Here is a 55,939-nt window from a genome sequence, read left to right as displayed (position 1 = left end):
GAGAAAGACCGGGAATTGGCCGAGCTGCGCCGCAAAGTACAGCAGCTGAGCGCCCGCATCGAAGAGCTGGAAATCGACGCCGACGCCGAGCTGTCGCACGAAAACGGCTTCGGCAATTTCAGCAATCTGTTTGCCAGCTCACGCAGCGGCCAGCGCGACGATACGCCGTTCAACGTGATACTGGCGGGCGGCCGCAGCATGACGGTCGACTTCGACAGCCCGCAGATCCAGCTTACGCCACGCGTTTTCCAAGGATAATCAGGTCGCGCTCGATGCCATCCAGATTCGCCACCTTGGGCAGATGCGCCCAAGTCTCAAATCCAAACTTGCCGAACAGGCCGAGGCTCGGCTTATTGTGGCCAAAGATAAAGCCCAGCAGCGTGTGCACCTTGATCTGCGGCGCGTAGGCGATCGCCTGCTCGATGCAGTAGCTGCCCACGCCCTTGCCACGCGCGGTTTCGGCGATGTAAATCGAAATCTCGGACGTGCCCGCGTAGGCCGGACGACCGTAGAAATTCGAGTACGACATCCAGCCCAGAATCTCATCGCCCTCGGCCGGGTGGATGATCCACAGCGGACGCTTTTCCGGCGTGTGATCGTGATACCACTGCAAGCGCGACTCCACCGACACCGGCTCGGTATCGGCAGTCACCTCGCGCGAGGCGATGGTGCTGTTGTAGATGGCAACGATGGTGGGCAGGTCTTCAGGCGTGGCGAGGCGATGGCGGAAAGTCATTTTCAAAAAACAGAGTTACAGTGTGTGAGTGGCGCGCGACGAGCGCAGCGCGGCGCCGAGGATTTCTTCAATGCGCAGGCGGGCGCGCTGGCCGCTCTCGTCGTCCGGGAAATGCACGCCGATGCCCTGTGCCTTGTTGTTGTGCGCGCCGGGCGGCGTGATCCAGGCGACCTTGCCTGCGATGGGGTATTTGTTGGGATCGTCCATCAGGGCGAGGATCAGGTAAATCTCATCGCCCAGCTTGTACGGTTTCTGGGTCGGCACGAACATGCCGCCGTTCTTCAGGAACGGCATATAGGCAGCGTACAGCGCCGCCTTCTCCTTGATCGCCAGCGACAACACCGTCGGCCGTGGCGTCATCGGCACGGTGTTCGGGTCGAGTGGGCTGGCAGCGGACATTACTTACCTTTCAGGTGCAGCTATTGGCGTAGTCAAGCAGCATATCCTCCAGGAACAGCTTGGGCGACAGCGGGTGGTCCGCCGTGGCGCGCCGTTCGTTCGCGCCCTTGATCGCGGCCAGCAGGCGGCTGACGTGGATCTTGTCGGCCAGGCCGGCCAGCTCTTTCTGGTAGCGAGGATAATACCGGATGTTGCCTGCCAGTTTGTAGGAAAACACATCATAAAGCCAGCGCTGCAACCATGAAACCGGTCCGGCGAGCGGGACTTTTTGTAACTTATCGGCCACTTTCAGCGCGCCTTCAATGCTGGGGTGGGCCAGCAGTTGCAGCAGCGTCTCCAGATCCTCGCGGCTGCCGGCTTCGGCCTGCGCCATGGCGGCCAGCGGCGCGCCGCCCTGCTCGCGCAGCCAGCTGTCGGCGTCCGGCACGCCTTGCGCTTTCAGCCAGGCCAGCGCTTCGGCATGGGTCGGCATCGGCATGGCGAATTTGCGGCAACGCGACAGGATGGTCGGCAACACCCGGTCCAGGCCGTTGGAGGCGACCAGGAACACCGTGCCCGGCGGCGGCTCTTCCAGCGTTTTCAGCAAGGCGTTCGAGGCCGGCATGTTCAGCGCCTCGGCCGGATACAGCACCACCACGCGCAAACCCTGGCGGTGGGTGGAGATATTCATGAAATCGGCCAGCGAGCGGATTTGCTCGATCTTGATTTCCTTGGATGGGGTCTTGGACTTGGCGGCCTTCTTGGCCTCGCCATCGCCCTCTTCGCCCTCTGCCGGCGGCTCGTCTTCCATCGACTCGGGCCGCACGCGGCGGTAGTCAGGATGGTTTTGCTGCGAGAACCAGCCGCAGGATGCGCACTGGCCGCAGGCATGGCCGTCCGGCAGCACCGCCTCGCACAGCAAGCCCTGCGCAAAGCGCTCGATGAAATCGGCCTTGCCTATCCCGGCGGCGCCATGGAACAGGATGGCGTGCGGCATGCGCTGGCGCAGCGTTTGCAGCTGCTGCCACGACGATTCTTGCCACGGGTAGATGGAATTGCTCATTACTCAGTATTGTATTTCAAAAACAGGCGTCGAGGATGGCGGCAATTTGCAACTGAATCTCGGCGATGCTCTGGGTGGAATCGATCACGCGGAAGCGCTGCGGGAACTGGGCCGCGCGGCGCAGATACTCGTTGCGGGTGGCGGCGAAGAAGTCGGCCTTTTCCTGCTCAAACTTGTCCAGCTCGCGGCTGGCGTCAAGACGGGCGCGTGCCACGTCCAGCGGCACATCGAACAGCAGCGTCAGGTCCGGTTGCAGATCCGGATGCACCCACTGTTCGAGCGCGTCCAGCTTGGCCAGGTCGAGGCCGCGGCCGCCGCCCTGATAGGCGAAACTGGAATCGGTAAAACGGTCGGAGATGACCCAGGCGCCGCGCTCCAGCGCCGGCTTGATCACTTGCGCGACGTGTTCGCGGCGGCTGGCAAACACCAGCAGCGCCTCGGTTTCGAGGTGCATTTTTTCGTGCAGCACCAGCTCGCGTAGCTTCTCGCCCAGCGGCGTGCCGCCCGGCTCGCGCGAACTCACCAGCTCGACGCCGCGCCGCTTGATGTAATCGGACACGAAGGCAATGTGCGTGGACTTGCCCGCACCGTCGATGCCTTCAAAGGTGATGAATTTACCCATATTCTTATTATCGTTGATACTTATCGTTGATACTGATTGACTGCACGATTGTGATCGTTCAGGTTGTCCGAGAACTGGCTGGTGCCATTGCCCTTGGAGACGAAATACAGCGCGGCCGTCTTGGCCGGCGCCAGCGCCGCCGTCAGCGATTGCACGCCCGGCAAGGCGATCGGCGTCGGCGGCAGGCCGGCGCGCGTGTAGGTATTGTAGGGGGTGTCGGTTTCCAGGTCCTTCTTGCGGATCTTGCCGTCGTACTTCAGGCCCATGCCGTAGATCACGGTCGGATCGGTTTGCAGCAGCATGCCGATCTTCAGCCGGTTGACGAACACGCCGGCGATCATGGCGCGCTCGGATTTCTGTCCGGTCTCCTTTTCCACGATCGAGGCCATGGTCAGCGCCTCATACTTGTTCTTGTACGGCAGCGCCGGATCGCGCTTGTCCCAGGCTTCGGCCAGCCGGGTCAGCATCATGGCGTGCGCCTGCTTGTAGATTTGCAGGTCGCTGGAGCCCTTGGCAAACAGATAGGTATCGGGGAAGAACAGGCCTTCGGCATCCTTGTATTCGGAGGCGATGGCACTCATCACCTCGGCGTCGGACAGCGCAATGGTGTCATGCTTCAAACCCTTGTGGGCGGCGATGGCGGCCCGCATCTGACGGAAGGTCCAGCCCTCGATGATGGTCAGTTGCTCCTGCGCGTACTCGCCGCGCGCCAGCTGGTCGATCAGGCGCAGCGGCGTCGAGCCCGGCTTGAGTTCGTAAGAGCCGGCTTTCAGTTTCGAGCTCTTGTTGGTCACGCGCGCCAGCAGGTTGAACAGCAACGGCTGGATCGGCACACCGGCTTCGGCGATCTGCTGGCCGGCGGCATGGGCGCCGCTGCCGGGCGTGATGCTGAATTCAATCGCTTCCGCATCCTCGGGAATGATGGGCTTTTGCGACCAGTACATGAAATAGGCACCGCCGAGAATGGCGAACAAAACACACAGACCAATTATTTTTTTGATAAAAGCCATCATTAAGCCGAATGGGTGGATCGAGGCGATCTGACGCGAATTTCGCGACATCACTATAATAAGCCCGTAATGATAATGCCTTCCCAGTCAAAATATTGAAAATTATGTCCGCACTGAACACCACCCACCTCGCCGCGGGATTTTTCGCCCCGATCACCGACCTCGGCCTGATCGCGCTGGACGGCGAAGAATCGGCCAGCTTCCTGCACAATCAGCTGACCAACGACGTTGAGCACCTCGGCCCGACCGAAGCGCGCCTGGCCGGCTACTGCTCGCCGAAAGGCCGTCTGCTGGCCTCGTTCCTGATGTGGCGCAACGCCTCGACTATCTTCCTGCAACTGCCGCGCGAGATCCAGGCGCCGGTGCAAAAGCGCCTGTCGATGTTCGTGCTGCGCTCCAAGACCAAGCTGAGCGACGCCACCGAAGCGCCGGCCAACCAGGTGGTGCTGGGCATCGGCGGTGCAAGCGCGCCGGCCGTGCTGCAAGCGTGGTTCGAGGCCCTGCCCGCCAAACCGTACGCGAAAATCGATCACGAACTGGGCACGCTGATCCGCGTGGCCGATGCCTTCGGCGCGCCGCGCTATCAATGGCTGATGTCGCTGGATACCGCCGAAACCGTGAAGCCGGCGCTGGCCGCCAAACTGGCCCTGGGCGACACGGCCGCATGGCAGCTGTCCGACATCCACGCCGGCGTGCCGCAAATCGCCAAGGCCACGCAGGAACAGTTCGTGCCGCAGATGGTGAACTACGAGCTGCTGGGCGGCGTCAACTTCAAGAAAGGCTGCTACCCCGGCCAGGAAATCGTCGCCCGCAGCCAGTACCTGGGCAAACTCAAGCGCCGCACCACCCTAGTGTCGATCGCCGACGCGGGCGCGGTGGCGGGTGCCGAAGTGTTCGCCACGGCCGATCCGGAACAGCCATGCGGCATGATCGTCAACGCCGCGCCCAACGACAATGGCGGCGTGGATGCGCTGGTGGAAATGAAACTGGCCGCCATCGAGGCAGGCTCGGTGCGCCTGGGCTCGGCCGAAGGCACACCGCTGACCTTCCTCGACATGCCCTACGTGCTGGAACCGCTCGACCTGTAAGCTCCGGCATGGATCTCTACATCTACTACAAAGTCAAGGATGCCGACGCGGCGTCCTTGCAAGCGGCGGTCGCCGCCATGCAGGCGACGCTGGCGCGGCGCCACGGCGTTGCGGGCCAACTCAAGCGCCGTCCGGAAGCCAAAGACGGCGTGCAGACGTGGATGGAAGTCTACGCGTCCACGCCTGAAGGATTTGCGGCGGAACTGGAACGCGCGGTCCACGAGGCCGGCGTGCTGTCGTGGATTGCCGGCCTGCGCCACACCGAAGTTTTTATGGATGTCGTGCCATGTGCCTGATTGTCTTTGCATGGAAGGTGGTGCCGGCGGTGCCGTTGATTGCCGCCGCCAACCGCGATGAATACTACCAGCGCGCCACCGCGCCGGCCGCGCCATGGCCCGAGCACCCGCAGATTTTCGCCGGCCGCGACTTGCAGGCCGGCGGCAGCTGGATGGGCATCACGCAACCGGGCGAGGACGGCGGACCGTCGCGCTTCGCCGCCATCACCAACATCCGCGCGCCGTCCGAACACAAGGATGAGGCGCCGTCGCGCGGCCAGCTGGTCGCCGACTACCTGGCTGGCAGCATGACGCCGCAGGAATACGTGGCGTCGATCCGCCCGAGCGCCGACCAGTACAACGGCTTCAACCTCGTGCTGGGCAACCGCGACACCCTGATCTGGTATTCCAACAAAGGCGACAACGATCCGCGCAACGGCCAACCGCTGGAGCCCGGCGTCTACGGCCTGTCGAACGCCCTGCTGGATGCGCCTTGGCCGAAGGTGTTAAAGACCAAAGCCCAATTCGCCAGCCTGCTATGCCTGGGCGCGCCGGACGAAGCCTTCTTCGAAATGCTGTCCGACACCACCCAGGCGCCAGATTTGCGCCTGCCCGAAACCGGCGTCCCGCTGGATCTGGAACGCATGCTATCCGCCGTGCGCATCGAAAGCCCGAGCTACGGCACCCGCACCTCCACCGTCGTCAAACTTTACGCCGACGCTCCCGCCACCCTGCATGAAATGCTGATTCACTGATCAGGCGCGCGCGGCCGAGGCGCGCGCCAGCAAGGCGCGGAAGGCGTTGAACACACGCTGCATGGCAGGCACCTTGTAAGGGAACAGGTCGGCCGGGTCCATGCCGTGCACGATCATGGCGTTGTCCACTTCGAAGATCAGCAAGTCGCCATTCGGCATCTCGGCGCAGTCGATGCCCAGATAAGGCAAGCCCATGCGCTGGTGGATGGCCGCCAGCGCGGCCTGGTGGCGTACGGCGAAGCCGTCATCGAAGGCGGCCATGCAGGCCGCCTCCTCGGCACGCTTCGCCGCGCTTTCGGTCATGCCGGCGGTCGGGTAGTGAATCATCCAGTGCCGCGAGATGGCGAAATGGCAGATAAACGGCTTGCCGTCGATCAGCACGATGCGATATTGGCGGAACAGGCCATCCACGTTGCGGTAGTCGACAAAGCGCGAGATGTAGAAGTGCACGCCCTCGACCGCGTCCAGATAGGCCGCCAGCGCCGCCGGGGCGGCGATCTTCTCCAGATCGGCGCCGCTGTGCGAGCCCAGCGGGCGCACAATCATCGGGAAGCCGTCATCGCCGAGCAAGGAGCCGAGCGCGCGCGTTCCAGCCGCTACCGCGTTCAGCGCGCCACGGTCGACGCGGACCGACAGCGGCAACGCCAGCCCCGGCACGCCCTGCAAGGCCGCGCACACGTTGTCACGCGACAGCTGGCGGATGCGCTCCGGCCGGTTGATCACCGGCCGCGGCCAATCGCTGACGTAGTCCGCCAACTGCTCCAGCAACAGCTGGTTGGCCGGCGACTCGGCCATGCTCCCGGTTGGCGGGAAGACTGTATAGCTGCTGCAAAATGATGGCTTCCGCCTGCACCGCCAGCGCGTCGTCGCGATTGCCGGTCAGTTGCAGCACGGTGGAGAAGTCCATGTAGGCGTGGGCGTCGTTGGGATAGGTTTGCGCGCGTTCGAGCAGGGTCTGGCCAAGCGGCGTCAGGTCTTCGCCGGCAAAGGCACGCCGCATCAGGGGCGCAAGACCGATCAGCGGAGCGTTTTCAGCACCGATTTCATTTTTCTTTGACATTTAACTCAATTTTTCTTCAGACCTGCCGTTATCACCGGTAGCGGAGTAATTTATTCCACTTCATCGAAGGAAAACGACCACCATGGACACGAGCAGCATCAACCGACTGGACTTGCTACCCGCCGCAACGGCGCCGGTATCCGTGCCCGCGTCCGGAAAAACGGTGGACGCCGGCACGGCACAGGCTATTGTCGCCGGTAAAGACGCGACCGCGGCACGTGTACCGAGTAAAACTGAGTTAAGAAATTCCGTGGACGCGATCAATCGCTTCCTGGAAAACACCAGCGAAGTGCATTTCAGTATCGATGAGGATAGCGGAATTTCCGTAGTGAAAGTAATCGATACTGAAACGAAGAAGGTATTGCAGCAATTCCCATCCGAGCAATCGCTGGAAATCGGGAAAAACCTCAGCACCAAAGGTTTGCTGATTAATAGCGAAGCCTGAGCCTAGAAGGTGTACTGCATATTGATGTGCGGGATGCCGGCCTCGAAAAACTCTTCCCCGTCGATACTGAACCCGTGGCGCTGGTAAAACGGCGCTGCGTGCGTTTGCGCGCTCAGCACCACAGCCTTGTCGCCGCGCGCCCGGGCCTGCGCCATCAACGCTTGCAGCAAGGCGCCGCCGATGCCATTGCCGCGCCCCGGCTTGCGCACCGCCATGCGGCCGATGTGGCCGTCCGGCAGCAGGCGGCCGGTGCCGACCGGCACGCCGGCCTCGTCGTAGGCGACCGCGTGCAGGCACACGGCGTCCATGTGGTCCATCTCCAGTTCGGGCGGAACGTTTTGCTCCTGCACAAACACCTCAAAGCGGATCAGCTTGGCGTCGGCGTTGAGCGTGTTCCAGTCGCCCAGTGTGATCATCGTGATGCTCCCTTGATTTTGGCACGCAAGCTTTCGCGCAGTTGCGGCGCGGCGGCGTAAGGATCGGCCGGATTGATGCCGGCAACGATGTGCTCCATGCGCTCGCGCACACCGGCCAGCGCGTCCGGGTGCGAGTAAATATAAAACTGGCCATCGGCAATGGCCTTGAAGGTGGTTTCCGCCACCGCTTCCGCCGACACTTTACCAGACGTGACCGCCTTGTCGGTCATGGCCTGGGCGGCCAGTTGGCTGGCGGTCGGCCGGTCCGTCATGCGCACATCGTCCGGACGGTTGCGGTGCGACTGGCTGATGCCGGTCGGAACAAAATACGGGCACAGCACCGAGGCGCCGATCGGCGCGCCGACCAGCTGCAAGTCCTGGTACAGCGTTTCGCTCAGCGACACCACGGCATGCTTGGAGACGTTGTACACGCCCATGGCCGGCGCGTTCACCAGCCCGGCCATCGACGCCGTGTTGACGATGTGGCCTTCAAACGCCGGATCTTTTTCAGCCGCCGCCAGCATCAGTTTGGTGAAGATGCGCACCCCGTGGATCACGCCCCAGACATTCACGCCCATCACCCATTCCCAGTCGGCCTCGGTGTTTTCCCAGATCAGGCCGCCCGAGCCGACGCCGGCGTTATTGAACACCAGATGCACGGCGCCGAATTCGGCCACGGCGGCATCGGCCAGCGCCTGCACCTGCTCGCCCTTGCGCACATCGCACAGGCGGCCGATGACGCCGGCGCCCTGCGCGCGCAGCTCTTCAACGGCGCGCTCCAGCGCGTCGGCCTGCACATCGGCCAGCACCAGCTTCATGCCCTCGCGCGCCGCCACGTTGGCGAATTGACGGCCCAAACCACTTGCCCCGCCGGTGATGACGGCGACCTTGTCCCGGAATGTTTTCATATGAGCTTCACCAGTTGTTTGCCAAAGTTATGCCCTTGCAGCAGGCCGATAAACGCTTGCGGGGCGGCGGCCAGGCCCTCGGCCACCGTCTCGCGGTATTTAATTTGCTTGTTGGCGACCAGCACGGCCAGCTCCTGCAAGCCCTGCTGCCAGTATTCCATGTGTTCGGTAATGATGAAGCCACGCAGCGTCAGACGATTCAACAACAAGGCGCGGGCATTCTTGATCGACATGTCGGCGCCAGTGAAGCCGCCGATCAGGCCGCACAACGCGATGCGGGCAAAGGCGTTGGTGCGCGCCAGCGCAGCGTCGAGGCAGGCGCCGCCGACGTTTTCAAAGATGGCGTCGATGCCGTCCGGCGTGGCGGCGGCCAGATCGGCCTCCAGATTGCCGGCCTTGTAGTCGACACAGGCGTCGAAGCCCAGCTCGTTCACCACGTAGGCGCACTTCTCCGGCCCGCCGGCGATGCCGACCACGCGGCAGCCACGCAGGCGCGCCAGTTGGCCGACCACGCTGCCGACCGCGCCACTGGCGGCCGAGACCACCACGGTTTCGCCGGCCGCCGCTTCCATGATCTGGTTGAAACCATACCAGGCCGCCATGCCCGGCATGCCGACCACGCCCAGAAAGGCCGGCAGCGGAATGCGCGTGGTATCGAGCTTGCGCAGCAGCAGGCCGTCCGACACGCCCATCTCGGCCCAGCCCAGCATGCCGTTGACGTAGTCGCCTTCCTGGTAAAAAGCATTGCGCGAGGCCACCACCTGACCGACCGTGCCGCCGATCATGGTTTCATCCAGCGCCTGCGAGGCGGCGTAGGTGGCCACCTTGCTCATGCGTCCGCGCATGTACGGGTCCAGCGACAGGTAATGATTGCGGATCAGGACTTCGCCATCGGCCAGTTCAGGCACCGGCACGGTTTCGAGACGAAAGTTCTCCGGCGCCACCGCGCCGCGCGGACGCGCCGCCAGCACGATGCGCTGGTAGGTTTCGGGAATACTCATACCGCCGAGACGCCCCCGTCCACCGCCAGGATCTGGCCGGTGATGTGCTTGCCGGCGTCGGACGCGAACAGCACCGCCGCGCCTTTCAGGTCTTCGTCGTCGCCGAGGCGGTTCAGCGGTGCGTGCTTGGTCAGTTCCTCGCCCATCACCGACAGCAGGCCCTTGGTCATCTTCGACGGGAAGAAGCCCGGCGCCAGCGCGTTGACGGTGATGCCGTGACGGCCCCATTCGCCGGCCAGTGTGCGCGTGAAGTTGACCAGCGCGCCTTTCGAGGTGTTGTAAGCGATGGTCTGCATGGTGCCCGGCGGATTGCCGGCCAGGCCCGCGATCGAGGCGATATTGATGATGCGGCCGTAGCCGCGCGGGATCATCGAGCGCTTGCCCACCAGTTGCGACACCACGAAGATGCTGCGGATGTTCAGGTCCATCACCTTGTCCCACGCTTCGACCGGATGGTCTTCGGCGGGCGCGCCCCAACTGGCGCCGGCGTTGTTGATCAGGATGTCGATATGGCCGAGATGGGCGATGGCGCCATCCACCAGTTGCGCGGCCTGCTCGTCCTGCGACAGATCGGCGGCAATCGCATGCGCCTTGATGCCATGCTGCGACAGGAAGGCCACGGCTTCATCGAGGTCGGCCTGCTTGCGCGCCGATACCACGATATTGGCGCCCTGCTCGCCCAGCGCCAGCGCCATTTGCAGGCCCAGCCCGCGCGAGCCGCCGGTCACCAGCGCGGTCTTGCCGGCCAACGAAAACAGTTCTTGGGTAGTACGCATTGTGTCTCCTTATTGTAGTCAGAACCACACGTCCTGCATGTCGAGCGTGGTGGTGTCTATGCTGGCCAGCAGCTCCAGTTGCGGTCCGATCTTCGGCAGTTCCCAGCGGAAGAAATAACGGCAGGCTTGCAACTTGCCGCGATAGAAATCCGCATCGCCGTGCTGCATCGACGCGGCGGCCAACAAGGCTTGCTGTAGCCAGATCCACGCGACCACGATGTGGCCGCACGCTTCCAGATAAATGCTGGCATTGGCCAGCGTCTTGTTCATGTCGCCGACAGCATACAGCTTCTGCGTGGTTTGCTCCAAGGCCTGCCACGCCCGTTCGAGCGCGTCGGCGTGAGCCAGCAGCTCCTTGCCGATATCGGCATAGCCCACCGGCGCCACGTCCGGCGCGCCCACGCTGCCGCGCACCTTGCGGATGGTCTTGCGGATTTCGCTGCCGAAGGCCTTGAACAGCGCGCCATCCTGCATCGAGACTTTACGGCCCAGCAGGTCCAGTCCGTGGATGCCGTGCGTGCCTTCGTGGATGGCGTTCAGGCGATTGTCGCGATAGAACTGCTCGACGTTGTATTCGCGCGTGTAGCCATAGCCGCCGTGCACCTGAATCGCCAGCGAATTGGCCTCCACGCACCACTGCGACGGCCACGACTTGGTGATCGGCGTCAGGAACTCCAGCAAGCGCGTGGCATGCTCGCGCGCTTCCGGCGTTTCGGCGCTGTTTTGTTCGTCCACCAGGCGGGCGCTGTACAGCACCAGTCCCAACGCGCCTTCCACGTAAGCCTTCTGCGCCAGCAGCATGCGGCGCACGTCGGTGTGTTCGATGATGCGCAGTTGCGGCTGGGTTGGATCTTTCTGCGCCGGATGGCGGCCCTGCGGACGGTTGCGGGCGTAGTCCAGCGCATGCAGATAGCCGGTGTAGCCCTGCACCGCGGCGTTCAGGCCGACGGCGATGCGCGCCTCGTTCATCATGTGGAACATATTGGCCAGGCCCTGATGCGGCTTGCCGACCAGATAACCGATGGCGCCGCCCTTCTCGCCAAAATTGAGCAGGCAGTTGGTGGTGCCGCGATTACCCATCTTGTGATTGAGGCCGGCCAGCGCCACGTCGTTGCGCGCGCCAATGCTGCCGTCATCGTTGACCAGGTACTTCGGCACGATGAACAGCGAGATGCCTTTCACGCCCGGAATCAGCTTGCCGTCCTCGCCCGGAATCTTGGCCAGCACGAGGTGGATGATGTTTTCCGCCAGCTCGTGTTCGCCGGCCGAAATCCACATCTTGTTGCCGGTGATGCGGTACTGGCCCTCGCCATCCGGCAGCGCGCGGGTAGTGATGTCCGACAGGCTGGAGCCGGCCTGCGGCTCGGACAGGCACATGGTGCCGAAGAAGCGGCCTTCCAGCATGGGGTTGACGAAGCGTTCGATCTGCTCCGGCGTGCCGGTCTTGAGCAAGGTGTTGGCGTTGCTCATGGTGAGGAAGGTGTAGGCCGAAGTGCTGACGTTGGCGGCCGTGAAGTACGCCGCCAGCGCCTTGTCGACCACCACCGGCAGCTGCATGCCGCCACGGTCGTAGTCCTGCCCGGCCGCCATCAGGCCGGCGGCCGAGAAGGCGTCCAGCGCCACCTTCACTTCAGGGATCAGCCGCACCTTGCCGTCCACTACATGCGGCTCGTGGTGATCGGCCTTCTTGTTGTGGGTCGCGAACAGGTCGGTGGCGAGGCGTTCGGCGGTGTCGATGGCGGCGTCGAAGGTTTCGCGATTGTGGTCGGCGAAACGGGCGCGTTTGTTCAGCGCCTCCGCGTCCAGCCACTCGTACAGCATGAACGCGATGTCGCGGCGCGACAGGATGGTCGAGTCCATGCGCTTACACCACTTCGAACAGGCCTGCCGCTCCCTGGCCGCCACCAATGCACATGGTGACCACCACATATTTCACGCCGCGGCGCTTGCCCTCGATCAGCGCATGGCCGACCAGGCGCGCGCCCGACACGCCGTAAGGATGGCCAACCGCGATCGCGCCGCCGTTCACATTCAGGCGGTCCATCGGGATGCCCAGCTTGTCGGCGCAGTACAGCACTTGCACGGCGAAGGCTTCGTTCAACTCCCACAGGCCGATGTCTTCGACCTTCAGGCCGGCTTTCTTCAGCAGCTTGGGAATGGCGAATACCGGGCCGATGCCCATCTCATCCGGCTCGCAGCCGGCCACGACGAAGCCACGGAACACGCCCAGCGGCTGCAAGCCCTTGGCGGCGGCGGTCTGGGCGTTCATCACGATGGCCATCGAGCCGCCGTCCGAGAACTGGCTGGCGTTGCCGGCGCTGATCACGCCGCCCGGCATCGCGGTGCGAATCTTGGAGACGCCTTCGTAAGTGGTGTCGGCACGGATGCCCTCGTCCGCCGAGATGGTCACTTCGCGCGACAGCAGTTGGCCGGAAGCCTTGTCGGCCACGCCCATCACCGTGGTCATCGGCACGATTTCGGCGTCGAACAAACCGGCGGCCTGGGCGGCGGCGGCGCGCTGCTGGCTTTGCACGCCGTATTCATCCTGACGTTCGCGGCTGATGCTGTAGCGCTTGGCGACGGTTTCGGCGGTTTGCAGCATCGGCCAATAGATTTCCGGCTTGTGCTGCGACAGCCAGACTTCCTTGTACATATGCAGATTCATTTCCTGCTGCACGCAGGAGATCGATTCCACGCCGCCGGCGGCATAGATATCGCCCTCGCCGGCGATGATGCGCTGGGCGGCGGTGGCAATGGTTTGCAGACCGGACGAGCAAAAACGATTGATGGTCATGCCGGCGGTGGTCACCGGGCAACCGGCGCGGATGGCGATCTGGCGGGCGATATTGCCGCCGGTGGCACCCTCTGGATTGGCGCAGCCGACCAGCACGTCCTCGACCTCGCCCGATTCAATGCCGGCGCGCGCGATGGCGGCTTGCAGGGCATGACCGCCCAGCGTGGCGCCGTGCGTCATATTGAACGCGCCCTTCCAGGACTTGGCCAGGCCCGTGCGGGCGGTAGATACAATGACGGCGTCAATCATGAGAGTCTCCTGTGGAATGAAGTGTTATTCAATCCAGAATAGCATATTTTTAGTACGGTCGTTCGCAAATATTTTTGTAAGTTTCGCGTAAGTTTCGTGAAAGAATGACGTAAGGTTAAGGGTACAGACTGAGAGCAAGCTGACGAAGTAGTAACTATCTCGGCTGGGGAAAAAACATCCTACAAAATCAAAGGAGACACACATCATGGCAAATACAGGAACCGCTGATCCGCGCGCGCCGGGCCGAGCCAGCCCGATTACCGCCGAAGAGCGCAAAGTGATCTTTGCGTCCTCGCTCGGCACCGTGTTCGAATGGTACGACTTTTATCTGTACGGCTCGCTGGCGCCGATCATCGCCAAGCAGTTCTTCATAGGCGAACCGACCACCACCTTCATCTTCGCGCTGCTGGCGTTCGCGGCGGGCTTCATCGTGCGTCCATTCGGCGCGCTGGTGTTTGGCCGCCTGGGCGACATGATCGGCCGTAAATACACCTTCCTGATCACCATCCTGATCATGGGCGCCTCCACCTTCATTGTGGGGCTGCTACCCGGGTACGCGGCGATCGGCATCGCGGCGCCGATTGTGCTGGTGACACTGCGCATCCTGCAGGGCCTGGCGCTGGGCGGCGAATACGGCGGCGCGGCCACCTACGTGGCCGAGCACGCACCGCACGGCAAGCGCGGCTCGTTTACCTCGTGGATTCAGACCACCGCGACGCTGGGCCTGTTCCTGTCGCTGCTGGTGATCCTGGGTACCCGTACCGCGATCGGCGAGGAAGCCTTCAACGCCTGGGGCTGGCGCGTGCCGTTCCTGGTCTCGGTGCTGCTGCTGGGTATTTCGGTGTGGATTCGCCTGTCGATGAATGAATCGCCGGCCTTCGCCAAAATGAAAGCCGAGGGCAAAACCTCGAAAGCACCGCTGAGCGAAGCCTTCGGCCAGTGGAAAAACCTGAAAGTCGTGATCCTGGCCCTGATCGGCCTGACCATGGGCCAGGCGGTGGTGTGGTACACCGGCCAGTTCTACGCCCTGTTCTTCATGACCCAGGTGCTGAAGATCGATGGCGCCAACGCCAACATCATGACCGCGCTGTCGCTGGCGCTGGCCACCCCGTTCTTCATCTTCTTCGGCATCCTGTCGGACAAGATCGGCCGCAAGTACATCATCCTGGGCGGCTGCGTGCTGGCTGCCGCCACCTACTTCCCACTGTTCGGCGCCCTGACCCACTACGGCAACCCGCAGCTGGAAGCGGCGCTGAAAAACTCGCCAGTGGTGGTGTACGCCGATCCGGCATCGTGCAACTTCCAGTTCAACCCGACCGGCCAGAAGAAATTCACCTCCTCGTGCGACATCGCGACCAGCATCCTGTCGAACGCCTCGGTGGCCTACACCAAGCAAGACGCGCCGGCTGGCAGCGTGGCCAAAATCAAAGTGGGCGACAAGGAAATCACCGCCTTCAACGCCGTGCTGACCCCGGATGGCCTGAACTTCGACAAAGCCAGTAAAGACCTGGACGCGGCGCTGAAAAAAGAAGTGGCGGCGACCGTGAAAGCGGCCGGCTACCCAGCCAAGGCGGACGAAGCGCAGATCAACAAACCGATGATGGTCCTGATCCTGTTCATCCTGGTGCTGTACGTGACCATGGTGTACGGCCCGATCGCGGCCATGCTGGTGGAAATGTTCCCGACCCGCATCCGCTACACCTCGATGTCCCTGCCATACCACATCGGCAACGGCTGGTTCGGCGGCCTGCTGCCGACCATCTCGTTCGCGCTGGTGGCGTTCAAGGGCGACATCTACTACGGCCTGTGGTACCCGATCATCGTCGCCCTGATCACCGTGGTGATCGGTGTACTGTTCATCGGCGAAACCAAGGACAACAACATCTACGCGGCCGACTAACCCTGCACGGCCGCAAACCAAAGCCGCCTCCGGGCGGCTTTTTTAATACGGGGTCAGTTCTTGCAATCCAACACGGCCTCGGCACTGGTACGAATGCGCTCCGCGCGCCGCACTATCCTGCTGACTGTGGCGTACGAAATATGGAAATGATCGGCAATTTGCGCCATGGTGTACGCCGTCGAGAAATAGGCGTGGGCGATCGCCATATCTCGCTCAGGAAATTGGGATTGATATTCTTCCAGCGAAAGCGCCAATGCCCGGCGCTGCGTTTTCGTCACTTCCATCAGCGAAAGAGCGCCTGCGGTGGAGCGATGCCTGGCGATAAAGGCTTCATCACCTAAAAACAGCTGATGCCGCTTTGCTTGCATCGGGCTGCTGACACCAAGGCCATCCGCCACGAAGCGACGATATGCCGCGATGGCGTCCACGCGGCTGCTTGCGAATTGCGCCAACATCCAATCGACCTGCATCCAACATGGCCCGTGAGCCTCTTCGGCCACGAGACGATAACTACTCCACGGCCAATCTCCAGCCGCTGCAACCATGCCGGCGCGCACCGGATTCAGTACCACATACCTCGCCAACTCCATCAAGTAAGACTCTTTCTGAACCAGCAAGGCTTGATAGCGGCCTTGGAACAGATGCCCGACCAGCCGATGACGTCGATTGAAGTATTGCGCGTATCCAGCGTTAAGCTGACGCATTCCGAACGAGAGGTTGGCATCGCCAGTTTCGAGCAACAGATGATAGTGATTCGTCATCTGACAGAAGCTATGCACGGAAAAATTTGAGCGAGCGCATACCTTTGCCAGAATATCCAGCCAAACCAGGCGATCTGTATCGTCGCGATAAATTGCCTGCTGCCTGTCCCCACGCGCGGTGACGTGATACAGGGCTCCGGCAGATTCCAGTCGTAATGGGCGGCTCATGCGTCAACCGTACACCCGCTTGCCGCCGCAAGCCATGCGCCTGCTCAACAGATAAGTCCGTGTTGGATTGCAAGAACTGACCCCGGGTTGGGGTGGGCGAAAAAAAACCGCCTCGTGGAGAGGCGGTTGAAAAATTAACCCAAGGAGTCCCTTACTACGATACTGCTGTACTGCTTGCTACTACTGCTTGCGGCGGCGCGCAAAGGCGCCGACCATGACGAGGCCGCCCAGCAGCATGGCGTAGGTTTCCGGTTCCGGAACCGCCGCGATGCTCGACGAACCAAACTCCACCCGCAGGCCGGTCGGATTCCCGCCGTTCTGCGCCCAGTTGGTCACCACGAAGTCCAGCTTGTTGGCGCCCGGCACGAAGCCGCTGTTGGCGCTAAAGCTGGTCCAGTCGGTAAAGCCGCTACCGCTGCCGATGACGCTGTTGTTCAGTTTGACCACCACCGCGTTGTCCGCCGCCATCCGGCCGCTGAACGAGGCGCTGGCCGCGTTGAAGCCTGTCAGATCGAACGACAGGCTGTAGGTGTAGATGCCGGCGCTCCAGGCGTCAAAGCTCTCGCTCTGGCTGGCGGTCGGGGTGATCCATTTCGAGGTGCCGTCGTTGGCCAGCCATGGACCGATTGGCCACTGGCTGTCGTAGGTGATGACCGGGGTGCTGCTCACGGCCGAACTCAGGGTGTAGTTGCTGTCGGCATTGCCGCTGGCGCCCAGGCCGGTATTTTTCAGGCCAGTGATGGTGGCGGCGTGGACGGAACCGAATGCGGTGAGCGCCAGCACGGCGGCGGCGACGAGTTTGCGTTGCATGGAGAGCCTCTAAAAAAAGATGGTTAGCGTGTCAGCCAGCATCAACATGGATGCCTGGATTTCATCGAACCGTTTTTTAGGGCTTCGAAAGGAAGGGTGCTGTTGAGAACAATTATAACGGGCTTTTGCGGAAAATGCTCACATGCCATTTAAATTTCTATTGAGCATGTGAGCATTTCTCCACACCGCTTATTTTTGCTTGCGGCGACGTGCCACGGCGCCCACCAGCGCCAAGCCGCCCAGCAGCATGGCATAGGTTTCCGGTTCAGGCACGGCGGTCACGCTGGACGAGTCGAACTCCACCCGCAGGCCGGTCGGATTGCCCGCGCCCAACCGGTAGTTGGTGACCACGAATTCCAGCGTGTTGACGCCGGCAACGAAGCCGCTGTTGGCGCCAAAGTCGTACCACGACTGGAAGCCGACGGCGCTGCCGATTTCCGCGCCGTTCAGCTTGACCGCCACGGCGTTATCCGCCGCGACGCGGCCGGCGAACACGGCGCTGGCCGCGTTGTAACCGCTCAGGTCGAAGCTCAGGCTGTAGGTGTAAATGCCATCGGCCGCTGCATCCAGCGATGCCGCCTGCGACGCGGTCGGCGTGATCCAGCGCGACACGCCGGTGTTGTTCAGCCAGGTGCCGTCCACCGGCCAGACGCTGTCGTAAGTGATGATGGGGGTGCTGCTTACAGCCGAGCTCAGGCTGTAGTGCGCGTCGGCGCTACCACTCTGGCCAAGGCCGGTGTTGTACAGGCCAGTGATGGTGTCGGCGTGGGCGGCGGACAGGCTGGCCAGCGCCAATGCTGCTGCAACGATAGTGTGCTTCATGGATACCCCTTTGTTTATTAGTATGAGAAGCGCCCACCAGGACTGCCAACCGTTTCCGGGCGCTGGAAACTAAAAACGGCCGGGTTCGAGTATAACGAACCCCGCCGCCAAAGTGAACATAATACTAACGACTATGTCGCATTTGCAACACATGCTAGCTGTTAAACAACTTTCCTTCCTCTGCCAGCCTGACCAGCAGCGGCGCCGGTTTCCACGCTTGTCCCTGATGGCCCCTGGCGTATTTGTTGATGGCGGCCAGCACGTTCGGCAGGCCGACCGTGTCGGCGTAGAACATCGGGCCGCCGCGGTGCAGCGGGAAGCCGTAGCCGGTCAGGTAGACCATGTCGATGTCCGAGGCGCGCAGGGCGACGCCCTCTTCCAGGATCAGCGCGCCTTCGTTGACCAGCGAGTACACCAGGCGCTCGACGATTTCCTCATCGCTGATCTTGCGGCGGGTGATGCCCAGATCCGCCGAATGTTGCACGATCATGGCGTTGACCTGCTCGTTCGGATAGGCCTTGCGGTCGCCGGCCTTGTAGTCGTACCAGCCACCGCCGGTTTTCTGGCCGTAGCGGCCCATTTCACACAGCAGGTCGGCGGTTTTCGAATAGGTGATTTCCGGCTTCTCCACATAGCGGCGCTTGCGGATGGCCCAGCCGATGTCGTTGCCGGCCAGGTCGCCCATGCGGAACGGCCCCATGGCGAAGCCGAATTTCTCGGCCGCCTTGTCGACCTGCTCCGGCAGCGCGCCCTCTTCCAGCAGGAAACCGGCCTGGCGGCTGTACTGCTCGATCATGCGGTTGCCGATGAAGCCATCGCACACGCCCGACACCACGCCGGTTTTCTTGAGCTTCCTGGACAAGGCCAGCGCGGTGGCCAGCACGTCCTTGCCGGTTTCCTTGCCGCGCACGATTTCCAACAGCTTCATCACATTGGCCGGCGAGAAGAAGTGGGTGCCGATCACGTCCTGCGGACGCTTGGTGAAGGCGGCGATCTTGTCGACGTCCAGGGTGGAGGTGTTGGTGGCCAGAATGGCGCCAGGCTTCATCACCTCGTCCAGCTTGCGGAACACGGCTTCCTTCACACTAAGTTCCTCAAACACGGCTTCCACCACGATGTCGGCCTGGCCGATATCGTCGTAGGATAGCGTGCCGCTTAGCAGGCCCATGCGCTGGTCCAGTTTTTCCTGGGTCAGCTTGCCCTTCTTCAGGCTGCTTTCGTAATTCTTGCGGATGGTGGCGATGCCCTTGTCCAACGCTTCCTGCCTGGTCTCCAGCAGCGTGACTGGAATGCCGGCGTTGAGGAAGTTCATGGCGATGCCGCCGCCCATCATGCCGGCGCCGATCACCGCGGCCGACTTGATGCTGCGCACCGGCGTATCGGCCGGCACGTCCGGCACCTTGCCGGCCACACGCTCGGCAAAGAAGGCGTGGCGCAGCGATTTCGATTCGCTGGTCTGGATCAGGTGCATGAAACGCTCGCGCTCGAATTTCATGCCATCGTCGAATTTTTTTGTCACCGACGCGGCCACGGTTTCCACGCATTCCAGCGGCGCCGGGAACGGACCGGCCATGGCTTTGACCGTGTTGCGCGAGAATTGCAGGAAGGCTTCGTGGTTCGGGTAATCGACCTTGCGGTCGCGCACTTTCGGCAGCGGGCGCACCTCGGCGATTTTTTCCGCAAACGCCACGGCCGATTGCACGATGTCGGCGTCGGCGGCAAAGATTTCATCGAACAGCGCCGGCAGTTTTTCCGACGGCACCGGATTGCCGGACACGATCATGTTCAGCGCCGGCTCCAGGCCCAGCACGCGCGGCAGGCGCTGGGTGCCGCCGGCGCCCGGCAGCAGGCCCAGCTTGACTTCCGGCAGCGCGATCTGCGCGCCCGGCAGCGCCACGCGGTAATGGCAGCCCAGCGACAATTCCAGTCCGCCGCCCATGCACACGGTGTGGATGGCCGCCACCACCGGCTTGGTCGCACCTTCGGCGGTGGCGATCAGGGTGTGCAGGCTGGGCTCGGCCAGCGCCTTGGGCGTATTGAATTCCTTGATGTCGGCGCCGCCCGAGAAGGCTTTGCCAGCGCCGGTGATGACGATGGCCTTGACCGCGTCGTCCGCCAGCGCCTGCTGGATGCCCTTGACGGCCGCCGTGCGGGTGACCAGGCCCATGCCGTTGACCGGCGGATTGTTCAGCGTGATGACGGCAACCGCGCCGTGCACTTGGTATTCAGCAGTCATGTCTCTTCCTTGTTCTTGGTTGGAATGCTAGCCCGCTCACTATACCGCATAAAAAGAACGGTCGTGTTATTTTTTTGCAGGCGTGCCGGCGCTTTTGAACGCGGCTGCAGGACTTTGTAATGCCGCGAAAAGAACGCCGCTTGTCGCTTGCAGAATACATTTTATATTGCTGAGCTTGCGTCCAATTTGAATAAAGGAAATAATCGATTCACATCGCGCATATTCCCCACCCCCGAATATCCAAGTAAATTCTCTCTAAATATCACACTTATCGATATTTAGTATCTCTTACATAATACAGGGACTCCCATGAACGCTCCTAGCCAGGTAATCCAGACGCAGGATGTAGAACTCCAGGCCATCCATGCCGCACTCAACCGCGTGCAAGCGGTCATCGAGTTCGATCTGGAAGGAAAGATTTTGCACGCGAACGATAATTTCCTGCGCGTGCTCGGCTACGCTCTGGGCGAAGTCCAGGGCCAGCATCATTCGATGTTCTGCGAACCGGAGTTTGCCGCCTCGCCGGCCTACAAGCAGTTCTGGAGCGGCCTGGCCAGCGGCCAGTTCCAGCAGGGGGAATACAAGCGCGTCGCCAGGGACGGCCGGGAAATCTGGATCAATGCCTCGTACAATCCAGTGATGGATGCCGACGGCAAGCCTTACAAGGTGATCAAGTTCGCCACCGACATCACCGCCAACCGCGTGCGCAATGCCGAGTACGAGAGCAAGGTCAGCGCCATCAGCAAGGCCCAGGCGGTGATCGAATTCGACATGCAAGGCCATGTGCTCGATGCCAACGATAATTTCCTCGAAGTCATGGGCTATTATCTCGACGACATTAAGGGCGAGCATCACCGCATGTTTTGCGATCCCGAATATGCCGCCAGTGCGGAATATAAACGCTTCTGGCAAAAACTGAATCGTGGTGAATTCGACAGCGGTCGTTATAAGCGTCTTGGCAATAATAAGAAGACTATCTGGATACAAGCCACCTATAATCCCATTCTCGATTTAAATGGCAAGCCTTACAAAATAGTCAAATACGCAAGCGATATTACCGCCCAGGTCGAGCTGGAGGAATCGGTGGCCGCCAAGGCCAAGTCCGACAGCGAGAAAATCGCCCGCCTGCTGGAGTCGGTGGCACGCGCCGCCAACGGCGACCTGACCAGCAATATCACGGTCGAGGGCAATGAGCCGCTGGACCAGCTGGCCGAAGGCATCAGCAAGATGATCGCCGACCTGCGCAAGGTGATCAGCGACGTCGTCATGTCGGCCAGCGGCCTGGCCGACGCCTCCACCACCATCGCCGAGCGCTCCAACGGCGTGGCGGTCGGCACCCAGGCGCTGGGCGCCACCGTGGAGGAAATGAACGCCTCCATCGACGGCCTGACCAGCTCGATCAACACCATCGCCAACAATACCTCGGACGCCGACGCCATGGCCAAGTCCGCCCAGCACGAGGCGGAAGTGGGCGCCAAGGCGGTGGCCAAGTCGATCGAGGCCATGGATCTGATCAACCGCTCGTCGGAGGACATCGGCGAAATCGTCAAGGTGATCAGCGATATCGCCAACCAGACCAATATGCTGGCCTTCAACGCGGCCATCGAAGCGGCGCGCGCCGGCGAGCACGGCCTGGGCTTCTCGGTGGTGGCGGACGAGGTGCGCAAGTTGGCAGAGCGCTCCTCGCAGGCGACCAAGGAAATCTCCAAGCTGATCAACGAGTCGGTCAAGCGCGTCTCCGCCGGCAGCGAGATTTCGCGCCAGGCCAGCGATGCCTTCGACAAGATCCTGGCCGGCGTGGTCAAGACCACGGTGGCGATTTCCGATATTTCCAAGGCGGCCAACGAACAATTGCTGACCGCGCGCGAAGTCAGCACCGCGGTGCAGTACATTGCCGAGGAAGCCGAGAAATCGGCCGCCGCCTGCGACAGCATCGCCCGCTCGACCGAAGGGCTGAACCAGCGCGCCGGCGACCTGAATAAGACCGTGTCCGGCTTCGCGGTGTGATCGTGGAGGTCAGCGGCATCGCCCCGGCCACGCTGGCCGCGCTGATCGCGCTGGTGCGCAAGCACACCGGCATCGCCATGAGCGAGCGCAAGAGCGTGCTGCTGGAGCGGCGCCTGCGTCCGCGCGTGCAGGCGCTCAAGCTGGCCAGCTATCAGGCCTATCTGGACATGGTGGAACAGGACCATGCCGAAGTCCCGCATTTCATCGATCTGGTGACCACCAACGACACCCTGTTCTTCCGCACCCAGCAGGTGTGGGATTACGTCGAGCGGGAATTCCTGCCGGCATGGTGGCACGCGCATCCCGGGCAGCGGCTCAAGATCTGGTCGGCCGCCGCCTCCAGCGGCGAGGAGCTGTACTCGGTCGCCATGCTGTGCGAGGAATTCGCGGCGGCCCATCCCGGGTTCAGCTACCAGATTCATGCCACCGATATTTCGCGGCAAATCCTGGCGCTGGCGCGCGAGGGCCAGTACACCGGCCGTTCGGTCGTACGCATTCAGGAAACCCACCCGGAATGGGTGAAGAAATACTTCCGCCCCAGCGCCAATGGCCTGCGGGTGGTCGACGCACTGAAAAAACACGTGGAGCTGGCCCAACATAACTTGCTGACTCCGCTCAAGCCCGCCAGACAGTTTGATCTGGTCTTCCTGCGCAATGTGTTGATTTATTTCGACCAGGAACACCAGCACACCATCCTGCAACAGGCGCGCCTGAGCATGGCATCCCACGCCATCATGATCGTGGGGGAATCGGAATCGATCTCGGGCCGAAACACCGCCTACCAGCTCGACCGGCCGATGATTTATCGAATGGAATAAAAGGCGGTCATCATGCAGGGGACTTTACTCTCCACTCCGATCTTTCCGGCGACGCTGCCGTGGGGCGACAGTCCTGCCGACGACTACGCGCGGCCGGCCAACGCGCCGCAGCAGGTGGCGATGGGCCAGCTCAAGATCGGCTCGCGCAGCGGGCAATTGCAGGCGCTGCTGGGTTCGTGCGTGGGCATCGCCTTCATCTGGAAGAAGCGGCGCCGCTGCGCGCTGGCGCACTGCCTGCTGCCGGAATCCGAACAAGCCAGCGGCGAGCTGGGCGCGCGCTATGTCAGCCAGGCGGTGCCGTCGATGCTGCGCCTGATCGGCGCCACCGCGGCCGATTATGCCGATATCGAGGTGGTGCTGGCCGGCGGCGCCACCATGCTCAACGGCTGTTCCAGCCGCTTGCAGATCGGCCAGCAGAATGCCGATGCGGCACGCCGCTACCTGCGCAAGTACGGCCTCAACGTGGCCTACTGCCGCGTCGGCGGCAAGAGCGGCCGCACGCTGAACATCGACTGCGCCACCGGCGCATACCTGGTGCAGGAAATCGTCACCTCTGATACTGGAGCCACCCATGTCTGATGCGTCCGCCGTCCCGTCCACCGAGTTGTTTGGTTCCTTCGTGCTGGGCAACGATGAGTTCGCCCTGCCCGCGAGCTGCTTCCGCGAGGTGGTGAATTATCCGGACAAGGTGTCCGCCCTGCCGCTCTCGCCCAAGTTCCTGGAAGGCGTGTTCACCTTGCGCGGCGCGGTGATCCCGGTGGTCAATCTGGGCCGGGTGTTCAATCCGGAGGCACGCGCGGCGCTGCCGAGCGACAAGATCGCCATTCTTGATTACCAGGGCGTGCTGGTCGGCATCCTGTTTGACGCCACCGGCGAAATCCTGCGCGTGCGGCCCGAACAGCGCAGCACGCTGACCTATGCCGATGGCGAACAGCGCGGCGTGGTGGCCGGCACCATCCTGCTCGATCACGGCGCGCGGCTGGTGCAGGTGCTGGACCCGGATGCGCTGGTGCATATCGAGAACGTGCCGCAGGTGCTGGCGCTGCAAGGCAACAGCCAGCAGGCACGGCGCCACCACGGCGAGCGCCGCCAGTGCGTCAGCTTCCGCGTCGGCGCGTCATCGTTTGCGTTCGAGATGGCGGCGATCCAGGAGATCATCCGTGTGCCCGAGTTGCAGGCCTCGGTGCTGAACAGCGCGCTGTGCCTTGGGCGCATCAATTTCCGCGGCAGCCCGGTGGCGGTGGTGGACTTCGCCACGCTGCTCAACGCGGCGGCCGGCGCGCGCGCCGAGGCGGCCGACCAGCGCATCATCGTTGCCCGCATCGATGACGCCACCATCGGCTTTCTGGTCGACTCGGTCGACAACATCGTGCATTTCTACAGCGAGGAGATCATGCCGATCCCCATGCTGAGCAAGGCGCGCGCCGGCATGTTCGGCGGTTGCCTGTCCAAGCCGGGGCTAGGCGAGATTTTCTTCCTCGACCATCAACAAATCTTCTCCAGCAACGAGATCAGGGAAATGCGCAACGGCCACGCCAACCTGTATCCCAAGGACGCGGTGCAGGAGGTCAAGAGCGAAAAGCGCAGCCAGCGCAAGGTCTACATCACCTTCGCGCTGGAGAATTCGTATGCGGTGGAAATCAAGCAGGTGCGCGAGATTATCGACCTCAACATCGGCGAGATCACCCGTCCGCCCGGCCTGCCCGCCTTCATGCGCGGCATGCTCAACCTGCGCAAGCAGATGGTGACCGTGATCGACCTGCGCGGCCTGTATCGGATGCCGCCGCTGGAGGATGCCTCGCAATCCCGGATCCTGGTGGTGGAACGCGGCGAGGAATGCTACGGCCTGCTGGTGGATGCGGTGGAAAACATCATGACCATCAACGACAATCGCCGCTTCGCCGCCCCCAGGATGATGCGCAACCCGGACGCCCACGGCGATCCGCGCGCCGAGATGGACGAGGTGATCGACATCGAGGGCGAAGGCGACGCGCACCGCACGCTCAGCGTGTTCCAGTGCGAGCGTCTGCTGGAACGGCTGGGCAAGGAGATTCCGGCGCTGGCGGCATAGGCCGTGGTGGAGTACAGTATGGCCTTGTTCATTAGGAGGTTCCCCCATGCCCGTATCCCGCCGCGCCGTCGCCCTGCTGATTCCCCTGAGCCTGTTTGCCGCCAGCGCCTGTGCGCTGTCACTGGCCGATCTCACCGATATCAGTAACAAGGAGGCGTCCGGCGGCCTGAAGGCGGCGCTGGAGACCGGCTCCAAGGCCGCCGTGTCCAAGCTGGGCGCCGAGGGCGGCTTCCTCAACAACGACAAGGTCCGTATCCCGCTGCCGAAAATCCTGGAGCAGGCGCGTCCCATCCTCAAGATGACCGGCAAGAGCCAGCAGCTGGACGATCTGGTGGTGCAGATGAACCACGCGGCCGAAGCCGCCGTGCCCATGGCCAAGCCGCTGCTGCTGGACGCCGTCAAGTCCATGACCATCACCGACGCCAAGAATATCCTGACCGGCGGCGATACCTCGGTCACCGATTTCTTCCGCGGCAAAACGCAGGACAAGCTGGCGGTGCAATTCCTGCCGGTGGTGAAGAAAGTCACCGACAAGTCTGGCCTGGCCACCAAGTACAACACCGCCATGAGCCTGGCGCCGCAACTGGGCGTGCTGGCCAAGGACCAGGCCACGGTGGAAGGCTACGTCACCCACCGCGCGCTGGACGGCCTGTACACCATGATCGCCGAAGAGGAAAAGGCCATCCGCGCCGATCCGATCGGCACCGGCAGCAAGCTGATCGGCAAGGTGTTCGGCGCCATCAAGTAAGCGGCTTATCGCTCCGTCACGACCTTGAATTGCTTGACCCAGGCCTGGCCTGAACCTCGCATGATTTCGGTGCCCAGCTCGATATCCGCAAAGTAGAACTGCGCCGGCAGTATCTGCTTTGCGATGGCATATTGGGTCAGCTTCACAACGTCAAATTTGGCTTTGAGATTTTTGTTCTTCGCGCGGAACGTGATGTAAATCCACTTGTTCTTATTGGCGCCGGAGACGTCGCTCCAGTTCTTGTCAAACCACACCTCCCAGTCCTGATCGCCATCATTGAAGTCGCCGCGATGCGAGCCGGCGGGTGTCATATGGCGCGGTGTGGCGTAGCTCCAGATCATCAACTCGGCAACGATCGCCGAGGGATTGGGCTGGGTGCCGATGTCCCTGGTGTTGGTCAGCCATAGCGAGGTTGCGACGTTGTGCTCGGCGTTGCCCTGAATTTCCAGTTCATGCTCGACAACCAGGCTGCGCAAGGCGGTATTCCCAAGCGGGAAATCAGGACCGGCATCCGGCGCCCACGGCGAGCTGCCCAGTTTGATTTGAGGGTAGCCGAAAATATCATTGCCTTTGGCTGGCCAGCGCCACGACCAGCCAACCCGGCCGCTGGCGGGGTCTTTTTCCAGACACTGACTCCACGAAAAATCCTTGGCCGCGTTTTTGTTCCAGACGTTGTTATACAGCGTGCCCTGGGCCGTCTTTTCCGAATAATAGTCACCGCAGCTGATGGTCTGGGCGTTGCAAACCGAGGTCAAGCCCATCGTCGCCAAGAGAAGGAAATATCGCATGCGAACAGCATAAACCATCTTTGACTTTGTTATAATAGATAGGTAGCCTACCTATCTTAACCCATGAACAGCAATATTCCTCAACACGCGGTCGAACTGGCCGATGAACTGCGCGTCGCCCTGCACCACGTGTTCCGCCGCATCCGGCAGGAAGGCGATAACGACCCTTCGGGCCTGACCTTGCAGCAGAAAATGCTGTTGTCCACCATCCAGCAGCAACCGGGCATCGGCGTGGCCGAGCTGGCGCGGCAGGAGAAGCTGCGCGGGCCCACCATGAGCGGCCACATCAAGGCGCTGGAGGCGCTCAAGCTCGTCAAGCGCGATGCACCCGATCCCGACGACAAGCGCCGCAGCGGCCTGCTGCTGACCGGGCACGGCACGGCGCTGCTGGAAGACCTCCGCAGCCGCCGGCGCGACTGGCTGGCGCGGCGGCTGGCGCAACTGCCGCCGGAAGGCGCGGCGGCACTGCGCAACGCAATCACTTACCTCAATGAGATCGGCGAATGAACCCACAAATCCGTAGCATTTACCTGGGCCTGGTCATCATGATCGGCCTGGCGGCGCTGGACCAGAGCATCGTCGCCACCGCCCTGCCGCGCATCGTCTCCGACCTGGGCGGCATGGCCCACCTCTCATGGGTGGTGACGGCCTATGTGCTGGCCTCCACCGCCACCATGCCGCTGTATGGCAAGCTGAGCGACCAGTATGGCCGCAAGCCGCTGCTGTACACCGCCATCGTCACCTTCCTGGTGGGCTCGGCGCTGTGCGGGCTGGCGCAAAACATGGCGCAGCTGATCGCCTTCCGCGCGATCCTGGGGCTGGGCGCGGGCGGCTTTCTGCCGCTGGCGCAGATCGTGATCGCCGACCTGATTCCGCCGGCCGAACGCGGCAAGCGCCAGGGCAGCATCGCCGCCGTCTACGCCGCCACCAGCGTGCTGGGGCCGGTGCTGGGCGGGCTGATGACGGACTGGCTGTCATGGCATGCCATCTTCTACATCAACCTGCCGGTGGGCGCACTGGCCTTGTACGTGATCGCCAGGTCGATGCCGCACGATCCCCGGCACCGCGCGCACAAGATCGACTACCTCGGCTCGGTTCTGCTGACCGGTTCGATCACGGCGGCGCTGCTGGTGCTGGCGCTGGGCGGCAATGAGTGGGCCTGGGATTCGCGCGAAGTGCTGTACGCCAGCCTGCTGGCCGGCGCGATGGCGGCGGCGCTGCTGTTCCACGTGCGCCGCGTGCCGGAGCCGGTGCTGCCGCCGGACCTGTTCCATAACCGCGTGTTCAACGTCGCCAGCGTGGTGCTGGCGCTGACCTTCGTCGGCATGATGGGTTCCAGCGTGTTCTTTCCGCTGCTGTTCCAGATGGTGATGGGCGCCACGCCCGCCAGCTCCGGCCTGCTGACCATGCCGATGATGGTGGGCATGGTGATTTCGTCAGCACTGAACGGGCGCGTGCTGGCAAAGTCGGGGCGCTACAAGCCGGCGCAGGTGCTGGGCCTGGCGCTGGCGACGGCGGCGTTTGCCGCGCTGGCGTGGGGCATCACCACGGCGGCGGGCTACCTGGTGCTGGAGCCGGCCATCTTCGTGCTGGGCGCAGGCCTGGGATTGGTGATGCCGAACATGACTATCGCCGTGCAAAACGCCCTGCCCCTGATGCGCCGCGGCGTCGGCACGGCCATGCTGGGTTTCTTCCGCTCGCTGGGAGGGCTGCTGGGGGTGACTGGTTCAGGCGCGATCCTGGCACAGCAACTGCATGGCCAGGCAGCCAATGCGGCACTGTACCGCCACGCCATCGGCAACATCTTCAGCGCGGGAACGGTGCTGGTAGGATTGGGCCTGCTGATGCTTTACTTCCTGCCGGAACAGCCTTTGGGCCACAACACAAATTAATTCCGGCGCTCGGATCGCTGGGCCTGCTCTTCTATACGCTTGAGCAAAGCGGCGGTCGCCTCCACTTGCCGCGTGACTTCGGCTTGCGTCTTTGCGATGTCCTTTCTTGATTCGAAAGCAGCCAGCATGTTCGAATACATTGCCGCATTGATCGACGCTATCGCCAGGACGGAGGCTATCGCGGTCACTACGATCGTCACTCTCAGGCTCTTGATCTCCGCGCGTATTTCCCTGATATCGGCGCGTATCTCGACAACCGTCGCCTCGATGGCCAAAACCCGGGCGTCCAGCCGCGCTTCGATGGTTTCGATCCGGGCATCAAGCAATTCTGTGGTGACGGTGTTCATGAAGGTATCGTATGAGATGCAAGCGCTGCCCGCAACTCACACACTCACCGCGTTTAAGTCGGCAATCGGTAGTCGCGATACTGCTCACGCAGTTTGTTTTTCTGGATTTTGCCGGTGCCGCCCACCGGCAGAGCGTCTGCAAACACCACTTCGTCCGGCAGCCACCATTTGGCGACCTTGCCGTCGAAATGCGCCAGCAGTTCCTCGCGCGTGACCTCGCTGCCGGGACGGCGCACCACAATCAGCAGCGGCCGCTCGTCCCATTTGGGGTGGAACACGCCGATGCAGGCCGCCTGCATCACGCCCGGATGCGACATGGCGATGTTTTCCAGATCGATGGTGCCGATCCACTCGCCGCCGGATTTGATGACATCCTTGGCGCGGTCGGTAATCTGCATGAAGCCGTCCGGGTCGATGGTGGCCACGTCGCCGGTCGGGAACCAGCCGTTCTCAAGCACATCGCCGCCCTCGCGCTTGAAATAGCTGGCGATGATCCACGGGCCTTTCACCAGCAGGCTGCCGGACGTCTTGCCGTCCCACGGCAGTTCCTCGCCCTGTTCGTCGACGATTTTCATGTCGACACCGTAGATCGCGTGGCCTTGCTTTTGCAGGATCTTGCGCTGCTCGTCCTTAGGCAATTCCATGTGCTTGGCCAGCAACCCGCCGGTGGTGCCCAAGGGCGACATTTCCGTCATGCCCCAACCGTGGATAACCTCGACGCCAAAGTCGTCGATCAGCGTATTCATCATGGCCGGCGGACAGGCCGAGCCGCCGATCACGGTGCGGCGGAAGGTGGAAAACTTCAGTTTGTTTTGCAGGCAGTAGTTGATGAGGCCGAGCCACACGGTCGGCACCCCGGCCGAAAAGGTCACGCGCTCCTTCTCCATCAGCTCGTAGACCGACTTGCCGTCCAGCGCCGCGCCGGGGAACACCATCTTGGCGCCGGACAGCGGCACCGAATACGGCAAGCCCCACGCATTAACGTGGAACATCGGCACCACCGGCATCACGGAATCGCGCGAAGACACGTTCAGCACGTTCGGCAAGGCCGAGGCGTAAGCGTGCAACACCGTCGAGCGATGCGAATACAGCGCGCCTTTCGGGTTGCCGGTGGTGCCGGATGTGTAACAGAGTGTCGCGGCGGCGTTCTCGTCGAATACCGGCCAGGTGTACTCGGCCGGCTGGACGGCCAGCAAATCTTCGTAGCACAACAGATTCGGAATGTTGGTTTCGGCCGGCATGCGGTCGGCCGCGCCCAGCAGAATCCAGCCCTTGACGGTCTTGCAGTGCGGCGCGATGGCCTCAATTAAGGGCAGGAAGCAGAAATCGAACAGCAGATACTGGTCCTCCGCATGGTTGCAGATGTAAGCCAGCTGCTCCGGATGCAGGCGCGGATTAATCGTGTGCAGCACCGCGCCACTGCCGGACACCGCGTAGTACGCCTCCAGATGACGATAACCATTCCACGCCAGCGTCGCCACGCGCTGGCCCATTTGCACGCCCAGCGCTTGCAGCGCGTTGGCCAGCTGCTGGGCGCGCTGGTGGCAATCGTGGAAAGTGTAGCGGTGCAGATCGCCTTCCACCCGCTGCGAGACGATCTCGCTGTTGGCGTAATGGCGCGCTGCAAACTCCAGGATGCTGGAAATCAGCAGCGGCTGGTTCATCATCTGGCCCATCAGGGGAACTGGCGATGGCATGGGTAGCTCCGGTTGTTTTATAGGCAAAGTTTCCTGCCCGCGCCGGAGCAACGTCAATGCTTTTCGATGCTGCACTGCCGCATTCCCTCCCTGCGGTAAAATCATCGCTTAGCTAACCTGGAGCACATCATTACTGCCGCCAAACTGCCGCTGGACAATTCCTTCGCGTCCCTGCCGCCTGCTTTCTACACCCGATTGATGCCGACGCCGCTGCCCTCGCCATACCTGGTCGCCACCAGCGCGCCAGCGGCAGAGCTGATCGGTCTGCCACCGGACTTGTCCGACAGTCTCGATATTTTGATCGGCAACGCCGTGCCCGAGCGCGCGCAGCCGCTGGCCGCCGTGTATTCGGGTCACCAGTTCGGCGTCTGGGCCGGCCAGCTGGGCGATGGCCGCGCCATCCTGTTCGGCGACGTCGCCACCGCCGAAGGCCCGATGGAGCTGCAATGGAAAGGCGCCGGCCTGACGCCCTACTCGCGCATGGGCGATGGCCGCGCCGTGCTGCGTTCCTCGATCCGTGAATTCCTGTGCTCGGAAGCCATGCACGCGCTCGGCATCCCGACCTCGCGCGCGCTGTCGGTGGCCGGTTCCGACCAGGGCGTGGTGCGCGAAACCATTGAAAGCGCCGCCGTGGTGGTGCGCATGGCGCCCTCCTTCGTGCGTTTCGGCTCATTCGAGCACTGGTATTACCGCAAGCAGACCGACCAGCTGAAAACGCTGGCCGACTACGTCATCGACCGTTTCTACCCGGCCCTGCGCGCGGCGGAAAACCCGTACGCCGCGCTGCTGGAGGAAGTCACGCGCCGCACCGCGCACATGATCGCGCACTGGCAGGCGGTCGGCTTCATGCACGGCGTGATGAACACCGATAACATGTCCATCCTCGGCCTGACGCTGGATTACGGCCCATACGGCTTCATGGAAGCCTTCGACGCCAACCACATCTGCAACCACACCGACCAGCAGGGCCGCTACTCCTACGCCAACCAGCCGCAGATCGGCCACTGGAATTGCTACGCGCTGGCGCAAGCGCTGCTGCCGCTGATCGGCGAGGTGGAACCGACGCAGGCGGCGCTGGACGTCTACCAACCGGAATTCGCCGCCAAAATCGACCAACTGCTGCACGCCAAGCTGGGCCTGAGCCTGCTGGAAGAGCACTTCGACACCGACCGCGCCCTGTTCGACGACCTGTTCGCCATCCTGTCGGGCGTGGATTTCACTGTCTTCTTCCGCAAGCTGAGCGGTGTGCGCGCGGCCGACGCCAGCGGCGACGAACCGCTGCGCGACCTGTTCATCGACCGCCCGGCCTTCGACGCCTGGGCCGAGCGCTACCGCGCACGCCTGCGCGCCGAGAACAGCGACGACGCCACGCGCACGGTTGCGATGAATCAAACCAACCCCAAATATGTGCTGCGAAACTATCTGGCCCAAGCCGCCATTGAAAAGGCGCAAAATAAGGACTTTTCCGAGGTGGAGCGCCTGCTGGCCGTGTTGCAGCGCCCCTACGACGAACAGCCCGAGCACGAGCAATACGCCGCCTTGCCGCCGGACTGGGCATCACATCTTGAAGTCAGTTGTTCTTCTTAAGCGAGAAATAAGCCATGAGCAATAAAGTTGTCAAATCCGACGCCGAATGGCGCACCCAACTGGACCCGATGGAATACCAAGTTACCCGCCACGCCGCCACCGAGCGCGCCTTCACCGGCAAATTCTGGGACCACCACGAGGCTGGCGTCTACACCTGCGTGTGCTGCAACACGCCGCTGTTCCGTTCCGACACCAAATTCGACTCCGGCTGTGGCTGGCCGAGCTATTTCGAACCGATCGATCCGGCCAACGTGATCGAAAAAGTCGACCGTTCCCATGGTATGCTGCGCACGGAGACGATCTGCGGCGTGTGCGACGCGCACCTGGGCCATGTATTCCCGGACGGCCCGCCGCCGACCGGCCTGCGTTACTGCATCAACTCCGCATCACTCCGCTTCGACCCACAAGACTAATAAAGACATCATGAAATTCCTGTTCGACATGATCCCGGTATTGCTGTTCTTCGCCTCCTACAAAGTGGCGGGAATGAACGCCGAGGCATCCCAGCACCTCATCAACACCTACCTGAGCGGCATGATTTCCGGCGGCTCGGTCACGGCCGAGCAATCGCCGATCGTGATCGCGACGCTGGTGGGCATCCTGGCCACCATGGCCCAGATCGCCTGGATCAAGCTGCGCGGCCGCAAGGTCGACGGCGTGCTGTGGGTGTCGCTGGGCATGTTCGTGGTGTTTGGCGGCCTGACCATCTACCTGCACGACGAGGATTTCATCAAGTGGAAACTGAGCATCGTCTACTGGCTGTTTGCCGTGGCGCTACTGTTCAGCGACCTGCTGTTTAAAAAGAACCTGATGCGCCAGTCGATGAAGGAAATCATCGAATTGCCGGACCTGATCTGGTCGCGCCTGAATATGGCCTGGATCGCCTTCTTTACTTTCATGGGCGCGCTCAACTGGTATCTGGCATTCGTCCTGTTTAAAGGCAATACCGACGCCTGGGTGAGTTTTAAAGCCTTTGGCGCCACCGCCATCATGTTTGTGTTTATTGTCGCGCAAACGGTTTATTTATCGCGCCACATGAAGGACCAGGCATGAACCAGATTCACGATACCCGCATGGCGCGCATGCGCGCCGCCCTCGAAGCCAAATTGGCGCCGGTGGAACTGGCCATCGACGACGACTCGGCAGCCCATGCCGGCCATGCCGGCGCGGCCTCCGGCGGCGGCCACTACAACGTCAGAATTGTTTCGTTACAATTCGAAGGCCTTAAACTCGTCACAAGACATCGACTCGTGTATGATTCTGTGCACGATATGATGCATAAAGAAATTCATGCACTGGCCATTACTGCCTTGGCTCCGTCCGAAGTATGATGGCCGCTATCGGCTTTTAAAATAATTGAAGACAAACACATAGCCGTCCAAGCTAATTCGCTATAACTTTCCCCTGACAGGAATTAATAATGACTTTCAAGCCAGCCAAGTTGCTGATCGCACTCCTCGTTGTTGCTGTACCAGCTTTCGCACAAAACGTTGCCGTGGTTAATGGCAAGGCTATCCCGACCTCGCGCGTCGACGCCGTCGTCAAGCAAGTCGTGGCCCAGGGCCAGCAGCCTGATTCGCCTCAGCTGCGCGACCTGATCAAGAAAGACCTGATCGGCCGCGAAGTCATGATGCAGGAAGCGGAAAAACAAGGTTTTGGCAAGAACGCCGACGTGAAGGCAGCGCTGGAAAACGCCCGCCAAGCCATCATGATCAACGCCCTGGTTGGCGAATACGTGAAGAAAAACCCGGTCTCGGACGCCGACATCAAGGCGGAGTACGACCGTTTCGTGGCGCAGGCCGGCGACAAGGAATACCACGTGCGCCACATCCTGCTGGGCACCGAAGCTGAAGCCAACGACGTGATCGCCAAGATCAAGGGCGGCGCCAAGTTCGAAGATCTGGCCAAGCAGTCGAAAGACACCGGCTCGGCAGCCAATGGCGGCGATCTGGACTGGGCTTCGCCTTCGTCCTTCCCACCGGTGTTCTCGCAAGCCTTCGTGGCCCTGCAAAAAGGCCAGGTGACCGAGAAGCCAGTGCAAACCCCGAACGGCTTCCATGTGATCAAAGTGGACGACATCCGTCAGGCCAAACTGCCTACCCTGGAAGAAGTGAAGCCACAAGTGGCCGAAGCCCTGACCCAGAAGAAACTGCAAGCTTACCAGGAAGAACTGGTAAAGAAAGCAAAAGTGCAGTAATGTTATGAAAGGCGGCGCCCTGCGGGGCGCCGTTTTTGATTCAGCGTTGATATCATGCACCCTCTAGAGTGTAATTTTTTAAGGATTTAAATAATGATGTTGAAGCCAGCCCGCCTGATGTTAGCCCTGATCGCTGTCGCGGCAGCACCAGCTTTCGCGCAGAACGTTGCAACCGTCAATGGCAAGGCCATTCCAGCCGCCAAGGTCGATCAGATGGTTAAACAAGTTGTGGCCCAGGGCCAGCAACCGGATTCGCCACAACTGCGCGAAGCCGTGAAAAAAGAATTGATTGGCCGTGAAGTCCTGCTGCAAGAAGCGGATAAACAGGGTTATGGCAAAAAGCCGGAAGTCACCGCGGCCATTGATAATGCCCGTCAAAGCATTATTATCAACGCCATGCTGGCTGATTATGTGAAAAAGAATCCGGTAAAAGACGCCGAGATTCAAGCCGAATACGACAAATATAAAGCCGCTGTCGGCCCAACCGAATATCACTCGCGTCATATTCTGGTGGCGACCGAACAGGAAGCCAAGGATATTATCGCCAAGCTGAAAGGCGGCGCCAAATTCGAAGAACTGGCCAAAGTTTCCAAAGATCCAGGCTCGGGTGCCAATGGCGGCGATCTGGGCTGGATGACGCCAGGCAAACTGGTAAAACCATTCTCGGACGCGATGATCGCTCTGAAAAACGGCGAAATTACCCAGACCCCGGTGAAATCGGAATTCGGCTACCACGTGATCAAACTGGAAGAATCGCGTCCGACCAAGTTCCCTTCGTTTGACGAAGTGAAAGCCCAGGTTGCCGAAGGCCTGCAACAGCGCAAAATCGTGGCCTACCGCGAAGAGCTGCTGAAAAAAGCCAAGATCCAGTAATCTGGTTCGCGTCAGCAAGAAGCGCCTGCATGCAGGCGCTTTTTTTACGTCGTTCTTAAACTCAAAGCGGGCTTGAACAAGCCAGCAACTGGCATGAAACCTGACTTCCTCACCGACATCGCCATTGCCCTCGCCTCCGAAGCCGACGCCGAGCGCGCGCCCGCCATGCGCGCCTATATGCGTGACCAATTCGAATTCATGGGCGTCGGCACGCCGCAGCGCCGCGGCGTCTGCCGGGCATTGCTTAAACCGCTGCGTGGCGCCGACCTGCTGGAGCACGCCCGCGCGCTCTGGGAATTGCCACAGCGCGAATATCAATACGTGGCACTGGATATGCTGGCCATGCATTGGAAAGAATTAAATACGGAAGATATTCCAGCGCTGCTGGAACTGGTGCAGGATAAATCGTGGTGGGATACGGTGGACGCGCTGGCGGGAATTATTGGCGATGTTTTACGCCACCGGCACGATTATATGGATGAGTGCTTACGCCATCATAATTTCTGGATGCGCCGCATCGCATTGCTGCACCAATTAGGTTGGCGCGATAAAACCGACCAACAGCGTTTATTTGATTATTCGCTGGCGCTGGCGCATGAAAAAGAATTCTTCATTCAAAAAGCCATCGGCTGGGCATTAAGGGATTATGCCCGCCATGCACCTGACGCGGTGCGTTTATTTACCCTGAAAGAAAAAGAGCGGCTTGCGCCGCTCTCCTTCCGTGAGGCGAATAAACACCTCTGACTTAATTACCCGACGAATTTACGGGCATTACGGAACATACGCATCCAAGGCGATTCCTCGCCCCACGATTCCGGCGCCCACGAATGCTGCACCGAGCGGAATACGCGCTCGGCGTGCGGCATCATCACGGTGAAGCGGCCGTCCGCCGTGGTCACCGAAGTCAGGCCTTGCGGCGAGCCGTTCGGGTTGTACGGGTAGGCTTCGGTGGCCTGGCCACGATTGTCGACGAAGCGCATGGCGGCCACGGCTTCGGCAATGTTGCCGGTTTGCGAGAAGTCGGCGTAGCCTTCGCCGTGGGCGATGGCGATCGGCGTCTGGGTGCCGGCCATGCCCTGGAAGAAGATCGATGGCGAGTCCAGCACTTCCACCATGGCGAAACGGGCCTCGAACTTCTCCGACTTGTTGGTCGTGAATTTCGGCCATGCGTGCGCGCCCGGGATCAGCGGTTTCAGGTTGCTCATCATCTGGCAGCCGTTGCAGACGCCCAGGCCGAAGGTATCTTTGCGCGCGAAGAACTTGGCAAATTGATCAGACAGAGCGTTGTTGAACAGAATGGTCTTGGCCCAGCCCTCGCCAGCGCCCAGCACGTCGCCGTAGGAGAAGCCGCCCACGGCGATGACGCCCTGGAAGTCGTCCAGTTTGGCGCGGCCCGTGATCAGGTCGCTCATGTGGACGTCGATCGCTGCAAAGCCCGCCTGATGCATGACGTAAGCGGTTTCGATGTGCGAGTTGACGCCCTGCTCGCGCAGAATGGCAACGCGCGGACGCACGCCGGTAGCCAGGAATGGCGCGGCCACGTTTTCGGTCAGGTCGAAGGTCACTTTCGGGGTGATGCCTGGGTCCTGTTCATCCAGCAGACGGTCGTATTCGGCATCGGCGCAAGCCGGGTTGTCGCGCAGGCGGGCGATGCGCCAGCTGGTTTCGCTCCACAGGCGGTGCAGCTCCGAACGCGGCTTGGCGTAGATGATCTTGGCGTCGCGGGTGAACTCGATCACGCCACGGTCGTTGGTCTTGCCGATGATATGGCTGCAAGCGCCCAGATTGAACGAACGCAGCACATCCATCACAACCGATTTCTCGTCGGCGCGCACCTGAATCACGGCGCCCAGCTCTTCGGCGAACAGCGCGCGCAGGGTTTGCTCGTTGCGGCGCTCGGCCACCTGGGTGGCCCAGTTCTTGGCGTCGCCCTGGTCGGCGCCGTGGCCCTCTTCCAGCGTCAGGATGTCGAGGTTGATCGACAGGCCGGCGCGGCCGGCGAACGCCATCTCGGTCAGCGTGCCGTACAGGCCGCCGTCCGAACGGTCGTGGTAAGCCAGCAGCTTGCCGTCGGCGTTCAGTTGCTGGATGGCGGCGAAGAAGGCTTTCACGTCTTCCGGATTGTCGACGTCCGGCACCGCGTTGCCCAGTTGGCCCATGACTTGCGCCAGCGCCGAGGCGCCCAGGCGGTTCTTGCCGCGGCCCAGGTCGATCAGGATGATGGCGGTGTCGCCCGCATCGGTGCGCAGCTGCGGGGTCAGCGACTTGCGCACGTCATACACCGGCGCAAACGAGGATACGATCAGCGACACCGGCGAAATCACGGCCTTGGACTCATCGCCGTCTTTCCAGGTGGTGCGCATCGACAGCGAATCCTTGCCGACCGGGATGGAGATGCCCAGCGCCGGGCACAGTTCCATGCCCACCGCCTTGACGGTGTCGTACAGCGCGGCGTCCTGGCCCGGCTGGCCGCAAGCCGCCATCCAGTTGGCCGACAGCTTGATGTCCTCGATCGAACGGATCGGCGCGGCGGCGATGTTCAGCACCGCTTCCGCCACCGCCATGCGGCCCGAAGCGGCGGCGTCGATCACGGCCAGCGGCGTGCGTTCGCCCATGGCCATGGCCTCGCCCTTGTAGCCTTCGAAGCTCATGGCGGTCACGGCGCAGTCGGCCACCGGCACCTGCCATGGGCCGACCATCTGGTCGCGCACCGACATGCCGCCCACGGTGCGGTCGCCGATGGTGATCAGGAAGGACTTGTCGCCCACGGTCGGCAGCAGCAGCACGCGCTTGGCGGCCTCCTCCAGATCCATGCCGGTCAGGTCGATGGCCGGGAAATCGTTTTGCACGTGATGCACGTCGCGCTGCATTTTTGGCGGCTTGCCCAGCAGGACTTCCATCGGCATGTCGACCGGGTTGTTGCCCAGCTCCGGGTCGACCAGTTTCAGCTGACGCTCTTCGGTGGCCACGCCAACCACGGCGAACAGGCTGCGCTCGCGTTCGCAAATCGATTTGAACAGCGGCAGATCGTCGGGCGAAATCGCCAGCACATAGCGTTCCTGCGACTCGTTGGACCAGATTTCCTTCGGCGCCATGCCGCTCTCTTCCAGCGGAATCTTGCGCAGGTCGAAGATCGCGCCGCGCTTGGCGTCGTTGGTGATCTCGGGGAAGGCGTTCGACAGACCGCCGGCGCCGACGTCGTGGATCGAGATGATCGGGTTTTTCGAGCCCAGCTGCCAGCAGGCGTTGATCACTTCCTGCGCGCGGCGTTCCATTTCCGGGTTGCCGCGCTGGACCGAGTCGAAGTCCAGGTCGGCGGTGTTGGTGCCGGTCGCCATCGACGAGGCGGCCGAGCCGCCCATGCCGATGCGCATGCCGGGACCGCCCAGCTGCACCAGCAGGCTGCCGACCGGGATGTCGTTCTTGTGGGTGTGCTGCGACGAGATGTTGCCGATACCGCCGGCAATCATGATCGGCTTGTGGTAGCCGAACACGGTGTCGTGCGCGCCGGCGAACTGTTTGCCGATGTTCTGTTCGTAGGTACGGAAGTAACCGCCCAGCACCGGACGGCCGAATTCGTTGCTGAACGCGGCGCCGCCCAGCGGGCCGTCGATCATGATTTGCAGCGGCGAAGCGATGCGCTCCGGCTTGCCGTATGGCGTGCCGGTGTCGCGGTAGTCGGCCACCGGGGCGGTCACGACGGCGTCGCTTTCCCACGGACGGACAGCGCCCGGCAACAGCAGGTTGGACACGGTGAAGCCGGTCAGGCCCGCCTTCGGCTTGGCGCCGCGGCCGGTTGCGCCCTCGTCGCGGATCTCGCCGCCGGCGCCGGTGGAGGCGCCAGGGAATGGCGAAATCGCGGTCGGGTGGTTGTGCGTCTCCACTTTCATCAGCGTGTGGGTCAGCTCGGTGGTGGCGACGTATTCCTGGCCTTCCCCCTGCGGGAAGAAGCGCATCACTTCCGCGCCTTCCATGATCGACGAGTTGTCGCTGTACGCCACCACCGTGCCTTTCGGCTGCAACTGGTGGGTGTTCTTGATCATGCCGAACAGCGATTTAGGCTGCGCCACGCCGTCGATGGTCCAGTCGGCGTTGAAGATCTTGTGGCGGCAGTGTTCCGAGTTAGCCTGCGCGAACATCATCAGTTCGACGTCGGTTGGATTGCGGCCGGCCTTGGTGAAGGCGGCGTCCAGGTATTCCACTTCATCTTCCGACATGGCCAGGCCGAGGTCGGTGTTGGCCTTGTCCAGCGCGGCCTTGCCGCTGCCGATCACGTCCACGGTTTCCAGCGGACGCGCTTCCAGCTCGCGGAACAGGCCGGCCGCGTCGTCGGCCGAGCGCAACACCGATTCGGTCATGCGGTCGTGCAGCAGCGCCACCACGGTTTGTACTTCCTCGTCGCTCAGCTTCTTGGTCGCGCCCAGCGAGGTGCCCAGGATGCCGGCCTTGAAGTTGATGCGGAACGCCACGCCACGCTCCACGCGCTTGATATGCGCCATGCCGCAGTTGTGGACGATGTCGGTGGCCTTGGAGGCCCACGGCGAAATCGTGCCAAAGCGCGGGATGACGAAGAACTCTTCGGCATGGCCTTCGGTGTTGTCGGCGTGGGCCGGTTCACCGTAGGTCAGCAGGCCAGTCAGGCGGCTGGTGTCGTCTGCCGACAGCGGCGCGGCGGCATCGACAAAGTGGACATAGCGCGCCTGGACGGCGGCGACGGTCGGCAGCACTGCTTGCAGTTGGTTCAACAGGCGTTGGCTACGGAATGCGGACAGGGCGTTGGAACCCGGAAGAATCAGCATGGTGGGAAGGGTAGTTGATGCAGCTAGGCTGCGGTTTAAAGGTTGCGCGCATTATACCCTTTCCACCCCTTCCCTCGCCACCCTGCCGTTGGGCGTCCACTGAGACAAAAACGTGCCGACGGTGCAACATTTCGGCCCTAAAAAGTCAAAAAAACGGCTTTTCGGCTTGCCTTGGAGTATGCTCATCCGAAAGCAGCCGGCCCCAGAGAGCAACAAATGCCTGACTATAGCAACCTGTCGGTCCTGATTGTGGACCCCAACCAGAGCATGCGCGCCAGCGTGCACAATATGCTGACCCAGGTGAACATCACCAAGGTCGATCACGCCGTCAGCGCGGCCACCGCCATCCGCGCGCTGAGCACGCGTTCCTACGACGTCGTCCTGTGCGAGTACGACCTCGGCACCGGCGCCGACGGCGCCGGCCAGGACGGCCAGCAACTGCTGGAAGACCTGCGCCACCACAAAATCATCAGCCCGTGGGCCATCTTCGTGATGCTGACCTCGGAAGGCGTGTACGGCAAGGTGGTCAGCGCGGCCGAACTGCTGCCGACCGACTACATCCTCAAGCCCTTCACGGTGGACGTGCTGTCGCAGCGCATCGGCCGCGCGCTGGAGCGGCGCGCGGTGTTCCTGCCGGTCTACCAGTTGATCGGCCAGGGCCGCGCGCGCGAGGCCATCGACGCCTGCGCCGCCAACCAGGCCACTCAGCCGCGCTACGCCATGGATTACGCCCGCCTGCGCGCCGAACTGCTGGCCAGCCTCGACCGCCACGCCGAGGCCGAGCAGGCCTATGCCGACATCCTGAAGGCCAAGCCGCTGGGCTGGGCGCAGCTGGGCCAGGCGCGCGCCGTGTACGAGTTGGGCCGGCTGGCCGACGCCGAAGAACTGCTGCGTCAGCTGCTGGCGGACAATCCCAAATTCATGGCCGCCTACGACCTGCTGGCCAGGCTGCTGCGCGAGCAGGACAAGGATGCCGACGCCAGGCAGGTGCTGGAAGACGCGGTGGCCCTGTCGCCGCACATGGTGCGCCGCCTGCGCAACCTCGGCGACGTGGCGCTGGCCACCGGCGACGTGGCCGGGGCCGAAAAAGCCTACAAGCAAGTGGTGGCCAAGGCCAAGTATTCGGAATTCCGCGATCCGGCCGACCACGTCAACCTGGTGCGCGCGCTGGTCCACAAGGGCGACGCGGCCGGCGCCGCCGGCGTGGTGCGCGACCTGGAACGCTCGATGCGCAGCAGCCCCAGCGTCGACGTTTGCAAAGGCTATGCCGCCTCGATGGTGAAGCAATTGAACGGCGACGCCGAGGGCGCGGCGGCGGAGCTGGCCAAGGCCATGGAGAAGCTGGCCGAAGCCACCGGCATGTCCAGCGATTTCAAGCTGGGCCTGGCCCACAGTTGTCTGGAAAACCGCCTCGACGAACAAGCCGCCGCCCTGTTCGACCAGCTGATCGCCAGCCCGCACAGCGAGGTCGATGCCGACCAAGTCATCGCCCTGTGCAAGCAAGCCGGCCGGCAGGACATCGTCAAGCGCTACACGGTGAGCCAGGAACAGGCGGTGGACGCGGTGGTGCGCGAAGCGGCCGTGCTGGCCCGCACCGGCGACATCCGTGGCGCGGTATCGGCCTTGCAGGACGCCTTGCAGCGCTACCCCACCCATGCCGACCTGTGGTCGGTCAGCGTGACCACCATGCTGCGCCAGATCGCCGAGCTGGGCTGGGATGCCGGGCTGGCCACGCAATGCACCACCCTGATGCGGCGCATGCGTGAGCATAATCCCCAGCATACACTGCTGCCCGGTTTGCTGGCACAATACGCGGCGCTGCGGCAGAAGGCCGCGGCCAATCCAACGCCCACTTCGGCAGAAAGCTCCTGATGTCCGACTACGCCGCCCTTTCCGTCCTGCTGGTTGACCCCAACCAGAGCGTGCGCGCCAATCTGCGCAACCTGCTCAGCCAGGCTGGCATCAGCAGCATTGACGACGCTGTCAGCGCCGGGACGGCGATCCGTCAGATCAACAAGAAAAGCTATGACGTGGTGCTGTGCGAGTACGACCTCGGCAGCACCGCCGGCGACAGCGGCCAGGACGGCCAACAATTGCTGGAAGACCTGCGCCGCCACAAGCTGATCTCGCCGTGGACCATCTTCATCATGCTGACCTCGGAGGGCGTGTACAGCAAGGTGATCGGCGCGGCCGAGCTGACCCCGACCGACTACGTGCTCAAGCCCTTCACCGTGGACGCCCTGCTTCAGCGCATCCGCAAGGCGATCGACCGGCGCGACCTGTTCATGCGCGCTTACCAGATGATCGAGCTGGGCAACCTGCACAAGGCGATTGCCGAATGCGTGGCCGGCGAAGAGAAACAGCCACGCTACGCCGCCGATTTCGCCCGCCTGCGCGCCGAACTGCTGGCCCAGTTGGGTGAACTGGCCGAGGCCGAGCAAATCTATCAGGTGATCCTGATGACCCGCCCCATCGCCTGGGCGCACCTGGGCCTGGCGCGCTGCCAGTTCGGCCAGCAAAAATATCTGGAAGCACAGCAGACGCTGGAAGCGCTGCTGGAGCAAAACCCGCGCTACATGGCGGCCTACGATCTGTTGGCGCGCACGCACGAGGCGCTGGGCCAGCAGGAAGCGGCCAAGAAAATTCTGGAAGACGCGGTCTCGATCTCGCCCCACGTCGTCGGCCGGCTGCGCCATCTGGGCGAAGTGGCTTACGAAACGGGCGACGTCGGCGTGGCCGAGAAGGCCTTCAAGCAGGTAGTGGCCAAGGCCAAGTATTCCGAGTTCCGCGATCCGGAAGACCACGTCAGGCTGGTCAAGACGCTGGTGAAAAAAGGCGACGCCAACCAGGCCAGCGGCGTGGTGCGCGACATGGAGCGTTCGCTGCGCAGCGGCCCGAATGTGGAGGTGTGCCGCGCCATCGCCGCCGGGCTGGTGCAGGAAATGAGCGGCAACCTGAGCGGCGCCGCCACCGAGCTGACCAACGCCGTCAATGCCGTGCCCGGCAGCCGTGGGCTGTCGACTGGCTTGAAAATTGGTCTGGTGCATAGCTGCCTGAGCATCAAGCTCGACCAGCAAGCCTCGGACCTGATGCTGAATCTGATGAACGACACCGAAAGCGGCGTCTCCATGGACGAAGCGGTGGAAGTGTTTGAAAAAGCCGGCCGCCACGACCTGGCGCAAGGCATGGGCGAGCAGATCAAGATACAGGTGGACGAGCTGATCGCCCACGCGGCCGAGTTGCGCTCGCACGGCGACCTGCGCGCGGCGGTGGATACCCTGAACGCCGGCCTGCGCAAGGCGCCGGGCAATATGGCGCTGCTGCCGGCGGCCACCTCGGCCATCCTCAAGCAGCTGGACGACCTGGGCTGGGAAGCGCCGCTGGCCGAGCAGGCGCTGTTCCTGCTGGAGCGCATGCGCCGGCTGGAGCCCGACCATCCATCACTGGAAACGCTACAGGCGCAGTATCAGCATACCCAGCGCAAGTACGGTATTTCGGCGGTGGCCTGACTTATTCCGGGCTGTCGACCTGATAGCCCTTGGTCTTGAGCGCGGCCAGCAGGCTGTCCGGCCCGAGCAGGTAACTCATGCGCACCGTGGCGAAGGTGCTGGTGTTGGCGGCCAGCGATTTCTCGGCGGCGGCCAGCCAGGCATCGCGCACGCGCTGCTTGACGTTCTGGAAGGCCGGCGTGTTCCTGGCGAATTCACCACTGGTCATGGCATCGGCGCATTCCCGCTCCTGGTCGGGATATTTGAGTTTCTGAATCACCTCGATGTCGCCCTTGGCCCAGGCGTTGGCGCGCACGCGCATGGCATCGATGTCGGTTTCCAGCCGTGCCAGCGTCTTGTCGAGACAGGCCGCGTCGGCCAGCTGGGATTTCTTGAAGTCCTTCACCATCTTGGAAGCATTGTCGATTTCGAGATCGACCACGGTGGCGGTCTGCTTGATTTTCCGCTGCTTGGCGATGCCGGCGATTTTCTTTTCCACCTCGCCACCCTGCGACAGCCCGGCTTGCTTCAGGCCGGCGCTGTACAGGGCTTCGGCAGCGAAAATGGGGCGCTCCTGTTCGACGTCGTCGTTATCGGCCAGGTACTTGGCTTTCAGTGGTTGCCAGCGGGCGTAGACTTCGGGCGGCAGCACGTCCTTCAGCGCAGCGCCGTCGGGATTTTTCTTCAGGCCGATCAGGCTCGGCAGCAACGTCAGGCCTCGGAAGAAGCCGACATGGGCCGAGGCTCCCGGCGGGCCAAGGTATTCCTGTGTCTGCGCAAGGATGGTTTCAACTTGCTGCGAGCGCCATTCCATTTTCTGCGGCAGCGGCGAGTAGGTGCCGAACACCCACAACACGTGGTCGCCTTTGCTGACTTTCCACAGGCCGGGGCCGGGACGCTGGCCGACCAGCAGGATGGTTTCGGGAGCGGCTTCGGCAGCCGGCTCGGCCGGCGGTGCCGCTTCGGTTTGCGCCAGCGCGGCGCTCAGGTTGAGGGTCAGGCAAAGTGCGGCAAGCAGGCGTAGGCGCATGGTTCAGAAGCCGGTCAGGCCGGCGGTCAGATAGTGGCTGATGACGTACCAGGAGACAAAATACAGGCCGCAGAGCGCGAAGGCGGAGATGATCGCTGCGCGCGGCGTGCTGTGCGAACGGCAAAGCCTCAATAAGTTGCGCATGATGTGATCTCCCGGCCTGTTAAAAATTCAACTGTACGTCCGGCCGCCGGGAGCGGCAAGGCGGGAATCCGGGGTAGCGGATTCCGGCACCCAGGGTATCGCCAGATGGGCCGGTCAGGACGGGATGGCGGCGCGCAGCTCGGCTTCGGCGGCGCTGCCGAGGGCTTGCAGGTCGATGTCGATGGCCTTGAAGGCGCGGCCGGCGGCACTGTGGGCCATGGCGGCGGCCGCCAGCAGCACATGCGCACCGCACAGCGGCGCCGGCAAGCGGCGTTGCAGCTCCGGCAGGCTTTGCATCAGGGTCTGCCCGGACGGCTGTGCGTCGAACAGCAGGGTTGGCTCGGCCGGCGGCGCCAGACCGTCGGCGGCAGAGGACGCGCCGGCGGGCGTGACGTTCGCGTTGGCGGCCGCGAGGCCGATGGCGCTGAGGGCGGCGGTGTGGCGGTTGGCGAGTGCGGCGCGGTAGGCTTCGGGGTCGGCGCCGATGCGGGCGAACACGCGACGCGCGCTGCCGTCGGGCAGATCGAGCGCGGCCAGCGTGTAATGCTCCGCGCCGGGATGCTGCTGCCCTTCCCGCAAGGCGCGCTGCTCAGCGTCCAGCGACAACTTCATGATGGTGCGTGTGTCCTGCCAGCGTTGCTTCAGTTTTGCAAACATCGTTCATCTCCGGTCAGCCGCGCGCCAGATTCGCTGCGTGCTTTTTGTGGGCGGCTTGCTTGCTCACGCCAAGCGCTTCGGCGATCTGGGCCCAGGTCCAACCGTCTGCCAGCGCCTGCCGAACCGCCTTGCGCTCGATCTGGTCGGCCAGATCGCGCAACGCCAGGGCGGCCGCCAAAGCGTCGCCCGGCGCATCCGGAATCTTCAGGTGATGGAGATCAGTCATGCGTCAACTTTAATTGACGAATCCCGGATTGTCAACTTACGTTGACGAACCGAATCCACCGCCACCCGGCGTCTCGATGATGAACACATCGCCCGGCTGCATATCGGTCTTGCCGATGTGGCCCAGCACCTCCACGCGGCCATCCGCGCGCTGCACGCTGTTGCGCCCCAGCGCACCCGGCTCGCCGCCGGCCATGCCGAACGGCGCATGAATGCGATTGTTGGACAGGATGGCCGCCGTCATCGGCTCCAGGAAACGCACCTTGCGCACGCCGCCATTGCCGCCATGCCAGCGCCCCGCCCCGCCGCTGCCTTCGCGGATTTCGTAGCTATCCAGACGCACCGGGAAACGGAACTCCAGTATCTCCGGATCGGTCAGGCGCGAGTTGGTCATATTGGTCTGCACCACGCTCGTGCCGTCGAAACCGTCGCCGGCGCCGGAGCCGCCGCTGATGGTTTCGTAATACTGATACTTCGCATTCCCGAAGGTGAAATTGTTCATGGTGCCCTGCGCCGCCGCCATCACACCCAGCGCGCCATACAGCGCATTGGTGATGCAGGTCGACGTCTCCACATTGCCCGACACCACCGAGGCGGGATAGTGAGGATTCAGCATCGAGCCTTGCGGGATAAGCACCTTCAAGGGTTTGAGGCAACCGGCGTTCAACGGAATCTCGTCATCCACCAGCGTGCGGAACACATACAGCACCGCCGCCATGCACACCGCCGACGGCGCGTTGAAATTGTTCTCCAGCTGCGCCGAGGTGCCCGTGAAATCAATCTCCGCGCTGCGCGACGCCTGATCCACCCGCACCGCCACCTGGATCCGCGCGCCATTATCCAGCGGCAGCGTGAACGCGCCATCCCTCAAGGCGCTGATCACGCGCCGCACCGCCTCCTCGGCGTTATCCTGCACATGGCCCATGTAAGCCTGCACCACATCAAGACCGAAATGCGCCACCATCTTGTGCAGTTCCTCGACGCCCTTCTGATTGGCGGCGATCTGCGCGCGCAGATCGGCCATGTTCTGGTCCGGATTGCGTGCCGGGTACTGTGCACCGGCCAGCAAGGCGCGCGTCTCCGCCTCCAGCAACTGGCCGCCATCCACCAGCTTGAAGTTATTGATCAACACCCCCTCTTCCTCGATCACGCGCGAATCCGGCGGCATCGAACCTGGCGTGGTGCCGCCGATGTCCGCGTGGTGGCCGCGCGAGCCGACATAGAACAGGATCTGTGCGCCGGCCGCATCGAACACCGGCGTAATCACCGTCACATCCGGCAAATGCGTGCCGCCGTTGTACGGATCATTGAGCATGAAGACATCACCGGCGCGCATGCGGCCCGCGTTCTCGCGCATCACCGTCTTGATGCTCTCACCCATCGAGCCCAGATGCACCGGCATGTGCGGCGCGTTGGCGATCAGGTTGCCGTCCGCGTCGAAGATGGCGCAGCTGAAGTCCAGCCGCTCCTTGATGTTCACCGAGTAGGCGGTGTTCTGCAAGCGCAGCCCCATTTGCTCGGCGATCGACATTAACAGATTATTGAAAATCTCCAGCATCACCGGATCGGCGGTGGTGCCGATGGCGCGCCGCTCCGGCAAGGCCGCCACGCGCTTCAACACCAAGTGATCATGCAGCGTGACCTCGGCCTGCCAGCCCGCTTCCACGATGGTGGTGGCATTGGCCTCGGCGATAATCGCCGGGCCTTTGACGATGTCGCCAATGCGTGTGGCCGAGCGTTGATACAAACTGGTTTGCCGCCATTTGCCGCCGGTGTACATCGGCACCACCGTATGCGGCGTCAGGCCGGACACGCGGCGCGGCGCCGGCTCCACCGCTTCGGACGGCGCATCGGACTTGCCGATCGCCTCCACCGACACCGCCTCCACGATCAGCGCACGTGCCGGCATCAGGAAAGAATAGCGCTTGCGGTATGCGGCCTCGAACTGCTGCTGCATGCTCTCCACCGTATCCAGCAACACGATCAACGCCGTATCCGTGCCCTCGTAGCGCAGATGCACGCGGCTGATCAGCGATATGCGTTCATCTTCAACCTGTTGATGATGCAAGTCCGAACGTGCCTGGCGGCCCAGCGCGTGCAAGCGCGCCTCCAGATCGGGCATCGCGGCCTCGCTCAAGCGCAGTTCAACGGCCGCTTCGCGCATCGCTGTCTGGTCGGCCAGGCCCATGCCGTAGGCCGACATCACACCGGCCAGCGAATGCACGAACACGGTCTTCATGCCCAGCGCATCGGCCACCAGGCAGGCGTGCTGCCCGCCGGCGCCGCCAAAGCTGGTCAGCGCGTACTCGGTCACATCATGCCCGCGCTGCACCGAAATCTGCTTGATGGCGTTGGCCATATTGCCAACCGCGATATCGAGGAAGCCCTCCGCCACCTGCTCCGGCGTGGTCTCCTTGCCGGTGGCGGCGACGATCTGCGCGGCCACCCCGGCGAAGCGCTGCCGCACCGCATCCGCATCGAGCGGCTGCTTGCCATCCGTGCCAAACAGCTGCGGAAAGTGCTGCGGCTGGATTTTACCCAGCATGACGTTGCAGTCGGTGACCGCGAGCGGTCCGCCGCGCCGGTAACTGGCCGGTCCCGGATTGGCGCCGGCGCTGTCCGGCCCCACGCGATAGCGGCTGCCGTCAAAGTGCAGGATCGAACCGCCGCCGGCAGCCACCGTGTGGATGCTCATCATCGGCGCACGCATGCGCACGCCGGCCACCTGGGTTTCGAACACGCGCTCAAACTCGCCCGAATAATGCGACACATCGGTCGAGGTACCGCCCATATCGAAGCCGATCACCTTGTCGAAGCCGGCCAGTTTGGAGGCACGCACCATGCCGACGATGCCGCCAGCCGGGCCGCTCAGGATCGAGTCCTTGCCCTGGAAGGCGCGCGCATCGGTCAGGCCGCCGTTGGACTGCATGAATTGCAGGTTCACACCCGGCAGCTCCTGCGCCACCTGGTCCACATAGCGGCGCAGGATGGGCGACAAATACGCATCGACCACCGTGGTATCGCCACGCGCCACCAGCTTCATCATCGGGCTGATTTCATGCGACACCGATACCTGCGTGAAGCCGATTTCACGCGCCAGGTCGGCCACCTTGGTCTCATGCGCATGATAACGGTAGCCGTGCATGAAGACGATGGCCAGCGAACGCAAGCCCATGTCGTAGGCTTGCGCCAGGCCCGCGCGCGCCGCGGTCAGGTCCAGCGCGGTGACCGTGTCGCCATGCGCGCCCACGCGCTCGTCGATCTCGACCACATGGCTGTACAGCAGCTCCGGCAGCAGGATGCGGCGGTCGAACAGGCGCGGACGGTTCTGGTAAGCGATGCGCAGCGCATCGCGGAAGCCGCGCGTGATGGCCAGCGCGGTCGGTTCGCCCTTGCGCTCCAACAGCGCATTGGTGGCTACCGTGGTGCCCATCTTGACCGCGCCGATCTGCTCCACCGGAATCGGCTTGCCCTTGGCCACGCCCATCAACTGGCGGATGCCGGCAATGGCGGCGTCGGCATAGTGCTCGGGATTCTCGGATAGCAGCTTGAGCGTGCGCAGCCGGCCGTCGGGCGCGCGCGCCACGATGTCGGTGAACGTACCGCCACGGTCTATCCAGAATTGCCAATCCATGCGTGCCTCGACTCGTTGTGAAGCATCTATTGTAGTGCTGTGCATCTGTCGCCGGTGCAGAAATTTAGATGCTAGAATGACAGCATGAATCCCCTCTACTCCGTAGCCGAAATCCGCGCCGTCGAACAGGCCGCAGCCGCCGTGCTGCCGCCCGGCGCCCTGATGCAGCGCGCCGGCCAGGCCAGCGCCAATGCCGCCCTCGACCTGCTGCCCTTCTCCACCGCGCATGCGCGCGTGCTGGTGCTGGCCGGTCCCGGCGACAACGGCGGCGACGCGCTGGAAGCGGCGGCCCACATTTCCTTCACCGGCGCGCAAGTGACGCTCATCCACTTCGCCCCCGGCGGCACGCCGTCGCCGGAGCGCGCGGAAGCGCTACAGCGCGCCAAGGTCAGCGACGCCCGCTTCCGCGAATGGGACGATGCCGACATCGGCAGCACGGACTGGAACCTGGTGCTGGACGGCCTGTTTGGCATCGGCCTGAAACGCCCGCTGGACGGCGCCTTCCGCGCCTTGGCGGAGCAGATCAACCAGTTGCGCTGCACCGTGCTGTCGCTGGACGTGCCGAGCGGCCTGGATGCCGACACCGGCGCCGTGGTCGGCCCGAACGGCATCGCCATCCACGCCACCCACACCATTACCTTCATCGGCAACAAGCCGGGCCTGCACACCTGCGACGGCCGCGACTACGCCGGGCTGGTGGACCTCGCGCGGCTGGACATCGACGCCAGCCACTATCCTCCGGCCTCACTGCACCTGAACGACGTTAAATTCTTTGCCCGCCACTTGCGCGCGCGCCGCCACAACTCGCACAAAGGCAGTTATGGCGACGTGGCGGTGATCGGCGGTGCGCGCGGCATGAGCGGCGCGCCGGTGCTGGCGGCACGTGCCGCGCTGCACAGCGGGGCCGGCCGTGTTTATGCCTTGTTTGCCGACGATCCGCTGGCCTTCGATCCGGGCCAGCCGGAACTGATGTGCCGTAGCGCCGGCGAGTTTGATCTGAGCCTGGCGACGCTGGTGGCCGGGCCGGGCCTGGGCAACGGCGCCCATGCACAGGAACTGCTGGCGCGCGCGATTGGCTGCGGCAGCGCGCTGGTGGCCGATGCCGATGCGCTCAACCTGCTGGCCGCCGACGCGGCGCTGCAAAGCGCGCTGGCCCTGCGTCCCGCGGCCGTGGTACTGACGCCGCACCCGCTGGAGGCGGCGCGGCTGCTGGGCCGCAGCGCCGCCGCCGTGCAGCTGGACCGGCTGGCGGCCGCGCGCGAGCTGGCCTCGCGCCTGCACGCGGTGGTGGTGTTGAAGGGATCGGGCACGGTGATCGCCGCGCCGAATGGCAATGCCGTCATCAATACCACCGGCAATCCGGCGCTGGCCACGGCCGGCACCGGCGATGTGCTGGCGGGACTATGTGGCGCGCTGCTGGCGCAAGGCTGGCCGCAATGGGAAGCGGCGCTGGCGGCGGTCTGGCTGCACGGCATGGCGGCCGACGTGCTGGTGACCGAGGGCACAGGCCCGATCGGCCTGACGGCCGGAGAGCTGCTTCCGGCCATCCGCGTGGCGCTGAACCGCATGGTCCAGCATCACGCGCGTTAAACCAGCCGGCCGGCGGCGATGGTGACGGTGCGGCCGCAACGGGCCGCCATGGCCTGATCGTGCGTGACCAGCACCAGCGTGGAGCCGTGCTGCTGATTCAACTCGAACATCAACTGAATCACCGCTTCGCCGGTGGCCGCGTCCAGGCTGCCGGTCGGCTCGTCGGCAAACAGCAAGGGCGGCTCGGTCACAAAGGCGCGCGCCAGGGCGACGCGCTGCTGCTCGCCGCCGGACAGGTATTTCGGATAATGTTTCAAGCGGCTGGACAGGCCGACGCGCGCCAGCATGGCCTCGGCCCGCTCGCGCGCCTGCGGCACGCCGGCCAGCTCCAGCGGCAGCATGACGTTTTCCAGTGCCGTCAGATGCGCCAGCAGCTGGAAGGACTGGAACACAAAGCCCAGCTTTTCCTTGCGCAGCGCGGCGCGGCCGTCCTCGTCCAGTGCATAAATGTCTACACCCTCCAGCACCACTTTACCGGCGCTGGGCGTGTCCAGACCGGCCAGTAAACCCAATAAAGTCGACTTGCCGGAGCCCGAGGCGCCGACAATGGCCAGCGTCTCTGCCTTTTGCACGGTAAAATCCACCTCGTGCAAAATCGTCAGTTCGCCGCTGGCGTCGGCAACCCGCTTGGCCAACCCGCTGACCGCGATGGCCGCATGCATGGACGTTGCCGCCGCCGGCGACGATGCCGCCAAGGCCGGACCGTCCGGCATGAAATGTGAAGACGCATTAGGAAAATCGGGCATGCTGAATATGTTTAAACGTTTATCTGGAAAATCACTGGCCGCCCTGCTCTTGTTATCGGCAGCGGCGAGCGCCTATTCTGCACCAAAAACCGTGCTTGTGCTCGGGGATAGTTTGTCTGCCGAGTACGGCCTCGCGCGCGGCACCGGCTGGGTGGCGCTGGCCGAGCAAAAACTCAAGCAGAACAATATCGAGGCGGTGCTGGTCAACGCCAGCGTCAGCGGCGAGACCACCAGCGGCGGCCGCTCGCGCCTGCCCGCCCTGCTGAGCAAGTACAAGCCCGATCTGGTGGTGATCGAACTGGGCGCCAACGACGGCCTGCGCGGCCTGCCGGTGGCCGCCGCCCAGACCAATCTGCGCGCCATGAGCGAGGCCGCCGCCAAGGCCGACGCCAAGGTGATGTTGATCGGCATGCGCATGCCGCCCAACTATGGGCGCGACTATGCCGATAAGTTCTTCGCCATGTACGGCACGCTGAGCAAGGACATCAAGGCGCCCTTGGTGCCTTTCATGCTCGATGGCGTGGCCGACAAGCCGCAGCTGTTCCAGCCCGACCGCCTGCATCCGCTGGCCGAAGCGCATCCGATTATCCTGGCCAATATCTGGCCTACCCTGCAAAAAACCATCAAGGCAAAATGAAGTACCCTGAAATCCTGAGCATCGAACAGGTGCTGTCCCAGCTCGACACCTTTGACGCCATCATCGATGCCCGCAGCCCCGGCGAGTTCGCGCTCGATCACCTGCCCGGCGCCATCAACGCGCCGGTGCTGGACGACGAGCAGCGCATCCGCGTCGGCACCATGTACAAGCAAGTCGGCTCGTTCGAGGCCAAGAAAGTGGGCGCGGCGCTGGTCGCCAGGAATATCGCGGCCTACGTCGAAGACCTGTGGATCGACAAGCCGCGCGAATGGCGGCCGCTGATTTACTGCTGGCGCGGCGGCAACCGCAGCGGCTCGATGGCGCACATCCTGGCCAAGATCGGCTGGCCGGTGGTGCAGCTGGAAGGCGGCTACAAGGCGTTCCGGCAGGAGGTCAACGCGGCGCTGGAGCAGCCGCCGCAACTGCAATTCAAGGTGGTGTGCGGCACTACCGGCAGCGGCAAGAGCCGCCTGCTGGAAGTGCTGGCCGCGCACGGCGCGCAAGTGCTGGATCTGGAACAACTGGCCGCGCATCGGGGCTCGGTGCTGGGCCATCTGCCGTCGCAACCCCAGCCGAGCCAGAAGGCGTTTGAAACCATGATCTGGAATGTGCTGCGCCGCTTCGATCCGGCGCGTCCGGTGTATGTGGAGGCGGAAAGCAAGAAGGTCGGCAACCTGCGCGTGCCGGCCGCGCTGATGGACGCCATGCGCGCCTCCGACTGCATCGCCATGACGCTGTCGCGCGCCAATCGTGTGCGCCTGCTGATGGAAGACTACGACCACTTCCTGGCCAGCCCGGAAACGCTGAACGGCCAGCTGGAGCACCTGACCCAGTTGCACGGGCGTGAGAAGATCGTCCACTGGCAAGCCATGTCGCAAGCCGGCCAGATGCCCGAGCTGGTCGACGAACTGCTGGCCCAGCACTACGACCCCGCCTACCTGCGCTCCATCGACCGCAACTTCATCCGCTACGCGCAAGCGCTGCCGCTGCAACTGGACGACATCAGCGACGAGGCTTTTGCCGCCGCCGCGCGCCAGCTCATCGCCATGTAAAAAGGGCCGCTGTTTCCAGCGGCCCTTTCTTCAAACTTACTTCACTTCGGTTACCGTGGTTGCCGATGCAATCGGCTTCAACACTTTGACCTTGGCTTTCTGTTTCAGCAGCTCGATGTACTGCGCCATCTCTTGCTGGGCCATCAGGTTGCCGATCTGCTCAGCTTCGTTCTTGCGCTGGGCTTCGTCCTGCTGGGCCGGTTGTTGCACTTTGCCGACGCGGTACAGGCCATAACCCAGGCCAGGCACGTCCACACCCACGTAGGCTGGCAGCTTGGTGGTATCTGCTTTCATGACAGCTTGCAGGGCCAGGCCATTGATGCCTTCAGGCTTGGAGCGCGACACCAGCTTGGCGGGACCGAAACCGGTCGCGTCGCCCGACTTCTTGAAGGCGGCCAGTTTCTCTTCGCCAGCCTTGGCGGCCAGCTTGGCGGCTTCTTCGATGGTCACGCGCTGACGGATCTGCGCATCGACTTCGGCCAGCGGGCGCTTGGTCGCAGGCTTGAACTCAACGATGCGGCCGGCCACCAGGGTGCTCGGCGCGGTTTCCACCGCTTCGGTGTTGCGCTTGCTGGTCAGCGAGTCGTTCGAGAACAGCGCGGCCAGGAACTTGGCGTTGTTGTACGGCGCGGCACCGGCGACAGGCGATGGATTGCGCGACACATTGGCGGCGGTCTCGATCTTCAGGCCCAGCTTGTCGGCCACCGGCTTCAGGCTGTCCGACTGCTCGTAGACGGTGTTGGTGAAGGTTTCAGCCATTTCCGAATACTTCTTGGAGGCCTTCTGCTTTTTCAGCAGTTCGGCCACGTCGTTCTTCACCACGTCCAGCGGCTTGACCACGGCTGGCTTCAGTTCGGTCACGGTCAGGATGTGGAAGCCGAATTCCGACTGCACCAGATCGCTGATCTCGCCTTGCTTGAGCTTGTTGATGCCGCTTTCCACTGGCGCCACGAACATGCCTTTTTCCACCACACCCAGGTCGCCGCCCTGCTCGGCCGAACCCTTGTCGTCCGACTTGGCTTTGGCGATCTTGGCGAAATCGGCCGGCGCCTTGCGCACTTCGGCCAGGATGGCTTCGGCCTTGGCCTTGGCGGTCGCGGTGTCGGCGGCGCTGGCGCCCTTCTTCACTTCCACCAGGATGTGGCTGGCGCGGCGGACTTCCGGCGTGGTGAACTGCGCGCTGTTCTTGCTGTAGTAGTCCGACACTTCGGCGTCGGTCACGCTCACCTGGCTCAGCACGGCATCGTTATTAAACACCACGTATTCGATCCTGGCCTGCTCAGGCACTTCGAACTGCTTGGCGTTCTTGTCGTAGAAAGCCTTGACCATTTCGTCGGTCACCTTCACCTGCGGCACGAAGTCGGCCACCGGCAATTGCAGCTCCTGCACTTCGCGCTCCTGGGCGGCGATGTCCGACAGCGACTTGGCCACGGTGCGCGGCGCGAAACCGGTGCCTTCGATGGCCACGGCCAGCTGTTGCAGGGCCAGTTCGCGGCGCATGCGGGCGTCGTTGTCGACCGGGCGCAGGCCTTGCGCGGCCAGCACCTGCTTGTAGGTGTCCATATTGAAGTTGGCCGGGCCGCCAAACATGTCGACGATGGCTTTTTGCAGCTGGGCGTCGGTCACGTTCAGGTTGGCGTGGATCACTTCGGCGGCGATGGCGCGCTGGGCGATCAGTTGGTCCAGCACGTTTTGCTTGAACTCAGGAGTGTCGAACATCTTCTGGTCGAACTGTGCGCCCAGGCGCTGGCGGTAAGTGTCCAGCTGGTTGCGCACGGCGTTATCGAACTCCTGCTGGGTCAGCGGCTTGCCATCGATTTTGGCGATGGTGCCGGCGTCATCGCCAAAGCTCTTGTAACTGCCGATACCGACAAATGCAAACGATGGCACGATGATGATGGCCAGGAAAATCTGCATCAAGCGTTGATGGGTACGAATAAATTCAAACATGGTCTGCCAATTCGGATTGATGGGGCTTGCACATACAAAAAAGGCGAACTCGCGTTCGCCAATTCCGGTTGACGGATTTTACAGCGCACACCCCTCTATAGCAAGGGTGAATCATTGGCAAAACTGCCACGCGCGCCGCTAAAAAAGTTGCTTCCCGCGATATTTTTAAATATCGCGAGGAAAACAAAAAAGCCTGTAGCTTATGCAGCTACAGGCTTTTTATATTCTGGCGGAGCGGACGGGGCTCGAACCCGCGACCCCCGGCGTGACAGGCCGGTATTCTAACCAACTGAACTACCGCTCCTAGTTGGGTACTGCCTATCTTGAATATTCGTTGGCGGAGCGGACGGGGCTCGAACCCGCGACCCCCGGCGTGACAGGCCGGTATTCTAACCAACTGAACTACCGCTCCAGCTGAATATCAAGGTGCTACATACTACATTAAAACTTAATTTCTGGCAAATGTTTTTTGGTGGGCGGTGAGAGGCTCGAACTCCCGACCTAAGCCTTGTAAGGGCTCCGCTCTACCAACTGAGCTAACCGCCCATTTGCCTGAGTGAGCAACGTTGTTACCGCCGCCGCTCACCGAAGTCCGTTAGTTTACAGCATCTTTCAAAGCTTTGCCAGCTTTAAATTTAGGGACTTTCGCTGCGTCGATAACGATCTCTTCTTTGGTGCGCGGGTTGCGG

General features: G+C 62.8%; 54 protein-coding genes and 3 tRNA genes (2 of these 57 only partly in view). 25 read left to right on the top strand and 32 right to left on the bottom strand.

Annotation, left to right across the window (positions count from 1 at the left end):
* Positions 1–258, top strand: the 3' end of a protein-coding gene (locus tag GM676_RS01180; protein ID WP_155461544.1) for a DNA-binding protein. 276 nt of this gene lie to the left of the window's left edge; 258 of the gene's 534 nt are visible here — the last part of the coding sequence; its start codon lies beyond the left edge, outside the window; its stop codon occupies positions 256–258.
* Here GM676_RS01180 and GM676_RS01175 read toward each other — a convergent pair.
* From GM676_RS01175 to mltG, 5 genes are read right to left on the bottom strand one after another with little or no spacing between them, the layout of a single operon-like run.
* Complete coding sequence (locus GM676_RS01175; protein ID WP_371866053.1) at positions 233–736, bottom strand: GNAT family N-acetyltransferase; 504 nt, start codon at positions 734–736, stop codon at positions 233–235. The genes GM676_RS01180 and GM676_RS01175 overlap by 26 nt on opposite strands.
* Positions 737–751: 15 nt before the next feature.
* On the bottom strand, positions 752–1,135 hold the full coding sequence (locus GM676_RS01170) for a PilZ domain-containing protein (protein ID WP_174821652.1): 384 nt from the start codon (positions 1,133–1,135) through the stop codon (positions 752–754).
* Between the two features lie 10 nt (positions 1,136–1,145).
* Positions 1,146–2,177 (bottom strand): DNA polymerase III subunit delta', encoded by a 1,032-nt coding sequence (locus tag GM676_RS01165; protein ID WP_155461542.1) that lies wholly within the window; start codon positions 2,175–2,177, stop codon positions 1,146–1,148.
* Positions 2,178–2,193: 16 nt separating this feature from the next.
* Entirely contained in the window at positions 2,194–2,799 is a 606-nt protein-coding gene (gene tmk / locus GM676_RS01160) for a dTMP kinase (protein WP_155461541.1), read from the bottom strand.
* A gap of 20 nt (positions 2,800–2,819) precedes the next feature.
* Positions 2,820–3,809: an endolytic transglycosylase MltG gene (mltG, locus tag GM676_RS01155; RefSeq protein WP_155461540.1), complete on the bottom strand. Its 990-nt coding sequence runs from the start codon at positions 3,807–3,809 to the stop codon at positions 2,820–2,822.
* A 104-nt stretch (positions 3,810–3,913) separates the two neighbouring features.
* Here mltG and ygfZ point away from each other — a divergent pair, with 104 nt between their 5' ends.
* The 3 genes from ygfZ to GM676_RS01140 are packed head-to-tail and all read left to right on the top strand — an operon-like array spanning position 3,914 to position 5,927.
* On the top strand, positions 3,914–4,897 hold the full coding sequence (gene ygfZ / locus GM676_RS01150; RefSeq protein WP_155461539.1) for a CAF17-like 4Fe-4S cluster assembly/insertion protein YgfZ: 984 nt from the start codon (positions 3,914–3,916) through the stop codon (positions 4,895–4,897).
* A gap of 8 nt (positions 4,898–4,905) precedes the next feature.
* Positions 4,906–5,193, top strand: coding sequence for a DUF4936 family protein (locus GM676_RS01145; protein WP_155461538.1), 288 nt, complete (start codon positions 4,906–4,908; stop codon positions 5,191–5,193).
* Positions 5,184–5,927, top strand: a complete 744-nt coding sequence (locus GM676_RS01140; RefSeq protein ID WP_155461537.1) for an NRDE family protein — start codon at positions 5,184–5,186, stop codon at positions 5,925–5,927. The genes GM676_RS01145 and GM676_RS01140 overlap by 10 nt, the downstream gene beginning before the upstream one ends.
* Here the strand turns inward: GM676_RS01140 and GM676_RS01135 are convergent, their stop codons facing one another.
* Both GM676_RS01135 and GM676_RS31735 read right to left on the bottom strand, forming a co-directional pair.
* Positions 5,928–6,722: an ATP-grasp domain-containing protein gene (locus GM676_RS01135; protein WP_211923123.1), complete on the bottom strand. Its 795-nt coding sequence runs from the start codon at positions 6,720–6,722 to the stop codon at positions 5,928–5,930. It abuts the gene before it with no gap.
* Positions 6,610–6,987, bottom strand: coding sequence for a hypothetical protein (locus GM676_RS31735; RefSeq protein ID WP_211923122.1), 378 nt, complete (start codon positions 6,985–6,987; stop codon positions 6,610–6,612). The genes GM676_RS01135 and GM676_RS31735 overlap by 113 nt, the downstream gene beginning before the upstream one ends.
* A gap of 82 nt (positions 6,988–7,069) precedes the next feature.
* On the opposite strand from GM676_RS31735, the gene GM676_RS01130 reads away from it, so the two are divergent.
* Positions 7,070–7,432: a flagellar protein FlaG gene (locus GM676_RS01130; protein ID WP_155461536.1), complete on the top strand. Its 363-nt coding sequence runs from the start codon at positions 7,070–7,072 to the stop codon at positions 7,430–7,432.
* Positions 7,433–7,434: 2 nt separating this feature from the next.
* Here GM676_RS01130 and GM676_RS01125 read toward each other — a convergent pair whose 3' ends face one another.
* From GM676_RS01125 to GM676_RS01100, 6 genes are read right to left on the bottom strand one after another with little or no spacing between them, the layout of a single operon-like run.
* Positions 7,435–7,848: a GNAT family N-acetyltransferase gene (locus GM676_RS01125; RefSeq protein WP_155461535.1), complete on the bottom strand. Its 414-nt coding sequence runs from the start codon at positions 7,846–7,848 to the stop codon at positions 7,435–7,437.
* Complete coding sequence (locus tag GM676_RS01120; protein ID WP_155461534.1) at positions 7,845–8,756, bottom strand: SDR family oxidoreductase; 912 nt, start codon at positions 8,754–8,756, stop codon at positions 7,845–7,847. The genes GM676_RS01125 and GM676_RS01120 overlap by 4 nt, the downstream gene beginning before the upstream one ends.
* Positions 8,753–9,751, bottom strand: a complete 999-nt coding sequence (locus GM676_RS01115; protein WP_371866087.1) for an NADP-dependent oxidoreductase — start codon at positions 9,749–9,751, stop codon at positions 8,753–8,755. The genes GM676_RS01120 and GM676_RS01115 overlap by 4 nt, the downstream gene beginning before the upstream one ends.
* A gap of 2 nt (positions 9,752–9,753) precedes the next feature.
* Positions 9,754–10,533: an SDR family oxidoreductase gene (locus GM676_RS01110; RefSeq protein WP_155461532.1), complete on the bottom strand. Its 780-nt coding sequence runs from the start codon at positions 10,531–10,533 to the stop codon at positions 9,754–9,756.
* Positions 10,534–10,551: 18 nt separating this feature from the next.
* A complete protein-coding gene (locus GM676_RS01105) occupies positions 10,552–12,393 on the bottom strand; it encodes an acyl-CoA dehydrogenase (protein ID WP_155461531.1) in 1,842 nt (613 codons plus the stop codon).
* A gap of 4 nt (positions 12,394–12,397) precedes the next feature.
* The gene (locus GM676_RS01100; protein WP_155461530.1) at positions 12,398–13,576 is read right to left on the bottom strand and encodes an acetyl-CoA C-acyltransferase; all 1,179 of its coding nucleotides are present in this window, start codon (positions 13,574–13,576) and stop codon (positions 12,398–12,400) included.
* Positions 13,577–13,781: 205 nt separating this feature from the next.
* On the opposite strand from GM676_RS01100, the gene GM676_RS01095 reads away from it, so the two are divergent.
* Complete coding sequence (locus GM676_RS01095) at positions 13,782–15,476, top strand: MFS transporter (protein WP_155461529.1); 1,695 nt, start codon at positions 13,782–13,784, stop codon at positions 15,474–15,476.
* 53 nt (positions 15,477–15,529) lie between these two features.
* Here GM676_RS01095 and GM676_RS01090 read toward each other — a convergent pair whose 3' ends face one another.
* The 4 genes from GM676_RS01090 to GM676_RS01075 form a co-directional block, all read right to left on the bottom strand.
* Positions 15,530–16,405 (bottom strand): transposase, encoded by an 876-nt coding sequence (locus GM676_RS01090; protein ID WP_155461528.1) that lies wholly within the window; start codon positions 16,403–16,405, stop codon positions 15,530–15,532.
* 180 nt (positions 16,406–16,585) lie between these two features.
* Positions 16,586–17,215, bottom strand: a complete 630-nt coding sequence (locus GM676_RS01085) for a PEP-CTERM sorting domain-containing protein (RefSeq protein WP_155461527.1) — start codon at positions 17,213–17,215, stop codon at positions 16,586–16,588.
* A 189-nt stretch (positions 17,216–17,404) separates the two neighbouring features.
* Positions 17,405–18,037, bottom strand: coding sequence for a PEP-CTERM sorting domain-containing protein (locus GM676_RS01080; protein WP_155461526.1), 633 nt, complete (start codon positions 18,035–18,037; stop codon positions 17,405–17,407).
* Between the two features lie 154 nt (positions 18,038–18,191).
* Positions 18,192–20,273: a 3-hydroxyacyl-CoA dehydrogenase NAD-binding domain-containing protein gene (locus GM676_RS01075; RefSeq protein ID WP_155461525.1), complete on the bottom strand. Its 2,082-nt coding sequence runs from the start codon at positions 20,271–20,273 to the stop codon at positions 18,192–18,194.
* 309 nt (positions 20,274–20,582) lie between these two features.
* On the opposite strand from GM676_RS01075, the gene GM676_RS01070 reads away from it, so the two are divergent.
* Genes GM676_RS01070 through GM676_RS01050 form a run of 5 tightly spaced genes read left to right on the top strand, consistent with a single transcriptional unit; the run spans position 20,583 to position 25,917 of the window.
* Complete coding sequence (locus tag GM676_RS01070) at positions 20,583–22,280, top strand: methyl-accepting chemotaxis protein (protein ID WP_155461524.1); 1,698 nt, start codon at positions 20,583–20,585, stop codon at positions 22,278–22,280.
* Positions 22,277–23,098, top strand: a complete 822-nt coding sequence (locus tag GM676_RS01065; RefSeq protein WP_371866052.1) for a CheR family methyltransferase — start codon at positions 22,277–22,279, stop codon at positions 23,096–23,098. Before GM676_RS01070 ends, GM676_RS01065 begins: the two co-directional genes overlap by 4 nt.
* Before the next feature lie 12 nt (positions 23,099–23,110).
* Positions 23,111–23,677 carry a chemotaxis protein CheD gene (locus GM676_RS01060; RefSeq protein WP_155461523.1) on the top strand — a complete coding sequence of 189 codons (567 nt, stop codon included), beginning with the start codon at positions 23,111–23,113 and terminating at the stop codon, positions 23,675–23,677.
* On the top strand, positions 23,670–25,169 hold the full coding sequence (locus GM676_RS01055; protein WP_155461522.1) for a chemotaxis protein CheW: 1,500 nt from the start codon (positions 23,670–23,672) through the stop codon (positions 25,167–25,169). The genes GM676_RS01060 and GM676_RS01055 overlap by 8 nt, the downstream gene beginning before the upstream one ends.
* A gap of 46 nt (positions 25,170–25,215) precedes the next feature.
* Positions 25,216–25,917: a DUF4197 domain-containing protein gene (locus GM676_RS01050; protein WP_155461521.1), complete on the top strand. Its 702-nt coding sequence runs from the start codon at positions 25,216–25,218 to the stop codon at positions 25,915–25,917.
* Positions 25,918–25,922: 5 nt separating this feature from the next.
* Here GM676_RS01050 and GM676_RS01045 read toward each other — a convergent pair whose 3' ends face one another.
* A complete protein-coding gene (locus GM676_RS01045) occupies positions 25,923–26,705 on the bottom strand; it encodes a GH12 family glycosyl hydrolase domain-containing protein (RefSeq protein ID WP_170304184.1) in 783 nt (260 codons plus the stop codon).
* A gap of 63 nt (positions 26,706–26,768) precedes the next feature.
* On the opposite strand from GM676_RS01045, the gene GM676_RS01040 reads away from it, so the two are divergent.
* Together GM676_RS01040 and GM676_RS01035 are read left to right on the top strand one after the other, a co-directional pair.
* Complete coding sequence (locus tag GM676_RS01040; protein WP_155461519.1) at positions 26,769–27,212, top strand: MarR family winged helix-turn-helix transcriptional regulator; 444 nt, start codon at positions 26,769–26,771, stop codon at positions 27,210–27,212.
* Entirely contained in the window at positions 27,209–28,597 is a 1,389-nt protein-coding gene (locus GM676_RS01035; RefSeq protein ID WP_155461518.1) for an MDR family MFS transporter, read from the top strand. The genes GM676_RS01040 and GM676_RS01035 overlap by 4 nt, the downstream gene beginning before the upstream one ends.
* On the opposite strand, the gene GM676_RS01030 is transcribed toward GM676_RS01035, so the two are convergent.
* Together GM676_RS01030 and GM676_RS01025 are read right to left on the bottom strand one after the other, a co-directional pair.
* Positions 28,594–28,944 carry a hypothetical protein gene (locus GM676_RS01030; protein ID WP_155461517.1) on the bottom strand — a complete coding sequence of 117 codons (351 nt, stop codon included), beginning with the start codon at positions 28,942–28,944 and terminating at the stop codon, positions 28,594–28,596. The two genes, GM676_RS01035 and GM676_RS01030, sit on opposite strands and share 4 nt — an antisense overlap.
* Positions 28,945–28,997: 53 nt before the next feature.
* Positions 28,998–30,641, bottom strand: a complete 1,644-nt coding sequence (locus GM676_RS01025; RefSeq protein WP_155461516.1) for a 3-(methylthio)propionyl-CoA ligase — start codon at positions 30,639–30,641, stop codon at positions 28,998–29,000.
* 117 nt (positions 30,642–30,758) lie between these two features.
* Between GM676_RS01025 and GM676_RS01020 the strand changes: the two genes are divergently transcribed.
* From GM676_RS01020 to GM676_RS00990, 7 genes are all read left to right on the top strand, one after another.
* Positions 30,759–32,228: a protein adenylyltransferase SelO gene (locus GM676_RS01020; RefSeq protein ID WP_211923132.1), complete on the top strand. Its 1,470-nt coding sequence runs from the start codon at positions 30,759–30,761 to the stop codon at positions 32,226–32,228.
* A 14-nt stretch (positions 32,229–32,242) separates the two neighbouring features.
* Entirely contained in the window at positions 32,243–32,641 is a 399-nt protein-coding gene (msrB, locus tag GM676_RS01015; protein ID WP_155461514.1) for a peptide-methionine (R)-S-oxide reductase MsrB, read from the top strand.
* Positions 32,642–32,651: 10 nt separating this feature from the next.
* Positions 32,652–33,281: a septation protein A gene (locus GM676_RS01010; RefSeq protein WP_155461513.1), complete on the top strand. Its 630-nt coding sequence runs from the start codon at positions 32,652–32,654 to the stop codon at positions 33,279–33,281.
* Complete coding sequence (locus GM676_RS01005) at positions 33,278–33,559, top strand: BolA family protein (RefSeq protein ID WP_155461512.1); 282 nt, start codon at positions 33,278–33,280, stop codon at positions 33,557–33,559. The genes GM676_RS01010 and GM676_RS01005 overlap by 4 nt, the downstream gene beginning before the upstream one ends.
* Positions 33,560–33,648: 89 nt before the next feature.
* Positions 33,649–34,425 carry a peptidylprolyl isomerase gene (locus GM676_RS01000; RefSeq protein ID WP_155461511.1) on the top strand — a complete coding sequence of 259 codons (777 nt, stop codon included), beginning with the start codon at positions 33,649–33,651 and terminating at the stop codon, positions 34,423–34,425.
* A 93-nt stretch (positions 34,426–34,518) separates the two neighbouring features.
* Positions 34,519–35,298 carry a peptidylprolyl isomerase gene (locus GM676_RS00995; protein ID WP_155461510.1) on the top strand — a complete coding sequence of 260 codons (780 nt, stop codon included), beginning with the start codon at positions 34,519–34,521 and terminating at the stop codon, positions 35,296–35,298.
* Between the two features lie 93 nt (positions 35,299–35,391).
* Positions 35,392–36,042, top strand: a complete 651-nt coding sequence (locus GM676_RS00990; RefSeq protein ID WP_155461509.1) for a DNA alkylation repair protein — start codon at positions 35,392–35,394, stop codon at positions 36,040–36,042.
* A 5-nt stretch (positions 36,043–36,047) separates the two neighbouring features.
* Here the strand turns inward: GM676_RS00990 and purL are convergent, their stop codons facing one another.
* Positions 36,048–40,097: a phosphoribosylformylglycinamidine synthase gene (gene purL / locus GM676_RS00985; RefSeq protein ID WP_155461508.1), complete on the bottom strand. Its 4,050-nt coding sequence runs from the start codon at positions 40,095–40,097 to the stop codon at positions 36,048–36,050.
* Between the two features lie 216 nt (positions 40,098–40,313).
* Between purL and GM676_RS00980 the strand changes: the two genes are divergently transcribed.
* Together GM676_RS00980 and GM676_RS00975 are read left to right on the top strand one after the other, a co-directional pair.
* Complete coding sequence (locus GM676_RS00980) at positions 40,314–41,969, top strand: tetratricopeptide repeat protein (protein WP_155461507.1); 1,656 nt, start codon at positions 40,314–40,316, stop codon at positions 41,967–41,969.
* Positions 41,969–43,606, top strand: coding sequence for a response regulator (locus GM676_RS00975; RefSeq protein ID WP_155461506.1), 1,638 nt, complete (start codon positions 41,969–41,971; stop codon positions 43,604–43,606). Before GM676_RS00980 ends, GM676_RS00975 begins: the two co-directional genes overlap by 1 nt.
* 1 nt (position 43,607) lies before the next feature.
* Here the strand turns inward: GM676_RS00975 and GM676_RS00970 are convergent, their stop codons facing one another.
* From GM676_RS00970 to GM676_RS00955, 5 genes are all read right to left on the bottom strand, one after another.
* Positions 43,608–44,615, bottom strand: a complete 1,008-nt coding sequence (locus GM676_RS00970; RefSeq protein WP_155461505.1) for a TraB/GumN family protein — start codon at positions 44,613–44,615, stop codon at positions 43,608–43,610.
* 3 nt (positions 44,616–44,618) lie between these two features.
* Positions 44,619–44,759 carry a hypothetical protein gene (locus tag GM676_RS31500; protein ID WP_170304183.1) on the bottom strand — a complete coding sequence of 47 codons (141 nt, stop codon included), beginning with the start codon at positions 44,757–44,759 and terminating at the stop codon, positions 44,619–44,621.
* Between the two features lie 114 nt (positions 44,760–44,873).
* Positions 44,874–45,416: a Clp protease N-terminal domain-containing protein gene (locus GM676_RS00965; RefSeq protein WP_155461504.1), complete on the bottom strand. Its 543-nt coding sequence runs from the start codon at positions 45,414–45,416 to the stop codon at positions 44,874–44,876.
* Between the two features lie 13 nt (positions 45,417–45,429).
* Positions 45,430–45,642 (bottom strand): helix-turn-helix domain-containing protein, encoded by a 213-nt coding sequence (locus GM676_RS00960; protein WP_155461503.1) that lies wholly within the window; start codon positions 45,640–45,642, stop codon positions 45,430–45,432.
* Between the two features lie 36 nt (positions 45,643–45,678).
* Positions 45,679–49,275, bottom strand: a complete 3,597-nt coding sequence (locus GM676_RS00955) for a hydantoinase B/oxoprolinase family protein (protein WP_155461502.1) — start codon at positions 49,273–49,275, stop codon at positions 45,679–45,681.
* Positions 49,276–49,359: 84 nt separating this feature from the next.
* Between GM676_RS00955 and GM676_RS00950 the strand changes: the two genes are divergently transcribed.
* Complete coding sequence (locus GM676_RS00950) at positions 49,360–50,865, top strand: NAD(P)H-hydrate dehydratase (protein WP_155461501.1); 1,506 nt, start codon at positions 49,360–49,362, stop codon at positions 50,863–50,865.
* On the opposite strand, the gene GM676_RS00945 is transcribed toward GM676_RS00950, so the two are convergent.
* The gene (locus GM676_RS00945) at positions 50,862–51,578 is read right to left on the bottom strand and encodes an ABC transporter ATP-binding protein (RefSeq protein ID WP_155461917.1); all 717 of its coding nucleotides are present in this window, start codon (positions 51,576–51,578) and stop codon (positions 50,862–50,864) included. The two genes, GM676_RS00950 and GM676_RS00945, sit on opposite strands and share 4 nt — an antisense overlap.
* A gap of 40 nt (positions 51,579–51,618) precedes the next feature.
* On the opposite strand from GM676_RS00945, the gene GM676_RS00940 reads away from it, so the two are divergent.
* Together GM676_RS00940 and mnmH are read left to right on the top strand one after the other, a co-directional pair.
* Positions 51,619–52,248 (top strand): arylesterase, encoded by a 630-nt coding sequence (locus GM676_RS00940; protein ID WP_371866086.1) that lies wholly within the window; start codon positions 51,619–51,621, stop codon positions 52,246–52,248.
* Positions 52,245–53,300, top strand: coding sequence for a tRNA 2-selenouridine(34) synthase MnmH (gene mnmH, locus GM676_RS00935; protein ID WP_155461499.1), 1,056 nt, complete (start codon positions 52,245–52,247; stop codon positions 53,298–53,300). Before GM676_RS00940 ends, mnmH begins: the two co-directional genes overlap by 4 nt.
* Positions 53,301–53,336: 36 nt before the next feature.
* Here the strand turns inward: mnmH and GM676_RS00930 are convergent, their stop codons facing one another.
* From GM676_RS00930 to hbs, 5 genes are all read right to left on the bottom strand, one after another.
* Positions 53,337–55,250 carry a SurA N-terminal domain-containing protein gene (locus tag GM676_RS00930; RefSeq protein WP_155461498.1) on the bottom strand — a complete coding sequence of 638 codons (1,914 nt, stop codon included), beginning with the start codon at positions 55,248–55,250 and terminating at the stop codon, positions 53,337–53,339.
* 227 nt (positions 55,251–55,477) lie between these two features.
* Positions 55,478–55,554, bottom strand: a tRNA-Asp gene (locus tag GM676_RS00925).
* A gap of 31 nt (positions 55,555–55,585) precedes the next feature.
* Positions 55,586–55,662, bottom strand: a tRNA-Asp gene (locus tag GM676_RS00920).
* Between the two features lie 58 nt (positions 55,663–55,720).
* Positions 55,721–55,796: transfer RNA gene (locus tag GM676_RS00915), tRNA-Val, on the bottom strand.
* Positions 55,797–55,845: 49 nt separating this feature from the next.
* Positions 55,846–55,939, bottom strand: partial view of a non-specific DNA-binding protein Hbs gene (gene hbs, locus GM676_RS00910; protein WP_155461497.1) — the 3' portion only. 179 nt of this gene lie beyond the right edge of the window; only the last 94 of its 273 coding nucleotides appear in the window; the start codon falls outside the window, past its right edge — the gene reads right to left on this strand; the stop codon is at positions 55,846–55,848.

This window comes from Duganella radicis (assembly GCF_009720825.1).
GTDB classification, from domain to species: Bacteria; Pseudomonadota; Gammaproteobacteria; order Burkholderiales; family Burkholderiaceae_D; genus Rugamonas; species Rugamonas radicis.
Note: the sequence above shows the minus strand (reverse complement) of the source record. Positions and strands in the feature narration are given on the sequence as shown.

Coding starts and splice junctions, on each gene's coding strand:
- GM676_RS01175 (WP_371866053.1), bottom strand. CDS start 736: ATGACTTTCCGCCATCGCCTCGCCACGCCTGAAGACCTGCCCACCATC.
- GM676_RS01170 (WP_174821652.1), bottom strand. CDS start 1,135: ATGTCCGCTGCCAGCCCACTCGACCCGAACACCGTGCCGATGACGCCA.
- GM676_RS01165 (WP_155461542.1), bottom strand. CDS start 2,177: ATGAGCAATTCCATCTACCCGTGGCAAGAATCGTCGTGGCAGCAGCTG.
- tmk (WP_155461541.1), bottom strand. CDS start 2,799: ATGGGTAAATTCATCACCTTTGAAGGCATCGACGGTGCGGGCAAGTCC.
- mltG (WP_155461540.1), bottom strand. CDS start 3,809: ATGGCTTTTATCAAAAAAATAATTGGTCTGTGTGTTTTGTTCGCCATT.
- ygfZ (WP_155461539.1), top strand. CDS start 3,914: ATGTCCGCACTGAACACCACCCACCTCGCCGCGGGATTTTTCGCCCCG.
- GM676_RS01145 (WP_155461538.1), top strand. CDS start 4,906: ATGGATCTCTACATCTACTACAAAGTCAAGGATGCCGACGCGGCGTCC.
- GM676_RS01140 (WP_155461537.1), top strand. CDS start 5,184: ATGTGCCTGATTGTCTTTGCATGGAAGGTGGTGCCGGCGGTGCCGTTG.
- GM676_RS01135 (WP_211923123.1), bottom strand. CDS start 6,722: ATGGCCGAGTCGCCGGCCAACCAGCTGTTGCTGGAGCAGTTGGCGGAC.
- GM676_RS31735 (WP_211923122.1), bottom strand. CDS start 6,987: ATGTCAAAGAAAAATGAAATCGGTGCTGAAAACGCTCCGCTGATCGGT.
- GM676_RS01130 (WP_155461536.1), top strand. CDS start 7,070: ATGGACACGAGCAGCATCAACCGACTGGACTTGCTACCCGCCGCAACG.
- GM676_RS01125 (WP_155461535.1), bottom strand. CDS start 7,848: ATGATCACACTGGGCGACTGGAACACGCTCAACGCCGACGCCAAGCTG.
- GM676_RS01120 (WP_155461534.1), bottom strand. CDS start 8,756: ATGAAAACATTCCGGGACAAGGTCGCCGTCATCACCGGCGGGGCAAGT.
- GM676_RS01110 (WP_155461532.1), bottom strand. CDS start 10,533: ATGCGTACTACCCAAGAACTGTTTTCGTTGGCCGGCAAGACCGCGCTG.
- GM676_RS01105 (WP_155461531.1), bottom strand. CDS start 12,393: ATGGACTCGACCATCCTGTCGCGCCGCGACATCGCGTTCATGCTGTAC.
- GM676_RS01100 (WP_155461530.1), bottom strand. CDS start 13,576: ATGATTGACGCCGTCATTGTATCTACCGCCCGCACGGGCCTGGCCAAG.
- GM676_RS01095 (WP_155461529.1), top strand. CDS start 13,782: ATGGCAAATACAGGAACCGCTGATCCGCGCGCGCCGGGCCGAGCCAGC.
- GM676_RS01090 (WP_155461528.1), bottom strand. CDS start 16,405: ATGAGCCGCCCATTACGACTGGAATCTGCCGGAGCCCTGTATCACGTC.
- GM676_RS01085 (WP_155461527.1), bottom strand. CDS start 17,215: ATGCAACGCAAACTCGTCGCCGCCGCCGTGCTGGCGCTCACCGCATTC.
- GM676_RS01080 (WP_155461526.1), bottom strand. CDS start 18,037: ATGAAGCACACTATCGTTGCAGCAGCATTGGCGCTGGCCAGCCTGTCC.
- GM676_RS01075 (WP_155461525.1), bottom strand. CDS start 20,273: ATGACTGCTGAATACCAAGTGCACGGCGCGGTTGCCGTCATCACGCTG.
- GM676_RS01070 (WP_155461524.1), top strand. CDS start 20,583: ATGAACGCTCCTAGCCAGGTAATCCAGACGCAGGATGTAGAACTCCAG.
- GM676_RS01060 (WP_155461523.1), top strand. CDS start 23,111: ATGCAGGGGACTTTACTCTCCACTCCGATCTTTCCGGCGACGCTGCCG.
- GM676_RS01055 (WP_155461522.1), top strand. CDS start 23,670: ATGTCTGATGCGTCCGCCGTCCCGTCCACCGAGTTGTTTGGTTCCTTC.
- GM676_RS01050 (WP_155461521.1), top strand. CDS start 25,216: ATGCCCGTATCCCGCCGCGCCGTCGCCCTGCTGATTCCCCTGAGCCTG.
- GM676_RS01045 (WP_170304184.1), bottom strand. CDS start 26,705: ATGCGATATTTCCTTCTCTTGGCGACGATGGGCTTGACCTCGGTTTGC.
- GM676_RS01040 (WP_155461519.1), top strand. CDS start 26,769: ATGAACAGCAATATTCCTCAACACGCGGTCGAACTGGCCGATGAACTG.
- GM676_RS01035 (WP_155461518.1), top strand. CDS start 27,209: ATGAACCCACAAATCCGTAGCATTTACCTGGGCCTGGTCATCATGATC.
- GM676_RS01030 (WP_155461517.1), bottom strand. CDS start 28,944: ATGAACACCGTCACCACAGAATTGCTTGATGCCCGGATCGAAACCATC.
- GM676_RS01025 (WP_155461516.1), bottom strand. CDS start 30,641: ATGCCATCGCCAGTTCCCCTGATGGGCCAGATGATGAACCAGCCGCTG.
- msrB (WP_155461514.1), top strand. CDS start 32,243: ATGAGCAATAAAGTTGTCAAATCCGACGCCGAATGGCGCACCCAACTG.
- GM676_RS01010 (WP_155461513.1), top strand. CDS start 32,652: ATGAAATTCCTGTTCGACATGATCCCGGTATTGCTGTTCTTCGCCTCC.
- GM676_RS01005 (WP_155461512.1), top strand. CDS start 33,278: ATGAACCAGATTCACGATACCCGCATGGCGCGCATGCGCGCCGCCCTC.
- GM676_RS01000 (WP_155461511.1), top strand. CDS start 33,649: ATGACTTTCAAGCCAGCCAAGTTGCTGATCGCACTCCTCGTTGTTGCT.
- GM676_RS00995 (WP_155461510.1), top strand. CDS start 34,519: ATGATGTTGAAGCCAGCCCGCCTGATGTTAGCCCTGATCGCTGTCGCG.
- GM676_RS00990 (WP_155461509.1), top strand. CDS start 35,392: ATGAAACCTGACTTCCTCACCGACATCGCCATTGCCCTCGCCTCCGAA.
- purL (WP_155461508.1), bottom strand. CDS start 40,097: ATGCTGATTCTTCCGGGTTCCAACGCCCTGTCCGCATTCCGTAGCCAA.
- GM676_RS00980 (WP_155461507.1), top strand. CDS start 40,314: ATGCCTGACTATAGCAACCTGTCGGTCCTGATTGTGGACCCCAACCAG.
- GM676_RS00975 (WP_155461506.1), top strand. CDS start 41,969: ATGTCCGACTACGCCGCCCTTTCCGTCCTGCTGGTTGACCCCAACCAG.
- GM676_RS00970 (WP_155461505.1), bottom strand. CDS start 44,615: ATGCGCCTACGCCTGCTTGCCGCACTTTGCCTGACCCTCAACCTGAGC.
- GM676_RS31500 (WP_170304183.1), bottom strand. CDS start 44,759: ATGCGCAACTTATTGAGGCTTTGCCGTTCGCACAGCACGCCGCGCGCA.
- GM676_RS00965 (WP_155461504.1), bottom strand. CDS start 45,416: ATGTTTGCAAAACTGAAGCAACGCTGGCAGGACACACGCACCATCATG.
- GM676_RS00960 (WP_155461503.1), bottom strand. CDS start 45,642: ATGACTGATCTCCATCACCTGAAGATTCCGGATGCGCCGGGCGACGCT.
- GM676_RS00955 (WP_155461502.1), bottom strand. CDS start 49,275: ATGGATTGGCAATTCTGGATAGACCGTGGCGGTACGTTCACCGACATC.
- GM676_RS00950 (WP_155461501.1), top strand. CDS start 49,360: ATGAATCCCCTCTACTCCGTAGCCGAAATCCGCGCCGTCGAACAGGCC.
- GM676_RS00945 (WP_155461917.1), bottom strand. CDS start 51,578: ATGCCGGACGGTCCGGCCTTGGCGGCATCGTCGCCGGCGGCGGCAACG.
- GM676_RS00940 (WP_371866086.1), top strand. CDS start 51,619: ATGTTTAAACGTTTATCTGGAAAATCACTGGCCGCCCTGCTCTTGTTA.
- mnmH (WP_155461499.1), top strand. CDS start 52,245: ATGAAGTACCCTGAAATCCTGAGCATCGAACAGGTGCTGTCCCAGCTC.
- GM676_RS00930 (WP_155461498.1), bottom strand. CDS start 55,250: ATGTTTGAATTTATTCGTACCCATCAACGCTTGATGCAGATTTTCCTG.